General features: G+C 67.6%; 54 protein-coding genes and 1 tRNA gene (2 of these 55 running past the window's edge). 29 read left to right on the top strand and 26 right to left on the bottom strand.

The genetic code is table 11. The features are described from left to right. The 4 genes in view from DSM104443_RS16515 to queG are tightly spaced (at most 13 nt apart) and all read right to left on the bottom strand, a layout consistent with a single transcriptional unit that may run on beyond the window. Positions 1–406 carry the 5' portion of a hypothetical protein gene (locus DSM104443_RS16515; RefSeq protein ID WP_171094171.1) on the bottom strand. It extends 1,043 nt beyond the left edge of the window, so 406 of the gene's 1,449 nt are visible here — the first part of the coding sequence; the start codon lies at positions 404–406; the stop codon falls past the left edge of the window. Between the two features lie 2 nt (positions 407–408). Beyond that, a complete protein-coding gene (locus tag DSM104443_RS16510) occupies positions 409–1,791 on the bottom strand; it encodes a hypothetical protein (protein WP_171094168.1) in 1,383 nt (460 codons plus the stop codon). Positions 1,792–1,800: 9 nt separating this feature from the next. Further along, entirely contained in the window at positions 1,801–3,252 is a 1,452-nt protein-coding gene (locus DSM104443_RS16505) for a hypothetical protein (RefSeq protein ID WP_171094166.1), read from the bottom strand. A gap of 13 nt (positions 3,253–3,265) precedes the next feature. Next, a complete protein-coding gene (queG, locus tag DSM104443_RS16500) occupies positions 3,266–4,339 on the bottom strand; it encodes a tRNA epoxyqueuosine(34) reductase QueG (protein WP_171094165.1) in 1,074 nt (357 codons plus the stop codon). A gap of 17 nt (positions 4,340–4,356) precedes the next feature. Here queG and tsaE point away from each other — a divergent pair, with 17 nt between their 5' ends. After that, the gene (gene tsaE, locus DSM104443_RS16495; protein WP_171094163.1) at positions 4,357–4,827 is read left to right on the top strand and encodes a tRNA (adenosine(37)-N6)-threonylcarbamoyltransferase complex ATPase subunit type 1 TsaE; all 471 of its coding nucleotides are present in this window, start codon (positions 4,357–4,359) and stop codon (positions 4,825–4,827) included. Between the two features lie 86 nt (positions 4,828–4,913). Beyond that, entirely contained in the window at positions 4,914–6,158 is a 1,245-nt protein-coding gene (locus DSM104443_RS16490) for an N-acetylmuramoyl-L-alanine amidase (RefSeq protein WP_343034615.1), read from the top strand. Between the two features lie 48 nt (positions 6,159–6,206). Here the strand turns inward: DSM104443_RS16490 and DSM104443_RS16485 are convergent, their stop codons facing one another. Beyond that, a complete protein-coding gene (locus tag DSM104443_RS16485) occupies positions 6,207–8,651 on the bottom strand; it encodes a putative bifunctional diguanylate cyclase/phosphodiesterase (protein ID WP_171094156.1) in 2,445 nt (814 codons plus the stop codon). A gap of 76 nt (positions 8,652–8,727) precedes the next feature. On the opposite strand from DSM104443_RS16485, the gene mutL reads away from it, so the two are divergent. Continuing rightward, positions 8,728–10,488: a DNA mismatch repair endonuclease MutL gene (gene mutL, locus DSM104443_RS16480; protein WP_171094155.1), complete on the top strand. Its 1,761-nt coding sequence runs from the start codon at positions 8,728–8,730 to the stop codon at positions 10,486–10,488. A gap of 51 nt (positions 10,489–10,539) precedes the next feature. Then, the gene (gene miaA / locus DSM104443_RS16475) at positions 10,540–11,499 is read left to right on the top strand and encodes a tRNA (adenosine(37)-N6)-dimethylallyltransferase MiaA (RefSeq protein ID WP_171094152.1); all 960 of its coding nucleotides are present in this window, start codon (positions 10,540–10,542) and stop codon (positions 11,497–11,499) included. Here the strand turns inward: miaA and DSM104443_RS16470 are convergent. Beyond that, on the bottom strand, positions 11,477–11,704 hold the full coding sequence (locus DSM104443_RS16470; RefSeq protein WP_171094150.1) for a dodecin family protein: 228 nt from the start codon (positions 11,702–11,704) through the stop codon (positions 11,477–11,479). The genes miaA and DSM104443_RS16470 overlap by 23 nt on opposite strands. 34 nt (positions 11,705–11,738) lie before the next feature. Beyond that, a complete protein-coding gene (gene xseA / locus DSM104443_RS16465) occupies positions 11,739–12,953 on the bottom strand; it encodes an exodeoxyribonuclease VII large subunit (protein ID WP_171094148.1) in 1,215 nt (404 codons plus the stop codon). A 544-nt stretch (positions 12,954–13,497) separates the two neighbouring features. Between xseA and DSM104443_RS16460 the strand changes: the two genes are divergently transcribed. The 5 genes from DSM104443_RS16460 to kdsB are packed head-to-tail and all read left to right on the top strand — an operon-like array spanning position 13,498 to position 16,494. Next, positions 13,498–14,109: a MotA/TolQ/ExbB proton channel family protein gene (locus DSM104443_RS16460; protein ID WP_171094146.1), complete on the top strand. Its 612-nt coding sequence runs from the start codon at positions 13,498–13,500 to the stop codon at positions 14,107–14,109. Then, on the top strand, positions 14,106–14,522 hold the full coding sequence (locus tag DSM104443_RS16455; RefSeq protein ID WP_171094142.1) for an ExbD/TolR family protein: 417 nt from the start codon (positions 14,106–14,108) through the stop codon (positions 14,520–14,522). The genes DSM104443_RS16460 and DSM104443_RS16455 overlap by 4 nt, the downstream gene beginning before the upstream one ends. Position 14,523: 1 nt before the next feature. Continuing rightward, positions 14,524–15,555 (top strand): tetraacyldisaccharide 4'-kinase, encoded by a 1,032-nt coding sequence (gene lpxK / locus DSM104443_RS16450; protein ID WP_171094140.1) that lies wholly within the window; start codon positions 14,524–14,526, stop codon positions 15,553–15,555. Then, positions 15,536–15,715: a Trm112 family protein gene (locus DSM104443_RS16445; protein WP_171094138.1), complete on the top strand. Its 180-nt coding sequence runs from the start codon at positions 15,536–15,538 to the stop codon at positions 15,713–15,715. Before lpxK ends, DSM104443_RS16445 begins: the two co-directional genes overlap by 20 nt. A gap of 5 nt (positions 15,716–15,720) precedes the next feature. Beyond that, a complete protein-coding gene (gene kdsB, locus DSM104443_RS16440; RefSeq protein ID WP_171094136.1) occupies positions 15,721–16,494 on the top strand; it encodes a 3-deoxy-manno-octulosonate cytidylyltransferase in 774 nt (257 codons plus the stop codon). A 1-nt stretch (position 16,495) separates the two neighbouring features. On the opposite strand, the gene DSM104443_RS16435 is transcribed toward kdsB, so the two are convergent. Continuing rightward, positions 16,496–18,310, bottom strand: coding sequence for a DUF2264 domain-containing protein (locus DSM104443_RS16435; protein ID WP_171094134.1), 1,815 nt, complete (start codon positions 18,308–18,310; stop codon positions 16,496–16,498). A 53-nt stretch (positions 18,311–18,363) separates the two neighbouring features. On the opposite strand from DSM104443_RS16435, the gene adk reads away from it, so the two are divergent. The 10 genes from adk to DSM104443_RS16385 all read left to right on the top strand — a co-directional run bounded on the left by adk (position 18,364) and on the right by DSM104443_RS16385 (position 28,848). Further along, positions 18,364–19,017, top strand: a complete 654-nt coding sequence (adk, locus tag DSM104443_RS16430; protein ID WP_171094132.1) for an adenylate kinase — start codon at positions 18,364–18,366, stop codon at positions 19,015–19,017. 2 nt (positions 19,018–19,019) lie between these two features. Next, the gene (locus tag DSM104443_RS16425) at positions 19,020–20,279 is read left to right on the top strand and encodes a 6-phosphofructokinase (protein ID WP_171094130.1); all 1,260 of its coding nucleotides are present in this window, start codon (positions 19,020–19,022) and stop codon (positions 20,277–20,279) included. Positions 20,280–20,309: 30 nt separating this feature from the next. Next, on the top strand, positions 20,310–22,388 hold the full coding sequence (locus tag DSM104443_RS16420; RefSeq protein WP_171094127.1) for a sodium-translocating pyrophosphatase: 2,079 nt from the start codon (positions 20,310–20,312) through the stop codon (positions 22,386–22,388). A gap of 265 nt (positions 22,389–22,653) precedes the next feature. Then, a complete protein-coding gene (locus DSM104443_RS16415; protein WP_171094126.1) occupies positions 22,654–23,310 on the top strand; it encodes a glutathione S-transferase family protein in 657 nt (218 codons plus the stop codon). Then, positions 23,307–24,413, top strand: a complete 1,107-nt coding sequence (tgt, locus tag DSM104443_RS16410; protein WP_171094124.1) for a tRNA guanosine(34) transglycosylase Tgt — start codon at positions 23,307–23,309, stop codon at positions 24,411–24,413. The genes DSM104443_RS16415 and tgt overlap by 4 nt, the downstream gene beginning before the upstream one ends. Positions 24,414–24,465: 52 nt before the next feature. Further along, positions 24,466–24,789, top strand: a complete 324-nt coding sequence (gene yajC, locus DSM104443_RS16405; RefSeq protein ID WP_171094122.1) for a preprotein translocase subunit YajC — start codon at positions 24,466–24,468, stop codon at positions 24,787–24,789. Then, complete coding sequence (gene secD, locus DSM104443_RS16400) at positions 24,786–26,687, top strand: protein translocase subunit SecD (protein ID WP_171094119.1); 1,902 nt, start codon at positions 24,786–24,788, stop codon at positions 26,685–26,687. Before yajC ends, secD begins: the two co-directional genes overlap by 4 nt. A 30-nt stretch (positions 26,688–26,717) precedes the next feature. Beyond that, positions 26,718–27,671, top strand: coding sequence for a protein translocase subunit SecF (secF, locus tag DSM104443_RS16395; RefSeq protein ID WP_171094117.1), 954 nt, complete (start codon positions 26,718–26,720; stop codon positions 27,669–27,671). A 60-nt stretch (positions 27,672–27,731) separates the two neighbouring features. After that, positions 27,732–28,370 (top strand): DedA family protein, encoded by a 639-nt coding sequence (locus DSM104443_RS16390; protein ID WP_171094115.1) that lies wholly within the window; start codon positions 27,732–27,734, stop codon positions 28,368–28,370. A 13-nt stretch (positions 28,371–28,383) separates the two neighbouring features. Further along, a complete protein-coding gene (locus DSM104443_RS16385) occupies positions 28,384–28,848 on the top strand; it encodes a DUF2721 domain-containing protein (RefSeq protein WP_171094113.1) in 465 nt (154 codons plus the stop codon). On the opposite strand, the gene DSM104443_RS16380 is transcribed toward DSM104443_RS16385, so the two are convergent. Then, positions 28,821–29,165, bottom strand: coding sequence for a DUF2069 domain-containing protein (locus tag DSM104443_RS16380; protein WP_171094111.1), 345 nt, complete (start codon positions 29,163–29,165; stop codon positions 28,821–28,823). The genes DSM104443_RS16385 and DSM104443_RS16380 overlap by 28 nt on opposite strands. Beyond that, complete coding sequence (gene wrbA, locus DSM104443_RS16375) at positions 29,162–29,755, bottom strand: NAD(P)H:quinone oxidoreductase (RefSeq protein ID WP_171094109.1); 594 nt, start codon at positions 29,753–29,755, stop codon at positions 29,162–29,164. Before wrbA ends, DSM104443_RS16380 begins: the two co-directional genes overlap by 4 nt. Positions 29,756–29,790: 35 nt before the next feature. Between wrbA and DSM104443_RS16370 the strand changes: the two genes are divergently transcribed. After that, a complete protein-coding gene (locus DSM104443_RS16370; RefSeq protein ID WP_171094106.1) occupies positions 29,791–31,017 on the top strand; it encodes a YihY family inner membrane protein in 1,227 nt (408 codons plus the stop codon). Here DSM104443_RS16370 and DSM104443_RS16365 read toward each other — a convergent pair. Then, positions 31,006–32,577 carry a hypothetical protein gene (locus DSM104443_RS16365; RefSeq protein WP_171094105.1) on the bottom strand — a complete coding sequence of 524 codons (1,572 nt, stop codon included), beginning with the start codon at positions 32,575–32,577 and terminating at the stop codon, positions 31,006–31,008. The genes DSM104443_RS16370 and DSM104443_RS16365 overlap by 12 nt on opposite strands. A gap of 150 nt (positions 32,578–32,727) precedes the next feature. Between DSM104443_RS16365 and DSM104443_RS16360 the strand changes: the two genes are divergently transcribed. After that, the gene (locus DSM104443_RS16360) at positions 32,728–33,153 is read left to right on the top strand and encodes a TlpA family protein disulfide reductase (RefSeq protein ID WP_171094103.1); all 426 of its coding nucleotides are present in this window, start codon (positions 32,728–32,730) and stop codon (positions 33,151–33,153) included. Here DSM104443_RS16360 and DSM104443_RS16355 read toward each other — a convergent pair. The 3 genes from DSM104443_RS16355 to DSM104443_RS16345 are packed head-to-tail and all read right to left on the bottom strand — an operon-like array spanning position 33,150 to position 36,002. Then, the gene (locus DSM104443_RS16355) at positions 33,150–33,770 is read right to left on the bottom strand and encodes a transglycosylase SLT domain-containing protein (protein WP_171094102.1); all 621 of its coding nucleotides are present in this window, start codon (positions 33,768–33,770) and stop codon (positions 33,150–33,152) included. The genes DSM104443_RS16360 and DSM104443_RS16355 overlap by 4 nt on opposite strands. Continuing rightward, positions 33,748–34,287: a GNAT family N-acetyltransferase gene (locus DSM104443_RS16350; RefSeq protein WP_212756744.1), complete on the bottom strand. Its 540-nt coding sequence runs from the start codon at positions 34,285–34,287 to the stop codon at positions 33,748–33,750. The genes DSM104443_RS16355 and DSM104443_RS16350 overlap by 23 nt, the downstream gene beginning before the upstream one ends. Then, entirely contained in the window at positions 34,284–36,002 is a 1,719-nt protein-coding gene (locus tag DSM104443_RS16345; RefSeq protein WP_171094099.1) for a proline--tRNA ligase, read from the bottom strand. Before DSM104443_RS16345 ends, DSM104443_RS16350 begins: the two co-directional genes overlap by 4 nt. Before the next feature lie 145 nt (positions 36,003–36,147). On the opposite strand from DSM104443_RS16345, the gene DSM104443_RS16340 reads away from it, so the two are divergent. Then, a complete protein-coding gene (locus DSM104443_RS16340) occupies positions 36,148–36,735 on the top strand; it encodes an RNA pyrophosphohydrolase (RefSeq protein WP_171096583.1) in 588 nt (195 codons plus the stop codon). Between the two features lie 5 nt (positions 36,736–36,740). On the opposite strand, the gene DSM104443_RS16335 is transcribed toward DSM104443_RS16340, so the two are convergent. The 9 genes from DSM104443_RS16335 to rplU form a co-directional block, all read right to left on the bottom strand. Continuing rightward, on the bottom strand, positions 36,741–37,313 hold the full coding sequence (locus tag DSM104443_RS16335; RefSeq protein WP_171094097.1) for a Yip1 family protein: 573 nt from the start codon (positions 37,311–37,313) through the stop codon (positions 36,741–36,743). 9 nt (positions 37,314–37,322) lie between these two features. After that, positions 37,323–38,522, bottom strand: coding sequence for a glycosyltransferase (locus tag DSM104443_RS16330; RefSeq protein ID WP_171094095.1), 1,200 nt, complete (start codon positions 38,520–38,522; stop codon positions 37,323–37,325). A 3-nt stretch (positions 38,523–38,525) separates the two neighbouring features. Beyond that, on the bottom strand, positions 38,526–39,722 hold the full coding sequence (locus DSM104443_RS16325; protein ID WP_171094093.1) for a glycosyltransferase: 1,197 nt from the start codon (positions 39,720–39,722) through the stop codon (positions 38,526–38,528). Between the two features lie 22 nt (positions 39,723–39,744). After that, entirely contained in the window at positions 39,745–42,456 is a 2,712-nt protein-coding gene (locus DSM104443_RS16320; RefSeq protein ID WP_171094091.1) for a choice-of-anchor D domain-containing protein, read from the bottom strand. 184 nt (positions 42,457–42,640) lie between these two features. Then, positions 42,641–43,759, bottom strand: coding sequence for a glutamate 5-kinase (proB, locus tag DSM104443_RS16315; RefSeq protein WP_171094089.1), 1,119 nt, complete (start codon positions 43,757–43,759; stop codon positions 42,641–42,643). Then, positions 43,756–44,808 (bottom strand): Obg family GTPase CgtA, encoded by a 1,053-nt coding sequence (gene cgtA / locus DSM104443_RS16310; RefSeq protein ID WP_171094087.1) that lies wholly within the window; start codon positions 44,806–44,808, stop codon positions 43,756–43,758. Before cgtA ends, proB begins: the two co-directional genes overlap by 4 nt. Positions 44,809–44,887: 79 nt before the next feature. After that, positions 44,888–45,508: a LysE family translocator gene (locus DSM104443_RS16305; protein ID WP_171094085.1), complete on the bottom strand. Its 621-nt coding sequence runs from the start codon at positions 45,506–45,508 to the stop codon at positions 44,888–44,890. A gap of 82 nt (positions 45,509–45,590) precedes the next feature. Next, a complete protein-coding gene (gene rpmA, locus DSM104443_RS16300; RefSeq protein WP_171094083.1) occupies positions 45,591–45,854 on the bottom strand; it encodes a 50S ribosomal protein L27 in 264 nt (87 codons plus the stop codon). 11 nt (positions 45,855–45,865) lie between these two features. Further along, entirely contained in the window at positions 45,866–46,174 is a 309-nt protein-coding gene (gene rplU, locus DSM104443_RS16295) for a 50S ribosomal protein L21 (protein ID WP_171094081.1), read from the bottom strand. Positions 46,175–46,321: 147 nt separating this feature from the next. Between rplU and DSM104443_RS16290 the strand changes: the two genes are divergently transcribed. After that, positions 46,322–47,251 carry a polyprenyl synthetase family protein gene (locus DSM104443_RS16290; RefSeq protein WP_212757206.1) on the top strand — a complete coding sequence of 310 codons (930 nt, stop codon included), beginning with the start codon at positions 46,322–46,324 and terminating at the stop codon, positions 47,249–47,251. A 36-nt stretch (positions 47,252–47,287) separates the two neighbouring features. Further along, positions 47,288–47,364: transfer RNA gene (locus tag DSM104443_RS16285), tRNA-Pro, on the top strand. Between the two features lie 17 nt (positions 47,365–47,381). On the opposite strand, the gene DSM104443_RS16280 is transcribed toward DSM104443_RS16285, so the two are convergent. The 3 genes from DSM104443_RS16280 to DSM104443_RS16270 form a co-directional block, all read right to left on the bottom strand. Continuing rightward, positions 47,382–48,053, bottom strand: a complete 672-nt coding sequence (locus DSM104443_RS16280; RefSeq protein ID WP_171094077.1) for an MEDS domain-containing protein — start codon at positions 48,051–48,053, stop codon at positions 47,382–47,384. 87 nt (positions 48,054–48,140) lie between these two features. After that, positions 48,141–48,800, bottom strand: coding sequence for a class GN sortase (locus tag DSM104443_RS16275; RefSeq protein ID WP_171094074.1), 660 nt, complete (start codon positions 48,798–48,800; stop codon positions 48,141–48,143). Continuing rightward, positions 48,797–50,920 (bottom strand): marine proteobacterial sortase target protein, encoded by a 2,124-nt coding sequence (locus DSM104443_RS16270; RefSeq protein WP_171094072.1) that lies wholly within the window; start codon positions 50,918–50,920, stop codon positions 48,797–48,799. The genes DSM104443_RS16275 and DSM104443_RS16270 overlap by 4 nt, the downstream gene beginning before the upstream one ends. A gap of 193 nt (positions 50,921–51,113) precedes the next feature. Here DSM104443_RS16270 and pdsR point away from each other — a divergent pair, with 193 nt between their 5' ends. The 5 genes in view from pdsR to DSM104443_RS16245 are tightly spaced (at most 34 nt apart) and all read left to right on the top strand, a layout consistent with a single transcriptional unit that may run on beyond the window. Further along, on the top strand, positions 51,114–51,806 hold the full coding sequence (gene pdsR / locus DSM104443_RS16265; protein WP_171094070.1) for a proteobacterial dedicated sortase system response regulator: 693 nt from the start codon (positions 51,114–51,116) through the stop codon (positions 51,804–51,806). Continuing rightward, the gene (locus tag DSM104443_RS16260; protein ID WP_171094068.1) at positions 51,803–53,386 is read left to right on the top strand and encodes an ATP-binding protein; all 1,584 of its coding nucleotides are present in this window, start codon (positions 51,803–51,805) and stop codon (positions 53,384–53,386) included. The genes pdsR and DSM104443_RS16260 overlap by 4 nt, the downstream gene beginning before the upstream one ends. A gap of 34 nt (positions 53,387–53,420) precedes the next feature. Beyond that, positions 53,421–53,654 carry a PP0621 family protein gene (locus tag DSM104443_RS16255; protein ID WP_171088674.1) on the top strand — a complete coding sequence of 78 codons (234 nt, stop codon included), beginning with the start codon at positions 53,421–53,423 and terminating at the stop codon, positions 53,652–53,654. Beyond that, a complete protein-coding gene (locus DSM104443_RS16250; RefSeq protein ID WP_171094066.1) occupies positions 53,633–55,288 on the top strand; it encodes a sensor histidine kinase in 1,656 nt (551 codons plus the stop codon). The genes DSM104443_RS16255 and DSM104443_RS16250 overlap by 22 nt, the downstream gene beginning before the upstream one ends. Beyond that, positions 55,288–55,587: the beginning of a sigma-54-dependent transcriptional regulator gene (locus tag DSM104443_RS16245; protein WP_171094064.1), read on the top strand. It continues 1,077 nt past the right edge of the window; 300 of the gene's 1,377 nt are visible here — the first part of the coding sequence; it begins with the start codon at positions 55,288–55,290; its stop codon lies off the right edge, out of view. The genes DSM104443_RS16250 and DSM104443_RS16245 overlap by 1 nt, the downstream gene beginning before the upstream one ends.

Below are 55,587 nucleotides of genomic sequence, written 5' to 3'. Positions count from 1 at the left end.
TATAGGCCGCATTCGAGAACAACACCGAAGGGGTAAACGGAAGCGGCGGGTCGGTGCAGGACTCATCCGCAGTGAGCAACCGCGTAGCGGCACCGGCCTGCTCGTCGTTGGGGACAAGGGCGACCGTCCACACGTCATAGGGGGCCAGGAATGCATTGACGGCGAGCATCACGCGGCCGTTGCGGGCCTCGCGGAAGTTCACGCGCAGGGCCTTCACCGTGTCCGTGTGGTTCACGACCGACAGGTAGGTGTTGAACTGGGCGCCCTGCACGATGCGCGTCGTGTAGTACGGATGGATCAGTGCCTGGCCGAGCCCGTCGTCGTCGAGGCGCACCGCGAGGGCGGGCGAGGCGAGCGACGAGGCGACCGCCGCGGCGAGGAGGCAACGCCTGGAAAGGGGATTCATCGTCAGGGCCCGGTGATGTCCCGGAGGAAGCGGAAGGGGAACACGCCACCGTAGTTGCCCTGGCACGTGCCCGAGGTGCAAGAGAGCGAGCCGTTCCGGAACGTGCGCGCGCTGAAGCCCACTTGGGGCATTCCGCGCATCGTGTGCGCGCCGGTCACGACCTCCCCGGTCGCCAGGTCGAGGCGGGTCGATCCCGGAAGGCTGGTCACGGTGTCGACGGACAGGCGAATGAGAGTGGCCCAGCCCGAGGGCGCCACTTCGGGAATGCTCGCGGCGGGCGTGGCGGAGAGGAACACACCGGGCGTTCCGGAGAGCGCGTGGGGATTCAGGGTGGTGCCGGTCAGCACGGTCGTCGCGCGTGCCCAGAACACGGGCGCGCAGTGAGTCCCGCCGATGAAATCGTCGCGAAAGCACCCCAGCCCCGTTTGCGTGGAGACGCCGTTACGTCTCCGGGTTCCGGCCCCGACGTAGTTGCCAAAGGGAGGGGAGCTGGTGATCCAGAAGGGAGGCGTGCCCGCCGAAGTGGCCGGGTAGTACGGACGCGTCGGGAAGGTCACGACGAAATCCGAGCGCGACTGCGTGGCGGGATCCACCGTGTACTCGGCCACGGCGGTGCTGCGGATCAACACGGCGCTGACGGCTTCGCGGCCGTTCGGCCACAGCGAGCGGTACAGGTAGCCGTTCGTCGCCACCACGCTCACCGGCGTGATCTCGGCGGCGCTGAAGCCGGGATAGGGATCGTTGGGCAAGCGGTGGAAGGGCTGCGTCGACAGCGCGGCCAGCGCTTCGGCGTTCAGCGTGAAGTCGTAACCGTTGGCCACGTGGAGGAGCGTGAGCGTTCCCGAAAGGCCCCCCGACGGAGCCGCGACCGTGGGCACGAGCGGCGCGGAGACGAGCGCGCAGTTGGGCGGCACGCCTTGCGTGCCCGCCGGCGTCACGGCGGCCACCGCGGCGCCGGTGAGCGTGGCCATCTCGATCACCTCGATGGAGCCCTCGAGCGAGCCGGCCGCGAACGTGAGGCCCGCGACCGGAATGGGGGGATCGACGCAGGAGGTGTCGCGGGTCAGCAACTGCGCCGTATCGCTCGTGCCGGCCGGGATCACGGCGGCGGTCCACATGTCGCGAGGGCCAAGGTAGAGGTTGAACTCGGCAACCGACGCGCCGTTCGCGCCTTCCCGGAAGCGGACCCGCACGCTCTTCGCGTCGGCCGTGTGATTCACGACCGTCACCAGCGTCTGGAACGACTCGCCCGGCGCCGACGAGCGAGCGGTGTAGTACGGATAGATCAGCGCCTGGCCGAGCCCGTCGGGGTTGAGCTGCACGGCAGCGACCGGGGCCGCTGCCAGCAGCGCGGCGCAGGCCGCGGCAGTCGAATGCAAACGCATGCCGGGATTCTACGGCACGAGCACCGAGCGCTTTGCCTCGTGCGTGTACATCCCTCCGTAATTTCCCTGGCAGGTGGCGGCGCCGGTGCACGTGAGGCTGCCGTTCCTGAAGGTGCGCACCGCGAATCCCACGGCGGGCAAGCCTTCGACGCGCGCGTTCTCGGTCACGAAGTCTCCGGTGCCGATGTTGAATGTGCGCGATGCGGCAGGCCCCATGCGCGATGGCAGGGAGAGGATCGCCGTGCCGTTCTGCACGCCCTGCGGCAGTGAGACGATCCACGCGCTCGTCGAACCCAGCGCGCCCGAGGTGCCCGCGGCGCCGCTCGCGTTGGCGCTGGTCGAGTTGCGGAACCCGACGACGGTGGCCGCCCCGTCGAGCCGCAACGGGATCTCCGTCATGGCCGGATCGCAAGTGAAGCCGCACTCGTTCTGGTAGTTCCGCGTCACGCCGTCGCGCGGCTGGACACTGAGCGCGAACTGGACGAAAGGCTGGCTCAATTCGTTCGCGAAGGGTCCGGGCGCTCCCCTGGTGGTTTCGTAGAAGCGCTTGGTGGGGAAGGTCACGACCCAGTCCGTCGAGGACTGGGTTGCGCTGTCCAGGATGATCTCGTTGTCGAGCGTCTTGCGCATGAGCGCGGCGCTGACCGCGTCCACGCCACCCGTCCACTGCATCCGGTAACCGCGATCGGCCGCGATCAGGAAGCTGCTCGTGAGGATCTCTCCCGAATTGAAGTCGGGGTAGGGATCGTTCGCGGCGCGGTAGAAGGGCAGCACGGAGAGTTGGGCCAGCGCATCGGCATTCGCCGTGAAGTCGAGCCCGCTCTGCACGTTGAGCAAGGTGAGCGTGCCCGAGAGACCGCCCGTGGGAGCCACCGTGTTGATGATTCCGTCGAGCGCGGCGCAGTTGGCCGGACGTCCGTTGGCGCCGATGGTGACCCCGGCCGCGGCGCCGCCCGTGATGGCCGCCATCTCGATCACCTCGACGTAGCCCTCGCGCGTGCGGTCGTTGCCGGTGCCCAGGCCGTCGGCGAACGCGCCCGAATAGGCCGCGCTGGAGAAGTCGAGGAACGGGGTCACACCCGTCAACACGGAGAACGCCGGCAACACGCACGAGTTGTCGGGGTTGAAGAGGCGTGCCGGCAGCGACGCATCCGGGGGCGCGGCGATCGCGCCGACCCAGGTATCGCGCGGGCCGAGGAAGAGGTTGAAGTTGCCGACTTCGCGGCCATTCTTGCTCTCGCGGAAGCGCACGCGGAGCACCTTCGCGTCGGCCGTGTGGTTCACGATCGAGATGAAGGTGTTGTACGTGTTGCCGCCGTCGACCGAGCGAACCGTGTAGTACGGGAAGATCAGCGCCTGGCCGAGCCCGTCGGGGCTGAGGTAGACGGCGTGCGATGCGGCGGGGACGAGCGCCGCGCACGCGGCGAGCGCGGCGAGGACGATGCGGATCACGTGGGACAAGGGGGCCTCCGGTTCAATGCGCGCCATTCGATGGTTGTTCGTGACGCGCCAGGGCCCAGGCCACGTGCTCCCGGACGAGCGCGGAAGGATCGTCCCGGCGTGACCGGAGAGCCGCGAGGATACCCCGGGAAGGTGACGCATTGCCCAGCGCGACGGCGATGTTGCGGAGCCATCGCTCGTGGCCGATGCGGCGAATCGCCGAGCCCTCGAAGCGCGTGTCGAATTGGTCCTGTGTCCACGCGAAAAGGTTCACCAATCTTTCGTCGTCGAGTCCGTGGCGCACGGCGAAGTCGGGGCTCGCGGCGAGCTCGGCGTACTTGTTCCAAGGGCAAGCGAGCTGGCAGTCGTCGCAGCCGTAGATGCGGTTGCCCATCGCGGGGCGGAATTCCTCGGGGATCGCGCCCGCGTGCTCGATCGTGAGGTAAGAGATGCAACGGCGCGCGTCGAGCTGGTAGGGCGCGACGATGGCGTTCGTGGGGCACGCTTCGATGCAGCGCGTGCAGGTGCCGCAGTGGTCGCCCACCGGGGCGTCGCGCTCGAGGTCGAGGCTCACGAAGAGCTCGCCCAGGAAATAGAGCGAGCCGGCCTCGCGCGAGAGCAGCAGCGTGTGCTTGCCGCGCCAGCCGAGGCCGGCCCGGGCGGCGAGGGCGACTTCCATCACGGGCGCGGAGTCGGTGAACACCCGGTAGTGGAACGAACCCAGCTCGTGGACCAGGCGATCGGCGAACGCCTGCAGCTTGTTTCGGATCACCTTGTGATAGTCGCGGCCGAGTGCGTAGCGGGATATGAACGCGCTTTCCGGATCGTCGAGGACGTCCGCGGAATCGCGCGCGGCGGGTGGCGTGTAGTTGAGCCGGACGCTGATCACGCTCAGCGTCCCGGGGACGAGCTCCGCGGGCCGGGCGCGGCGCGCACCATGCCGCGCCATATAATCCATGCCGCCATGCCAGCCGCGCCCGAGCCAGTCGAGCAGCCGTGCTTCTTCCGCCTCGAGGTTCGTGCCGGCGATCGCCACCGCATCGAAGCCGAGCTCCCGGCCCCACTGCTTGATGCGGTCCTCGATGCGAGTGGCCACTTGCGTTTCCATTCCCGCGATTCTAATTCGTGCTGAAGACCATCCTCCCCGACGAGAACGCGACCCTGGCCCTGGGAGGCGCGATCGCGCGCGGGATCGAGCCCGGGCTGGTCGTTTTCCTCCACGGTGACCTGGGGGCCGGGAAGACGACGCTCGTCCGCGGGGTGCTGCGAGGGCTAGGATTCGAGGGCCGGGTCAAAAGTCCGACCTATGCGTTAGTTGAACTTTATGAGGTTTCGAGGTTAGACTTCCATCACTTTGATTTTTATAGGTTCCAGGACCCTCGGGAATGGAACGAAGCCGGGTTTCGGGATACCTTCGACGGCCGCCGCGTGAGCTTCGTGGAATGGCCGGAGAAAGCGCATGGCCTGCTGCCGACGGCCGACGTGGAGATCACGCTCGCGATCCAGGACGTTGGGAGGGTGGCGACGCTGAAGGCGAACACGCCGATGGGAATCCGCTGCCTCGAAGCTGCGATGCGTCCGGCCCCGGTGCGCTAGCGCACCTGGCACTCGTCGCCGCGCTGGCCATCAGCGCACTCCTCATTTCCTCGCATGCTTTCGGGCAAACCGTCACCGCCTCGCGCGTGTGGCCCGCCGACGAGTACACCCGCGTCACGCTCGAGGGCGCGAAGCCCTTCAAGTTCCAGTCGTTCTTCGTGAAGGATCCCGAGCGCCTCGTGATCGACCTCGAGGGCCTCGAGGTGAACGACGAGCTGCGCTCGCTCGCCGCGAAGGTGCGCGACGACGATCCCTACATCAAGACGATGCGCGTCGCCGTGAACCGCCCCGGAGTGTCGCGCCTCGTGTTCGACCTGAAGACCGAAGTGAAGCCGCAGGTGTTCCCGCTCGCTCCCGTGGGCGAGTACAAGCATCGCCTCGTGATCGACATCTATCCCGCGAAGCCCAGGGACCCGCTGCTGGCGCTGCTGAAGCCGCCCGATCCGATCGGCGAGATGTCGCAGGCCCCGGTGACGGGCGCCCCGGCTCCCGCCACGCAAACGCCCCTGCCGCCGACGATCGCCGCGCCGCCCATCGAGGTCGCCCGGGTCGAGGTGCCCGACCTGCCGGTGCTGAAGCTCGATCCCCGCAAGCCCGCCAAGGTGCCGAAGATGGAGCGCCTGGTGATCGTGGCGATCGACGCGGGCCACGGTGGCGAGGATCCCGGAGCGCGCGGACGCGGAGGCACGCACGAGAAGGACGTGACGCTCGCGATCGCCAAGCGCCTCAAGGCCCAGATCGACAAGGAGCCGGGCATGCGCGGCGTGCTGGTGCGCGACGGCGACTACTTCATCCCGCTCGCGCAGCGCGTGACGAAATCGCGGCGCGTGCAGGCCGATCTCTTCGTCTCGATCCACGCCGACGCCTGGGTGAAGCCCGATGCGCGCGGCTCGTCGGTGTTCGCCCTGTCCGAGCGCGGCGCGACGTCCGCCGCGGCACGGATGCTCGCGCAGAGGGAGAACCAGTCGGACATGATCGGCGGCGTGAACCTCGGCGTGAAGGATCCGGTCCTTGCGCGCACGCTGCTCGACCTCTCGCTTACCGCGACGATCAACGACTCGCTCAAGCTCGGCAAGGCGGTGCTGGGGGAGATCGGGGACATCAACTCGCTCCACAAGCAGTCGGTGGAGCAGGCGGGCTTCGCGGTCCTCAAGGCGCCGGATATTCCTTCGATTCTGGTCGAGACCGCGTTCATCTCGAATCCCGAGGAGGAGCGTCGCCTCAAGGACGCCGGGTACCAGGACAAGCTCGCCGCCGCCATTCTCGGCGGCATCAAGCGGTACCTCTCGAACAATCCTCCCCTCGCCCGCAACAAGGTCGCCAGTAACTAATTGGGGTCAGACCCCAATTGGAATTAATTAGGGTCTGACCCTAATTAATTAGTGGTTCACGGCCCGGATGGGGGGTGGGACGTCGGCGGCGACCTGGGCCTTGAGCATGGCGGTCGCTTCGAGGGAAGTGACCGGCTTCGAGAAGAGGAAGCCCTGGAACGCATCGCAGTGGTTGGCGCGCAGGAACTCGAGCTGCGCTCGCGTTTCCACGCCCTCGGCGATCACGCGCAGCTTCAGTCGCTTGGCCATCGCGATGATCGCCTCGGTGATCGAGCCGGAGGAGGCGTCGTCGGGCACGTTGGCGATGAAGGAGCGGTCGATCTTCATGCTCGTGGCCGGTAGCCGCTTCAGCTGCCCCAGCGACGAGTAGCCGACGCCGAAGTCGTCGACCGCCACGCGCATGCCCACCGAGCGGAGCTGTGTCAGCGTCTCCACCGACTGCTCGAGGTTGCGCATGATCATCGTCTCGGTGATCTCGAGCTCGACCAGCTTCGGATTGGCGCCCGTCTCGCGCACGATCGTGAGCAGCGTGGAGACGAGGCGGCGCGACATGAACTGGCGCGGCGAGATGTTGATGGAGATCGCCACCGGTGGCAGCCCGTCGTCCGCCCAGGCCTTGAGCTGGCGGCAGGCGGTGCGGAAGACCCACTCGCCGAGCTGCACGATGAGCCCCAGCTCCTCGGCGACGAAGATGAAGTCCTTCGGGTACACCTCGCCCTTTTGCGGGTCGTTCCAGCGCACCAGCGCTTCCATGCCGGAGATCTCGCCGGTGGCGATGTCGACCTGAGGCTGGTAGCGCAGGAAGAACTCCTCGTTCTCCAGCGCGCGGCGGAGCTTTCCTTCGATCTCCAGGCGCTTGGAGAGCAGGAAGTTGAGATCGCCGGTGAAGAAGCGGATGGTGTTCCGGCCCGCGTCCTTCGCCTGGTACATGGCGTTGTCGGCGTGCTTCAGCAAATGGCTCACGTCGGTGGCGTCGTTCGGGTAGTGGCTGATGCCGATCGAGGTCGTGATGTGGATCTCGTGGCCACTCACCTCCACCGGGCGCATCAGCTCCTTCAGGATCTTGTCGGCCACCACGCGCGCGTTCTCGGGGCGCTCGAGGTCCGGCAGGATCACCACGAACTCGTCGCCGCCCTCGCGGGAGACGGTATCCACCTCGCGCACGCAGGTCTGCAGGCGCTGCGCCACGTCGCGCAGGATGAAGTCGCCGCTCTCGTGGCCGAGCGTGTCGTTCACGATCTTGAAGCGGTCCAGGTCGAGGAAGAGCACGGCCACGTGGCGCTGCTTCCGCCGGGCGCTGATGATCGCCTGGTTCAGGCGGTCCTGCATGAGGCGGCGGTTGGGCAGGCCCGTGAGCGCATCGTGGTGCGCCATGTAGTGGATCGTGCGCTCGGTGTTGAGGCGCTCGGTCACGTCCTGGACCAGCGAGGCGTAGCCGATGATCTTCCCGCCCGGGTCCACGAGCGGCGTGTTGTACCACTCGCAATGGATCGTCCGCCCGCCGCGCGTCACGTTCACGAGCGTGGTCTTGCTGCCGTCCTTGGTCTCGGCCACCTCGCGCCACATCGCCTCGACGCTTTCGCGCTCGGCCTGCGCGACCACGAAGCCCTCGGCGCTGCGATGCAGGGCATCGGCCGCGGAGTACCCGAAGATCGCTTCCGCGGCAGGGTTCCAGGCGATCACCCGGAACTGCCTGTCCCACTCGATCACCCCGAGCGGCGTGCGCTCGAAGTGCATGCGCACTTTCTGCGCGGTGAGCAGCTCCTGCTGCTGCGCCTTCAGGCGCTCGACCATCTCGCCGGCAAGCGCGTCCATGGCCTGCTGCAGCTTGTTGCGCTCGCTCTCCAGCTCGCTGTCGCGGTTCACGAGCACGCGCGCGGTGGTGAGCGACTCGACCAGCGCGCCGTGCACCTTGGTGTGGATGTAGGGGAGCACGAGGGCGAGCAGGAGCACGAGGCCGGAGAGCGCCATCTGCGCCCGGTCACCGGAGAAGCCCAGCGCGATGGCGAGCGGCACCAGGCCCACGAAGGCAGTGACCTTGTACGCGTAGCGATGCGGTGCGTGATAAGCGACCGCGCCCGTGAGCAGCAGCGTGACCACCATCACCACCGAGAGGCGGCTCGCCATGCGCGTGGTCTCGGGCAGCAGCACGGTGCCGATCAGCGCCCACAGCGCCGCGGTGAGGAAGGTGCCGATGAGGAACGCGCGTTCCCACTGCCGGAGCTCGCGCGCCTGCGGGTTCACGTTGAGGAAGACCTTGTAGAGCGCGTAGCGCCCGACGGTGAGCAGCGAGATGCCGACGAACCAGGCGAAGAGCGTCGGGCGCGCGAGGTCGTCCCACAGGATCACGCCGAGGATGAACGTCACCAGGAGCGTGGCGAGGTATTCGACCAGCGAGAACCGATAGAGGAGCCGAACTTCCTCGTTGAAGATGGTGGCTTCGTCCTCGAGTCCGGCGTCGCGAATCGGCGCGGGGGGCAGGTGCGTCGTCATGCCTCTTCTCGGGTCGCCCAATGCGCGGGGCGGAACGCGAAAGCGCTGCGGGGCAGTGTAACATTGCGTTGATTTCATGGGCAAAATCGCCGCACTCCCCGAGCTCCTCGTCAACCAGATCGCCGCCGGCGAGGTGGTCGAACGCCCGAGCTCCGTCCTGAAGGAGCTGCTGGAGAACAGCCTCGACGCGGGCGCCCGCAGCATCTCGGTCGATCTCGCGGAAGGCGGCGTGCGCCGGCTGCGCGTCGCCGACGACGGCGGCGGCATCTCGCCGGAGGATCTCCCGCTCGCCGTCGCGCGCTTCGCCACCTCCAAGATCGCGACGCTCGCCGACCTCGAGCGCGCGGTGTCGCTGGGCTTCCGCGGTGAGGCCCTCGCTTCGATCGGCTCCGTGTCGCGCCTGGCCATCGTGAGCCGCGAGGCCGCGCAGAAGAACGCGTGGAAGATCGCCGTGGACGGCGGGACGATGACGCCGGTGGAACCCGCGGCGCTCGCGGCCGGGACGACGGTGGACGTGGAGGAGCTCTTCTACAACACGCCCGCGCGCCGCAAGTTCCTGAAGAGCGAGGCCACCGAGTACGGCCGGAGCGAGGAGGCGTTCTCGCGCATCGCGCTTTCGCGCCCCGACGTCGCCTTCGCGCTCACGCACAACGGCCGGCGCTCGGCTCACCTGCCGCCCGAGGATCCCCGAGCACGGGCCGCGCGCATCATCGGCGACGATTTCGCCGCCGGTGCCGTGGAAGTCTCCGCCGAGGGCGCGAAGCTGCGGTTGAGCGGCCTCGTCGCCGCGCCCGGCTTCACGCGCGCCAGCCGAGACGCCCAATACCTCTACGTGAACGGCCGCTTCGTGCGCGACAAGGTCGTGGCGCACGCGATTCGCGAGGCGTATGCGGACGTCCTCCACCACGACCGGCATCCGGCCTACGTGCTCTTCCTCGAGATCGATCCCGCGCTCGTCGATGTGAACGTGCATCCCGCGAAGAGCGAAGTCCGCTTCCGCGACTCCGGCTCGATGCACGGCTTCGTGTTCCATGCGCTCACGCGCGCGCTGTCGCGGCCGCTCGCGGGCGAGACGGCACCGCCTCCGGCCGGCGCCTTGCCGGCGTGGGCTTCGGTGCAGCGCCCCGCGATGCAGGGCTCGTTCTCGGTATCGCAGCCGGCGTCGGCGTACGAATCGCTCTTCGCGGGTGCCGTCACGGCCGAGCGCGACGCACGGCCGTCGCTCACCTCGGCCATCGCCCCGGCGGGCGAGGGCGCGCGCCTGGGATTCGCGCTCGCGCAGGTGCACGGCGTGTTCGTGCTCGCGCAGAACGCCGAAGGCCTCGTGATCGTCGACATGCATGCCGCGCACGAGCGCATCGTCTACGAGAAGCTGAAGGGCGCGCTCGACGCGTCCGTGCTCGCCTCGCAGCCGCTGCTCGTGCCGATCCCCCTGCCGGCCACCGCCGAGGAAGTGGAGCAGGCGCAGTCGTCGCGCGAAGCGCTTTCCAGCCTCGGCTTCGACGTGGCCGCGGCCGGCCCTCGGGAGCTGGTGGTGCGCGCCGTGCCCGCGCTGCTCTCCGACCTCGACACGGCCGCGCTGCTGCGCTCGGTGCTCGCCGACATGCGGGAGTACGGAGCGAGCCGCGCGCTGGTGGAGCAGAGGAACGAGCTGCTCTCCACGATGGCGTGCCACGCTGCCGTGCGCGCCAACCGCATGCTCACGATTCCGGAGATGAACGCGCTGCTGCGCGAGATGGAGGAGACCGAGCGCGCGGGAAGCTGCAACCACGGGCGGCCGACGTGGGTGCAGTTCTCGATGGCGGATCTCGATCGCCTGTTCATGCGGGGGCGCTGACGCGCGCTACGGCGAAAGGCTTCCTCCGCAGATGAACGCAGATCAACGCAGATGAACGCCGAGGCAAGACGGCTCAAGGCAGTGTTCGTGCTTGGGCCGACCGCCAGTGGCAAGACGCACGTTGCGTTGGATCTGGCGAGGCGGTTTCCGGTCGAGATCGTGAGTGTCGATTCGGCGCAGGTTTATCGCGGCATGGATGTAGGCACCGCGAAGCCGACCGCTGAAGAGCGAGCCTCCGTACCGCATCACCTCCTCGATATCCTCGATCCGACCGACGCTTATTCGGCAGGGCGCTTTCGCGAGGATGCGCTGCGATTGATCGGCGAGATCCATGCTCGGGGAAAGGTGCCGGTGCTCGCGGGCGGCACGATGCTCTACTTCCGCACGCTGACGCAGGGGCTGGCCGAGTTGCCGCCGGCGCAACCCGCACTACGTACCGCGCTCGATCGCCGCGCGGCCGCCGAAGGCTGGCCCGCCCTGCATGCGGAGCTGGCGAAGGTCGATCCGGTCACGGCGGCGCGCTTCGAGCCCACGGATGCGCAGCGTATCCAGCGTGCACTCGAGGTGTACCGGGTGACCGGCCGCACGCTGGCGAGCCTGCTGCGCGACACGGCGATCCCGGCGCTCGCCTTCGACTCCGTGCGCATCGTGCTCGAGCCTTCCGACCGCGCGGTGCTGCACGAGCGCATCGCCAGGCGCTTCCACGCGATGCTCGCCGCCGGCCTCGTCGAGGAGCTCGCCGCGCTACGCGAGCGCTACGTGCTGCACGCGGACCTTCCCTCGATGCGCTCGGTGGGCTATCGCCAGGCGTGGCAAGTGCTCGACGGACTCGGCGATCGCGAGGGCCTGGCGGACAAGGGAATCGCAGCCACGAGGCAACTGGCGAAGCGCCAGCTCACGTGGCTGCGGTCGATGGAAGGGGTGGAACGCTACGACTGCCTGCGGCCGGACCTCGCGGAGAGCGTCGCGGCGCGGGTGGAGGGTTTCCTCAGTCGTCCCCGTGGTACTTGAACGAGAGCTTCATCTTCGCGCGGTAGATCAGCTTGCCGCCGTCGATCTTCACGTCGAGGGTCTCCACCTCGGCCACGCGCAGGTCGCGCAGGCTCTTCGACGCGGTCTTGATTCCGTTCTTCGCGGCTTCCGCCCAGGAGTTCGGGCTCGTGCCCACGATCTCGATCAGCTTGTAGACGGCATTCGTCGATTTCTTGCTGGCCATTGCGTCCTCCGGAATTTGGGATTCGGGAGGACGACTATACCGATTTTTCGACTTTCACCACCCGCACGCCCGCGCCGCCTTTCGAGAACGTGATGTCGAGCGCGGCATCGGGGGCGAGGCCTTCGCTGGTGTGGCGGATGTGGCCGTCGGCATCGCGCACGATCGAGTAGCCGCGCCCGAGCACCTGCGTCGGATCGAGATGGCCGAGGGCGGTGCGCTGCGCCTTCAGACGCGCGGCGTGGAGCTCCATGCGGCCGGCCACCGCGTTGCGCAGGCGCCTTGCATGGAGGGTCAATGTCTCGCGCTGCCGCGCGATGCGCTCGGCCGGCGTGAGGAGCCGCCGCGCGAGGGCATCGAGGCGTTGCGATTGCGTCTCGAGGATGCGCTGCAGGTCGCGCGAGAGGCGGCGGCGCAACGCGGCGACGTCGGCGGCGAGCGCTTCGCGGTCCGGGCTCGCGGCGGCCGCGGCCGCGGTCGGCGTCGGCGCACGCAGGTCGGCCGCGAAATCCGCGATGGTGAAGTCGGTCTCGTGACCCACGCCGCTCACGACCGGGATCGCCGAGCCGGCGATGGCGCGGGCGACGATCTCTTCGTTGAAGGCCCACAGGTCCTCGAGGCTTCCGCCGCCGCGCGCGACGACGAGCACGTCGACTTCTCCGCGGGCATTCGCGATCTCGATCGCCGCGGCGATGCGCGGCGCGGCGCTCCCGCCCTGCACGGGCGCGGGATAGAGGATCACGGGAATCATCGGCGCGCGTTGTCGTAGCGTGCTGAGCATGTCGCGCAGCGCGGCCGCCGCGGGCGAGGTCACCAGGCCGATGGCGCGCGGGAAGAGCGGCAGCTCCCGCTTGCGGTCCGGATCGAACAGGCCTTCCGCTCCGAGCCTCGTCTTCAACTTCTCGAAGGCTTCGTGCAATGCGCCGAGGCCCGACTTGCGCAGCTCCTCGACCACGAGTTGGTACTTACCCCGCGGCTCGTAGAGCGTCACGCGGGCGCGGGCCTCGACCTTCATGCCGTCGACGGGCTTGAAGTCGAGGAAGCGCGCGCGGCCCTGGAACATCGCCGCATCGACCGCGGCTTCGGCGTCCTTCAGGCAGAAGTACCAGTGGCCCGACGAGGCGAGCTTCACGTTCGAGAGCTCGCCCGCGACCCAGATCATGTCGAGCTCGGATTCGATCAGCTCGCGCACCTGGCGGTTGAGCTGCGAGACGGTCAACGGCGGGGCCAGGCCGGGAAGAAAGGCGCTCATGGGAGCGCCATCGTAGAGGGGTTTCGAGAGGGAAGCGAGGCCCTTTTCAGAGGGAAAACCGGCTTCGCTATCCACCGCTCGGCGCGTTGGCCGTCGCCAACGCCCGACAAGGTGCGGCACGTGCCGCTTGACACCCGAAAAAATTTGTAAGTGGTTGAAGATGCTGGGTAATCACGATTCGTTCAAAAATTGAGCGGAAAAGAAAAAACCCTTGTGGGAGGGTCACTTGGACACGCACTCCGGAACTCGCCCACAGGCTTATCCACAGGCTCTGTGGGTAAAGTCCTACGCGCCGCGCGAGCCCGCCCCGCTGTCACTCTGAGAATCGCAAACGAATCGCAACGAATCGAGAGCGGATGCGGCTTCGACGACCAAACTCCGCGCGAAACCGCGCCAGTGCTCGATCCGCAAGCGGGAACCGCGCGCGTCTTCAAGTGATTTCTCAAAACGGGTTGTGCCGGCGGACACCGTCACGCACAAACTATTGTGGAAAGATGGCCCGCAAGCTAAAGTTCGATCGGTTTTTTAGCGGGAGCAGCAACGCGTGTTGTCCATCCTCGAAGCGGCCGGCTGGCCGATCTGGTTCATCCTCCTGGCATCCATCATTGCGCTCGCGATCATCGGCGAGCGCTTCTGGTCGCTGCGCACGTCGGTCGTGGCGCCTCGCGACCTGCTGCCCAAGGTCATCGCCGAATACCAGGCCAAGGGCGTCTCGCAGGACCTCATCAACCGGTTGCACGCCGGTCCGATGATCGGACGCGTGTTCGCCGCGGCGCTGCTGAACGACCGCATGTCGCGTGAGGTGCTCAAGGATTCGGTGGAAGACGCAGGGCGCGCGGTCGGCCTCGAGCTCGAGCGCTTCCTCAACACGCTGGGCACCATCGCCACCATCTCCACGCTGCTGGGCCTCTTCGGCACCATCGTGGGCATGATCGAGATCTTCGGCTCGCAGAACCCGGTGTCGGGCGGCAACCCCGCCGCGCTCGCGCACGGCATCTCGGTCGCGCTCTACAACACGCTCTTCGGCATCGGCATCGCCATCCCCGCGGTGATCTTCTACCGCCACTTCCGCCACCGGGTCGATACGCTGATCATCGACATGGAAAGCCAGGCGATCAAGCTGATCGAGCTGGTGCACGGCGAACGCCGCGCATGAACTTCCGGAAGGGCCGCGCTCGCGAGGAGCCGGAGATCAACCTCATCCCGCTGATCGACATCCTGATCGTGGTGTTGATCTTCCTGTTCCTCACCACGACCTACAGCCGCTTCTCCGAGCTGCAGATCAACCTGCCCGAAGCCTCCGCGGGCAAGGCGGCCGAGGGCCCCGAGATCCTCAACATCGCCGTGGACGCGCAGGGCCGCTACGCCATCAACGGCACCGCGACCGTGTTCGGCAACCCCGCCGCCTTCTCGCAGCGCCTGAAGGAAGCCGCGAAGGGCCGCAAGGACCCGGTGATCGCCATCAGTGCCGACGCCGCCGCCACGCACCAGGCGGTGGTGAACGTGATGGAGAGCGCCCGCCTCGCGGGCTTCAACCACATCTCGTTCACGACGCAATCGCGCCCTTAGCGTGACCGCGTGGTTCGAACGGGAATGGCAGCGCCTCGGCGGCGGCGCGCTCGTCTTCCTGCCCCTGTCGGTCCTCTTCCGCTTCGCGGTCTTCCTGCGCCGGTTCGCGTATCGCTCGGGCCTGGTCAAGCCTTGGCGCGCGAAGGTGCCGGTGATCGTCGTGGGCAACATCTCCGTGGGCGGCACCGGCAAGACGCCGGTCACCATCGCGATCGTCGAGATGCTGAAGGCCAACGGGTTCACGCCCGGCGTGGTCTCGCGCGGCTACGGGAGCGTTCCCTCGACGGAGCAGGATCCCTCGGGTGTCGTGCGCGTCTTTCCCGAGCGCGCGACGCCGGAGCTCTTCGGCGACGAGCCGGTGGTGATCGCCCGGCGCTGCCGCGTCCCGGTGTTCATCTCGCCCAACCGGCCCGCGGCCGTGCAGGCGTTGCTGCGCACCAGCCCCGAGATCGACGTGGTCGTGAGCGACGACGGCCTGCAGCACTACGCCCTGGGGCGCGACATCGAGATCGCGGTGGTCGACGGCGAGCGTCGCTTCGGCAACGGCTTGCTGCTGCCCTCCGGACCCTTACGCGAGCCCGTGTCGCGGCTGAAGGAAGTCGATGCGGCGATCGTGACGGGGGGACACTCGGACCAGGTGCCGGCCCCGCGCCAGTTCGCGATGCGCCTGGGCGGCGACACGTTCGTCCATCTTCCCGACAACGAGGCGCGCACGCCGGAGGAGTTCGCGATGATGGTGCGCGGGCTCCCGGTCGCGGCGATCGCGGGCATCGCGCATCCGGAGCGGTTCTTCACGCACCTCGAGTCGCTCGGCGTGCGCACGAAGAACCTGTCCTTTCCCGATCACTATTTCTATCGCGCGGCAGACCTGAAGCTCCCGGGGGCCGAGGCGATCGTCATGACGGAGAAGGATGCCGTAAAATGCGCGGCATTCGCCGACGGCCGCATGTGGTTCCTTCGCGTCACGGCCGTCCTCCCGCCCGAGTTCGAAGCCTTTCTCCTGGAACGCCTGCATGGACTCCAAGCTGCTTGAGATCCTCGTCTGCCCGCTCTGCAAGGGTCCGCTCGTGTGGAGGAAGGACGCCTCCGAGCTCGTCTGCAAGGGCGACCGCCTCGCCTTCCCGGTGCGCGACGGCATCCCCGTGATGCTCGAGGAAGAAGCCCGCACGCTCGGCCCCGACGAGGACGCTTAAGGCCCATGGCCGCGCTGCCCGCGTTCCGCGTCATCGTGCCGGCGCGCATGCATTCGACGCGCCTGCCGCGGAAGATGCTGGCGGATATCGGCGGGAAGCCGCTCGTCGCGTGGGTCGCGGAACGCGCGGCGCAGAGCGGGGCGCAGGAAGTCGTCGTCGCCACCGACCACGAGGACATCCGCTCCGCGGTCGCCGCGCGCGGCGTGAAGGTGATCCTCACCTCGCCGGACCATCCCACCGGCACAGATCGCCTCGCCGAGGCCGTGGCCCAGCTCGCGCTCGGCGACGACGAGATCGTGGTCAACGTCCAGGGCGACGAGCCGCTGCTCGATCCGGAGCTGGTGCGGCAGGTCGCGCGGTCGCTCGCGGACCATCCCGGCGCCTCCATCTCGACCGCCGCGCATCCGCTGCACGATGCGGCGACGTTCTTCTCGCCCAACGTGGTGAAGGTGGTCATCGACGACGCGGGCTATGCGCAGTACTTCTCGCGCGCGCCCATCCCGTATGCACGCGATGCCTTCGCGAAGTCGCGCGAGGCGTTGCCGGCGGATTTCCCCGCGTACCGCCACATCGGCATCTACGCCTATCGCGTGCGCTTCCTGCGCGAGTACGTGTCGCTCGCGCAAACCGCGGCGGAACGCTTCGAGGCGCTGGAGCAGCTGCGCGCGCTGGGCCACGGCTACCGCATCGCGGTAGCACTGTGGAACGGCAACCTCGAAGCGGGCGTGGATACGCAGGAAGACCTGGAGCGCGTGCGCTCCGTGCTCGCGTCCCGCTAGCTCAGCCGCCGAAGTCCAGCACGAACCCCGGTCCTTCGAGCTGCCGTCCCGCGGGCGTGCGCGTCCATCGGAAGGGCATCGCGATCGACGTGTGATCGGTGACGCCGAGCACGGCGCACGCGATCCACGAGTCGCCCGTGCGGCCGTTCTCCACCAACGCCGGGATCGCCGTGCGCGGCCAGAGGACGTTCGTCCCCGGCTCGGCCATCAGCACCAGTCCATGCCGCTCGCCCTCGAGGTCCACGATCTCGCAGCGGCCGTTCGCGCCCTGCGCGGCGGCCTTGCGGGCGCCGTGCTTCCAACCCTGCGTATCGAGGCGGTCGATGCCGGCGTGCGCGATGGCGAAGCCGCCCTCGAATGTCGAGAGCCTGCGCCCCGCCGTCCGGATGCGATGCACGCGAACGTGCCACGGCGGCGCGGCGATGAGCCACGTGCGGATCGCGACGTCGGGCCACGGCCGCCACGTCGAAGCGGCGTGGCGCTCGCCGATCTCGATGTCCGCGGTCTCGCGACGCGACCGGAACTCCACGCCGTCTTCGCTCAGCGCGAGCATGCTGTCGTAGCCGCCGTGCGTGAGGCCGGACGTGCCGGTGCCCACGCTGAAGCCGAAGCGCGTGGAGTAGCAGAACTTCGCGTAGCGGGCCGCGTCGTGGCGCAGCCCCCAGGGTGCAGGCTGCCCTGCGCACAAGGCGAACACATGGCGACCTTCCTCGCTGCGGCACACGACGAGGCGCGGCGCAGGCTGCGCGACGATGGCACCCGGATCGGTCGCCGCAGTCTCGGTCGCGCGCCAGAAGGGATGGCCTTCGGGAAGCGCCAGGGGCAGGAACGTCTTGAAAGCCCAGTACGGCGATGCGGGACCGATGTAGTCCTCGCCGATCGCGGCGTTGGGATACGCGTATCCGGGTACGAGCCGGTCCTGCGCATCGACGATGGGCCGTGCAAGCCACCAACGGAGGTTGCGCAGCCACAGGCCCTTGATCTCACCCCAGGGCAGCGCTTCCACGCCTGCCCACGCGAGAGCACCCCAGAACGCGCCCTGTGCGAAACGGTACGAGAGGCTGCGGCCGAACGGCAGCGCGGCGCCCTCGGCGTCGAACCATGCGGCGTAGTCGCGCGCGAAGCGCGAGGCGCGATCGCGCAGGCGAGCGCAGCGCTCCGGATCGCGCCCGGCTTCGAGCCGCGCATAGAGCAGGCCGTAGAAGTGGAACGCGAAGGCGACGTAGTGATCGCTGGAGCCCCCCTGGCCATCGGAGTACCAGCCGTCGCCCAGGTCGAAGGACTCGATGCGGTCCATGTCGGCCGCGATCCGTGCTGCGTCGTGCCGCGCTCCGAGCCGCTCCGCCGCGAGGTTCGCGAGGACGCGGAAGAAAAGCCAGTTGGTCTCGGGCACGCGCACATCGCCGAGACGAGCGATCCAGCGCACGAGGTTTTCACGCGCGGCGGTGGGCAGGGGATCCAGCAACGCGGCGGGCGCCACGAGAAGGGCCGAGGCGACGGCGGCGCATTCCACGAGGCGCTGGTCGTGGTCCCGCGGATCGCCCCAGTAGAGAGGGTCCGCCGGATCGAAGCCGCGCGCGATGCCTTCCACGAGGGCGGCAGCCTGCTTGTAGGACCCTCCGCCCGCGAGCCAGGGCGCGATGCCCCACAGGGGACGGGCGAACGCCTCGATCGCCGCGCAGGCGTCGCTATGCCGCCCCGCGTTGAAACCGGGTATCGCGCCGTCCGTGGAATCGAGGGGCGCGCAGAGCGCCGCCAGGGCCCGCGCAACCTCGGCCCGGGTGGCGAGGGGATTCGTGACGAGGGGCAGGCTCATGCCATAATCTCGCGGTTTGCAAAACAAGATTGTTATTGGGGGAGTCGAGCACGATGCGGCTGATATTGCTAGGGGGGCCGGGTGCCGGCAAGGGGACGCAGGCCGCGTTCATCTGCCAGCGCTATTCCATTCCGCAGATTTCCACCGGCGACATGCTGCGCGCCGCCGTGAAGGCCGGCACGCCGCTGGGCGTTGCCGCCAAGGCCGTGATGGACCGCGGCGACCTCGTCTCCGACGACATCATCATCGGCCTCGTGAAGGAGCGCATCCAGCAGCCCGACTGCTCGCGCGGCTTCCTCTTCGACGGCTTTCCGCGAACCATCCCGCAGGCCGAGGCGATGAAGACCTCGGGCGTGGACCTCGACCATGTCGTCGAGGTGTACGTGCCGGATGCCACGATCATCGAGCGCATGTCCGGCCGCCGCGTGCACGTGGCCTCCGGACGGACCTACCACGTGAAGTTCAACCCGCCCAAGGTCGCGGGCAAGGACGACGCGACGGGCGAGGACCTCGTGCAGCGCAAGGACGACGAGGAAGCCACGGTGCGTAACCGCCTCGGCGTCTATCACCAGCAGACCGAGCCGCTGGTGGAGTACTACAAGACGTGGGGCGGCACCGGCGACAAGCGCGCCCCGAAATACCATCGCATCGACGGCATCGGTTCGGTCGACGAGGTGAAGGATCGCGTCTTCAAGGCGTTGGGTTGAGCATGCCGAAGAACGCTTTCTACGCGCAGTCGGGCGGCGTCACCGCCGTCATCAATGCCAGCGCCGCCGGCGTGATCGAGGCCGCGCGCAAGCACCGGAAGCACATCGGCAAGGTCTATGCGGGCCGCAACGGCATCATCGGCGCCCTCACCGAGGACCTCATCGACACCAGCAAGGAATCGCCCGCGGCCATCAAGGGGCTGCGCAACACGCCGGGCGGCGCCTTCGGCTCGGCGCGCTACAAGCTGAAGTCGATCGAGAAGAACCGCCGCGAGTACGAGCGCCTGGTCGAGGTGTTCAAGGCGCACGACATCGGCTACTTCTTCCTGAACGGTGGCAACGACTCCGCCGACACCTGCCTCAAGGTCTCGCAGATCTCGCAGGCGATGGGCTATCCGCTCACCGCCGTGCACGTGCCGAAGACCGTCGACAACGACCTGCCGATCACCGACTGCTGCCCGGGCTTCGGCTCGGTCGCGAAGTACGTGGCCACCTCGATGATGGAAGCGGGCCTCGACGTCGAGTCGATGGCCAAGACGTCGACCAAGGTCTTCATCATGGAAGTCATGGGCCGCCATGCGGGGTGGATCACCGCCGCGCTGGGCCTCGCGCAGACGCAGCCCGGCACCGCGCCGCACATCCTGCTCTTCCCCGAGATTCCGTTCGACGAGGAGAAATTCCTCGCCGCCGTGAAGATGAACGTCGAGAAGCACGGCTACTGTGCCGTCGGCGTCTCGGAAGGCCTGCACGATGCCGACGGCAAGTTCCTCGCGGAATCCGGCATCAAGGACGCGTTCGGGCATGCGCAGCTGGGCGGCGTCGCCCCGCGCATCGCGGAGCTCGTGCGCGGCAAGCTGGGCTTGAAGCACCACTGGGCCGTCGCGGACTACCTCCAGCGCGCCGCGCGCCACATCGCCTCGAAGACGGACCTCGAGCAGGCCTACGCCGTCGGCAAGGCCGCGGTGGAGCTCGCCGTGGCCGGCCAGTCGGGCGTCATGCCGACGATCGTGCGCACCTCGAGCAAGCCGTACCGCTGGAAGATCGGCGTGGCGCCGCTGACGGCGATCGCCAACGTCGAGAAGAAGATGCCGCGCGACTTCATCACGCCGGACGGCTTCCACATCACGCAGAAGTGCCGCAACTATTTGTCGCCGCTCATCGCCGGAGAGGCCTTCCCGCCCTTCGAGAACGGACTCCCGAAATACGCGCGGCTGAAGAACGCAGCCGTGAAGAAGAAGACGAAGACCGACTTCGCACTCTAGGCCACTTCCAAAAAAGCAAGGAGAAGCAGAATGTTGCAGAACGCATTGCTCTTGGCGCTCGCCTGTGGCGCCCTCGCGCTGGTGTATGGGGCGATCACCGCGAAATGGATCCTCTCGCAACCGGACGGCAACGACCGCATGCGCGAGATCGCCGCGGCCATCCAGACGGGCGCGAAGGCGTACCTCAATCGCCAGTACACGACGATCGGCATCGTGGGCCTGGTCCTGCTGGTGGTCATCGCCTTCGTGCCGGGCCTCGGGATGATGACGGCCCTGGGCTTCGCCATCGGCGCCATCGCCTCCGGCGCCGCGGGCTACATCGGCATGAACGTGTCGGTGCGATCCAACGTGCGCACGGCGGAAGCCGCGCGCCGCGGCATCGGTCCCGCGCTCGACATCGCCTTCAAGGGCGGCGCCGTGACGGGCCTGCTGGTCGTGGGCCTCGGCCTGCTCGCCGTGACGGGCTTCTACATGCTGCTGCAAAGCGGCGCCCCGGCCGGTGCCAAGCTGAACGACATCGTGAAGCCGCTCATCGGCCTCGCGTTCGGCTCCTCGCTGATCTCGATCTTCGCGCGTCTCGGTGGCGGCATCTTCACCAAGGGCGCGGACGTCGGTGCGGATCTCGTGGGCAAGGTGGAAGCCGGCATCCCCGAGGATGACCCGCGCAACCCCGCCGTGATCGCTGACAACGTGGGCGACAACGTGGGCGACTGCGCCGGCATGGCCGCGGACCTCTTCGAGACCTACGCCGTGACGATCATCGCCACGATGGTGCTGGGCGCGCTGCTGCTCGGCAACTCCGCCGTCGCCGGCAACGCGGTCGTGTATCCGCTCGCGCTCGGCGCCGTCTCGATCATCGCCTCGATCATCGGCTGCTACTTCGTGAAGACGAGCGAGGGCGGCAAGATCATGAACGCCCTCTACCGCGGCCTCGCCGTGGCGGCCATCCTCTCGCTGATCGCGTTCTACTTCATCACCGGCTGGCTGATGGGCGACGTGGCGAAGGTGAACCCGCTGCTCACCGTGAACGCGCTCTTCGGCGCTTGCGTCGTGGGCATCGTGCTGACGGCGCTGATGGTGATCATCACCGAGTACTACACGGGCACGGACTACGCGCCGGTGAAGCACGTGGCGGAAGCCTCGACCAAGGGCCATGCGACCAACATCATCGCGGGCATCGGTGTCTCGATGCGCTCGACGGCGTGGCCGGTGCTCTCGGTCTGCGCGGCGATCTGGGCGGCGTACTCGCTCGCGGGCCTGTACGGCATCGCGATCGCGGCCACCTCGATGCTCTCGATGGCCGGCATCATCGTGGCCCTCGACGCGTACGGCCCGATCACGGACAACGCCGGCGGCATCGCCGAGATGGCCGAGCTGCCGAAGGAAGTGCGCGCCGTGACCGATCCCCTGGATGCGGTGGGCAACACGACCAAGGCCGTGACCAAGGGCTACGCGATCGGCTCCGCCGGTCTCGCGGCCCTGGTGCTCTTCGCCGACTACACGCACAAGCTGGAAGAAGCCGGGCGCCACATCTCGTTCGACCTCTCCAACCCGGCGGTGATCATCGGCCTCTTCGCCGGCGGCCTGATCCCGTACCTGTTCGGCGCCATGGCGATGGAAGCCGTCGGCCGCTGCGCGGGCTCGGTGGTGGAGGAAGTGCGCCGCCAGTTCAAGGAGATCCCCGGGATCATGGACGGCACGGGCAAGCCGGACTACTCGCGCGCCGTCGACATGCTCACCAAGGGCGCCATCAAGGAAATGATGATCCCGTCGCTGCTGCCGGTGCTCTCGCCGATCGCGGTGGCCCTCATCGTCGGTTTCCTGATGGGCCGTGACGCGGGCGTGCAGGCGCTGGGCGGCATGCTGATGGGCACCATCGTCACGGGCCTCTTCGTCGCGATCTCCATGTGCACCGGCGGCGGAGCCTGGGACAACGCCAAGAAGTACATCGAGGACGGCCACCACGGCGGCAAGGGTTCGGACGCGCACAAGGCGGCCGTGACCGGCGACACCGTGGGCGATCCGTACAAGGACACGGCGGGCCCGGCGGTGAATCCGCTGATCAAGATCATCAATATCGTGGCGCTGTTGATCGTGCCGTTGCTCTGATCTTTTTTGCTTCGACAAAACGCCGGCTCACGCCGGCGTTTTTGTTTCTAGAGCGTTTGAAACACAGAGGACACAGAGGGGGCACAGAGGACACAGAGGAAAGAGATGTCTTGGAATCGAATCGGTGATCGTGGTGGCCGTCTCGCTCCCTGAATAGATTGCTCTTCCTCTGTGTCCTCTGTGCCCCCTCTGTGTCCTCTGTGTTCGATAGCTGTAGCCAAGCATCGCCGTAGGCGATAATCGCGCTTCACCGAGGAGGCATCGCATGGCACTCACGTTCTATCACGGTCAAGGCTCCCCCTATTCCTGGCGCGTGTGGCTCGCGCTCGAGCACCTGAAGGTCCCGTACGAGCTGAAGGTCCTGTCCTTCCAGGCGAAGGACCAAATGAAGCCCGAGTTCGTCGCGCTGAACCCGCGCCACCAGGTGCCGACGATCAGCGACGACGGGTTCAACCTCTGGGAGTCGATCCCCATCCTCGAGTACCTGGACGAGCGCTACGGCGTCGAAGGCCCGGCGCGCCTGTATCCGGGAACCGAGGTGGAACGCGCGCGCACGCGCCGGATCGTGAAGGAGATCGAGGGCTACCTGCGCGGCGAAGGCGTCGGCGTGATGGCCGAGCAGCTCTTCTTCAGTGGCGAAGGCGTGCAGCCCGACATGGCGGTCGTCTCGAAAGCGCGCGATACGATCGCCGCGGAGCTGCGCGGCCTCGAGCGGGAGCTGAAGGGTCCCTTTTTCGGCGGCGAAACGCCGTGCGCGGTCGATTTTGTGCTCGCCCCGGAGCTGGGCTACGTGAACCGCATCCAGTTCCGCAAACCCGAATCGAACGTGGGCACGGCAGTTCCGGAGTCGATCCTGGCCTGGCACAAGCGCATCCAGGCGCTGCCGTTCTACGACAAGACCTACCCGCCGCACTGGAAATGAAGTTCGCGGTCCACGCCACCGACGGCGCTTCGCGGCGCGGCACGCTCACGCTCGCGCACGGCGAGGTGCGCACGCCCGCCTTCATGCCCGTCGGCACCTACGGCACCGTGAAGGCGATGAGTCCCGCGGAGCTCGTGGAGCTCGGTGCGGACATCGTGCTGGGCAACACCTTCCACCTGTGGCTGCGGCCGGGCATCGAGGTGATTCGCGCGCACGGCGGCCTGCACCGCTTCATGGGGTGGACGAAACCGATCCTCACCGACTCGGGCGGTTTCCAGGTGTTCAGCCTCGGAGCGCTGCGCAAGATCAGCGAGGAGGGGGTGGCCTTCCAGTCGCCGGTGAACGGCGACAAGCTCTTCCTCACGCCCGAGACGTCGATGGAGATCCAGCGCGCGTTGAACTCCGACATCGTGATGGTGTTCGACGAGTGCACGCCCTATCCCGCCACGCGCGACGAGGCGGCGATCTCGATGAACCTGTCGCTGCGCTGGGCGCAGCGCTCGAAGCGGGCGCACGAGGGCAGCACGAATGCGCTCTTCGGCATCGTGCAGGGCGGCATGCACGAGGACCTGCGTGACGAATCGCTGGGCGCGATCTCGACGCTCGGCTTCGACGGCTACGCCATCGGAGGCGTCTCCGTGGGCGAGCCCAAGGAGGACATGGAGCGCATCGTCGCGCACACGGCTCCGCGCCTGCCCGCCGATCGTCCGCGCTACCTGATGGGCGTTGGGACGCCCGAAGACCTCGTCGGCGCCGTAAGCGCGGGCGTGGACATGTTCGATTGCGTGATGCCCACCCGCAACGCGCGCAACGGCTGGCTCTTCACCCGCCATGGCGACGTGAAGATCAAGAACGCCCGCTACAAGGACGACACCGGCCCGCTCGACCCGACCTGTGCCTGCTACACCTGCCGCAACTTCTCGCGCTCGTACCTGCATCACCTCCATCGCACGAACGAGATTCTCGGTGCCCGGCTGAACACCCTGCACAACCTCTTCTACTACCAGGTGCTCATGGACGAGATGCGGGGGGCCATAGAGAAACGGGAACTGGGGGCTTGGAAAGCCGAATTCCGGCTCCAACGTGCTAAAATATTGGGCTAAGCAGGAAGCCAAAAAGTCCTGTCGATTCAACAATTTCCGCACGGAGTCCGCAATGATCGGTACCGCTTACGCCCAGGCCGCGGGTGCACCCGGAGGGAGTGACACGCTGATGGGGATGCTCCCCATCATCCTGATGTTCGTGATCCTCTACTTCCTCATGATCCGCCCGCAGATGAAGAAGGCGAAGGAGCACAAGACGATGATCGACGCCCTGCAGAAGGGTGACGAAGTCGTCGCGGTGGGCTTCCTCGGCAAGATCAGCAAGGTCGGCACCAACTACGTGTCGGTGGAGATCGCCCCGAACGTCGAAGTCCAGGTGGAGCGCGGCGGCATCAGCCGCCTGCTGCCGAAGGGCACCATCAAGGACGCGCAGTGAACCGTTATCCCGCCTGGAAATACGTCCTCATCGGGATCGCGCTGCTGGTCGGCATCATCTACACGGCGCCCAACTTCTACGGGGTCGTGCCCGCGGTCGCCGTCTCGGGCGTGCGCGCCGCGAACAAGGTCGACGAGCCGATGAAGGCCACGCTCGACGCGGCCCTCAAGGCGGCCAACGTCCCGGTGCTGAGCTCCGAGCTCGACGCCAACGGCTCCGCCCACTATCGCTTCGCCGACACCGACCGCCAGATCCAGGGCCGCGACGCGATCGTCGCCAAGCTGGGCCAGGGCTTCGTGGCCGCGCTGAACCTCGAATCCAATTCCCCGCCGTGGCTGCACGCGCTGGGCGCCAAGCCGATGTACCTCGGCCTCGACCTTCGGGGGGGCGTGCACTTCCTCCTCCAGGTGGACATGAAGAAAGCCGCCGACAAGTCCATCGAGCGCTACATGGGCGACATCCGCACGACGCTGCGGGACAAGAAGATCTACTACTCGGGCCTCACGCGCGAGAGCGACCGCATCACCGTGCGCTTCCGCGAGCGCGAGCAGAAAGCGGCAGCCCTCAAGCTCGTCACCGATACGCTGGTCGAGCTGAACGTGCGCGAGACCGAATCGGCCGACGAGTCGCAGCTGATCCTCACGATCAAGCCGGAGATCGTGAAGCGCGACCAGGAGCTGGCGCTGCAGCAGAACATCCAGACGCTCCGCAACCGCGTGAACGAGCTCGGCGTGGCCGAACCGATCGTGCAGCAGCAGGGTCCCGACCGCATCCTGGTGCAGCTGGCCGGCGTGCAGGACCCGGCTCGCGCCGAGGAGATCCTCGGCCGCACGGCGACCCTCGAAGTCCGCATGGTCTCGGAAGAGAACGCCGCCGGCCCCGGCCAGGACGCGTTCTACGCCTACAAGGATCAACCCGCGCCCTTCGCGACCGACAAGTTCTTCGACCAGGACGGCCAACCCGTGCTGGTGCGCAAGATCGTGGTGATGACGGGCGACCGCATCAAGGACGCGCAGCCCGGCTTCGACGAGCACGGCCGCTCCGCGGTCAACATCAAGACCGACGAAACGGGCGGGCGCATCCTGCGCCAGACCACGCGCGAGAACGTGAAGAAGCGCATGGCCATGCTCCTGGTCGAGAAGAACAAGACCGTGGTGCTCACGTGGCCCGTGATCCAGGAGGAATTCGGCTCGAGCTTCCGCGTGACCGGCATGCCGGACACCACGGAGGCGAAGAACCTCGCGCTGCTGCTGCGCGCGGGTGCGCTTGCGGCGCCGATGGAGATCATCGAGAAGAGCACGGTCGGCCCGAGCCTGGGCGCCGACAACATCGAGAAGGGTTATCACGCCGTGCTGTACGGCTTCATCGCCATCGGCGTGTTCATGATCCTCTACTACGCGCTCTTCGGCGTCGTGTCCGTGGCGGCCCTCGCGGCCAACCTGTTGTTCCTGGTCGGCCTGCTGTCGATGCTCCAGTTCACGCTCACGCTGCCCGGCATCGCCGCCATCGCGTTGACGCTCGGCATGGCGATCGACGCCAACGTGCTGATCAACGAACGCGTGCGCGAGGAAGTGCGTTCCGGCATGACGCCGCAGATGGCGATCCAGGCCGGCTACGAACGCGCGTTCGACACCATCCTGGACTCGAACATCACGACGCTCATCGCGGGCCTGGCACTGCTCGCCTTCGGTTCCGGCCCGGTACGCGGTTTCGCGGTCGTGCACTGCCTGGGCATCCTGACCTCGATCTTCAGCGCGGTGATGGTCTCGCGCGGGCTGGTCAACATCATCTACGGCGGGCGCAAGAAGGTGACCCGGCTGTCGATCGGCAACACGACCTGGGACAAGGAAGAAGACAAGAAGAACGACGAAGACCGGAAGAAGAAGGTCGCGGTCTAGTCCGGGCGTCCCAACCGATAGGAAAGCACCATGGAATTCTTCAGGATTCGCCGCACCATCCCCTTCATGCGCCATGCGAAGGTGTTCAACATCATCTCGTTGATCACCTTCCTGCTCGCGGTCTTCTTCCTCGCCACGCGCGGGCTGCACTTCTCGATCGAGTTCCTGGGCGGAACGGTGATGGAGGTGCAGTACAAGCAGGACGCGGAGCCGGAGAAGATCCGCAACTCGCTCGCGAAGCAGGGCCTCACCGACGTCTCGGTGCAGACCTTCGGGACCTCGCGCGACGTGCTGATCCGCCTGCCGCTCAAGGCCCCGACCGACGGGACCACCCAGAACGACGCGATGAAGGCCCTCTCCGAGAAGGTGATGACCGGCCTGCACGGCGACGACGCATCCGCGCAGCTGAAGCGCGTGGAGTTCGTCGGCGGCCAGGTGGGCAAGGAGCTCGCCACGGACGGGGGCCTGGCGCTGCTCTTCGTTTGTATCGGGATCATGGTCTACCTCGCCTTCCGCTTCGAGTGGCGCTTCGCGGTGGCGACGATCATCGCGAACCTGCACGACGTCGTGATCATCCTGGGCTTCTTCTCGTTCTTCCAGTGGGAGTTCTCGCTGCCCGTGCTGGCGGCGATCCTCGCCATCCTCGGTTACTCGGTGAACGAGTCGGTCGTGGTGTTCGACCGGGTTCGCGAGAACTTCAAGAAGCTGCGCAAGGCGAGCGTGGACGAGGTGATGGACGCCTCGATCACGGGGACCATCTCGCGCACGATCATCACCCACGGGTGCACGCAGATGATGGTGCTGTCGATCTTCTTCTTCGGCGGTGCGAGCCTGCACAACTTCGCGCTCGCGCTCACGATCGGCATCTGCTTCGGTATCTATTCCTCGGTGCTGGTCGCCGCGCCGCTCGCGAAGTACCTCGGCGCCTCGCGCGAGGATTTCGTGAAGCCGGAGAAGAAGGCCCAGCTCGCCGACATGCCCTGATGGTCGCCCCCGCGAAGGCGGGGGCCCAGCCTGGATTCCCGCCTTCGCGGGAATGACGACATGGAACTGATCGCCTCCTTCATCGACCTCGTGCTGCACCTCGAGGTCCACCTGGCGGAGCTCGTCCGCCAGCACGGCCCCTGGATCTACGCGATCCTCTTCGCCATCATCTTCGCGGAGACGGGCCTGGTGGTGACCCCCATCCTCCCCGGCGACTCGCTGCTCTTCGTGGCGGGCACGCTCGCCGCCACCGGCGCCATGGACGTCCACCTGCTGGTGGTGCTGCTCATCGTGGCGGCGATCCTCGGCAACTCCACCAACTACGCGGTCGGCCGCTGGCTCGGGAAGACCTTCTTCCGCGACCGCGGCTCGCGCTGGCTCAATCCCGAGTATCTCGAGCGCACCCACGCCTTCTACGAGAAGCACGGCGGCATGGCGGTCGTGATCTCGCGCTTCGTCCCGATCATCCGCACCTACGTGCCGTTCGTGGCGGGCCTGGGCGCGATGACGCCCGGGCGCTTCACCCTGTACAACATCGGCGGGGCCGTCGCGTGGATCGCCTCGCTCACCTACGCGGGCTACTTCTTCGGCAACATCCCGTGGGTGAAGAAGAACCTCTCGTTCATCATCATCGGGATCGTCCTCGTGAGCGTCGTCCCGGTCGTCGTCGCGGCGATCCGCGCACGGCGCGAGCGCTAGCGGAGGGCGGACCATGCTCGATTCGCACGTCTTCGACATCACCCGCCTGATCCAGCTCGCGGTGGCGCCCGTGTTCCTGCTCACTGCCGTGGGCACGATCATCAACGCCGTCATCAACCGCCTGGGGCGCGCGGTGGACCGCCGCCGCCAGCTCGAGGACCTGGTGATGGCCTACGAGGGCGACGAGCGCGACAAGATCCTCGCCGAGCTGGAGATCATCGCGCTGCGCATCCGCCTTTCGCTGGGATCGATCGCTTCGGCCGTGTTCTCGGCGCTGCTCGTGTGCCTGCTGATCGCCTTCACGTTCATCGGCGCGTTCATCACCTTCGACCTCTCGAAGGTCGTGGCCGGGCTCTTCATCCTCGCGATGGTGAGCCTCACGATGTGCCTGCTGATGTTCCTGCGCGAAGTGACCGTCGCCGCGAAGAGCGGCCGCCACGTGGTGACGCTTCAGGACGTCCTGGACGCCCGCAAGTAGGCGACGATCGCCGCGAAGAAGGCGAGCGAGAGCGCGATCTCGATCGCGGCCAGCGTCCTCATGGCCGGCACGGGATCGCTCCACGCGCGCACCACGCCCTCGGCGACATAGAGCCACACCAGCAGCGAGCTCCACTGGTAGGTGTAGCGCTTGCCGTTCAGGATGCCGAAGAGCGGGAAGAGCAGCGGCAGCACCTTCAGCACGAGCCACGATCCGCCGGGACGAAGAGGCGCCAGCCACAGCTCCCAGGCGACGCACAGGAAGATCAGCGAGACCAGCGTGAAGCAGGCGGCGAGGTACGCCGTGCGCGCCTTCACGCCGAGAGCTTCTTCGCCACCGTCGCGAGCCGGCGTCCCAGGGCGAAGGCGAGCTTCGATTCCTCGTCGGTGACGGGCCGGTCGTTGGCGCTGCCCGACACGTGCGTCGCTCCGTACGGCGTGCCGCCCGAGCGCGTGCTGTTCAGCTCGCCCTCCGTGTACGGAATGCCGACGATGAGCATCCCGTGGTGCAGCAGCGGGACCATCATCGTGACCAGCGTCGTTTCCTGCCCGCCGTGCATCGTCGCCGTGGAGGAAAAGACCGCGGCGGGCTTCCCCACCAGCGTGCCGGCGGCCCACTCGGCGCCGAGGCCGTCGATGAAGTGCTTCATCGGCGCGGCCATGTTGCCGAAGCGTGTCGGCGAGCCAAGAGCGATGCCCGCGCATTCGACGAGATCGCGGCGCTCGACGTAGGGCGCGCCTTCCGGCGGAACGGCAGGAGCAGCGACTTCCGTCACCGGCGCCACCTTCGGCACCGTGCGGACGCGCGCGTGCATGCTTTCCACGCTGTCGATGCCGCGCGCGACGGATTGGGCGAGCGCCTTCACGGAGCCCGATGCGCTGTAGTAGAGGACGAGGATGTCTGCCATGGCGCTGCTATGATACCGCCGCGGTCTCCCATCCCATGCTGCGAAAACTCCTCGACGTCTTCGGCTTCCTGCGTTTCGTGCTGCGGCGCTGGACCGAGGACCGCTGCCCGCAGATCGCCGCGAGCCTCACCTATACCACGCTGCTGGCGCTGGTACCCGTCTTCGCCATCGGCGTCGCGATGCTCTCCTCGTTGCCGTTCTTCGAGCAGATCATGGTGCGGCTGAAGGTCTTCCTGCTGCTGAACCTGGTGCCGGAGCTGGCCGGGAAGATCATCGTCGAATACATGGAGCCATTCGCGCGCAACGCCGCCCGGGTGACGGGCATCAGCTTCGGCGCGCTCTTCGTGATGGGCGTCGGGATGATGTGGGCCGTGGACCGCTCGCTGAACACGATCTGGCGCGTGCGCCGCAACCGCCCCTGGCCGATCTCGATCCTCGCGTACGTGGCGCTGCTCGCGATCGGGCCCATCCTCGTGGGCATCAGCGTCACGGTGACCACGTACCTGCTCACGCTCTCCGCCGGCGTCACGGACGTGCCCAAGGATTTCCGCCCCTATCTCCTCAAGGTGGCGCCCATCGCGGTGAGCTCGTTCGCGTTCTTCCTCGCCTACCAGATCGTGCCGCACCGGCGAGTGCCGTGGACGCATGCGCTCGCCGGCGGCTTCGTCGCGGCGCTGCTCTTCGAGGCGATGAAGGAGATCTTCGCGTACTACGTCGCGAAGGTGCCGACGTACAGCCTGGTCTACGGCACGTTCGCCACGATTCCGCTGTTCCTGATCTGGGTGTACTTCTCGTGGCTCGTGATCCTCTTCGGCGCCGAGATCACGGTGTCGATCGGCTACCTGCACGGGGCGCTGTGGAAACGCGTGTCCTCGCCGGGCGCGCGCTTTCGCGACGTGGTGGAGCTGGGCCGCCTGCTGGTGCACGCCAAGGGCCAGGCCGTCGAGTTCCAGGACCTGCAGAAGGCCGCCGCGATCCCGTCGGACCAGCTGGAGGACGCGCTTCACCACCTCGTCGACGCGGGCGTCGTGAAGCAGGAAGGCAAGCACGGGTTCCTGCTGGCGCGCCGGCCCGAGGAGATCTCGCTGGGTGACCTGTATCGCGCCGTCATCGCGCCCGGCGCGCGCCTGGAGCCCGAGGAATGGGTGGGCTACGAGGGCGAGATCGGCGACGTCATCGACCAGTTCCAGGCGCTGCTGAACCGCCCGCTCGCGGCGCTGCGCGACAGCATGCCCCCGGAGGACGCCGCCTCAGGACGGTGAGATGTGGAAGAGCTCGAAGCGCCCGGTCTTCTCGATGAGGCTGGTCGCGCGCACCACCACCACGGTGCCGTCTTCCTCGACCTCGTATTCGCGAAGATCCGCGTAGGTGGCGGGGGGCGTGAGGAGCGAATCCGCTTCCGTGGACTGCTCCGACTCGTGCAGCAGCAAACCGATCTTCACCGTGCTGGTCGAGTTGATGGTCGGCGTCACCGCGACGGCGCGTGCCGCGGGGGCCAGGAACTGGATGCCGAACTCCAGGCCGCCGTCCTCGAGGCTCGTGACCCAGCGCACGACGCCGATGGTCCACCGCGCCTTGCCGAGGAACTTGATGCCGACCGCCTCGCCGACGCTGATGCCCTGGCTGGTGGAGCCGTCGCGATGGACCTTGAGGCCGCCCGCGCTCGAATTCACCACGTCCCACTCGGAGAGCATGCCCCTGGAGGCCTCGTCCTGCGGCACGTTGATGAGCGGGACCGTGGCGCCGCTGTCGATCGCCTCGGCCTCGGCCGCGATGTCCACGCGCTGCTGCTCCGCGACGAAGTGGCTCACCGCGCGCAGGCCCGCGCAGATCGCCACGCGCGTATCCATCGCATCGCGGCGGAAGGCTCGCTTCGGCGGATCGCCCCACAGCACGATCAGCTTCAGCATGAGCTGCATCGTGTCGAAGCTCACCATCTTGCTCATGGTCGACGAGACGTTGCCCGAATCGATGGCGGACTTGCGCTGGCGCAGGCGATCGACGAGCGGGTTGGCGTCGAGCAGGCGCGCGTTCGGCCCGCCGGGATCATCCGCGCCCGTGAGCGGCTTGGGGGCCTTGTCGGTGTCGCACGGCACGAGGAAGTGCGCGGCGGCGCTGGTCGCGGGGCGGGACGTGCCGAGCGTGGCGAGGCCGCGGTTGGCGCGCAGCAGCTCGACGGCCTTGTCCACCTCGCCCTGGATCAGGCGGTAGGGATCGGTGAGCGAGAGCAGCAGCGACTCGGCGTAGAGGTCGTTGATCGTGAGCTTGGTCTCCGCGTCGCCCACTTCTCCGGCGATGCCTTCCTGCGCGGCGAAGAGATAGAGCGCGTGCATCTCCTTCCACGCGCCGGCGCTCAATGCGGTGTACGACTTGTACGCGGCGCGCAGGCCTTCGGAGCTGTACTCCATCGCGCGGAAGACGAGCAGCGGGAGTTGCTTCTTCGCACCGAACGCGATCAGCTTGCCGGTCTTCTCGACGATCGCGATCTTGTAGCCGTTGGCCATCTCGGCGGCGATCTCGCGCGCGAGGCCTAGGCATTCGCGTGCCTTCGCGGAGAGTGGCAGCGGCGATTTCGAGTACACCGCATCGAGCTCGTCGAGGACGACGGCGGCAATCGGTCGATAGGCTTCGAGGAGGGCCAGGCGATCGTCGACATCGACCTTCGCGCGGCTCAACGCCACGAGGTTGACGCTGATCATCTTCGCCGCCTCGATGCTTTGGGCGAGCGGAAGCGCCTCCAGCCAGGCCTTGGCCTGCTTGGGACGGATTTCGAGGTCTTTCGGAGGGGCAGTACGGACGGGGACCGACAGGTCGAGCGGCATGGGGGCGCGAGTCTCTGCTAAGCTCTTGTTGAGCTTTGATTTGTATGGACTTTTTATTCTTCCCGGTCTGCCAGCCGGTGAAGCCCAAGGATAGAGGAAAAGCTTTTGAAAACCAAACGTTTAGCGGGCTTTTTCGGCGTTTTTGCCGCCGTGCTCGCCCTGGCGTGCTTCGACGCCCGTGCGTGGACGGTGACGGACACTGCCGGCGCCAAGCACGACCTCGCGAGCTACAAGGGCCGCTGGGTCGTCGTGAACTTCTGGGCAACGTGGTGCGCGCCTTGCGTGAAGGAGATCCCCGACATCGCGGAGTTCCGCCGCGCGCATCCGGAGGTCGTCGTGCTCGGCATCGCGATGGACGTGGAAGACGGCGTCGAAAAGACCAAGCAGTTCGCGAAGAAGGTCGGGCACGAATATCCGCTGGTGCTCGAGGACGAGACCATCGAGAAGCAATTCGGGAAAGTGAAGGGGCTGCCGGTGACGATGGTGTTCGACCCCACCGGCAAGAAGATCTACGACCGCCTGGGCACGGTCTCGAAGCGCTTCCTCGAAGACACCACGAAGCGGCCGAAGGCCTAGCCCAGCGCCCAGCGCGACCGGAAGGCGGCGAACACCTTCCCGGGATACTCGTCGCGGCCGAGCGAACCGTTGTAGCGCGCGAGCGCGTTGCCCATGTTGCCCTTCTCGCGATCCAGGTAGTGCCGCAGGATCACGCAGCCGTAGCGCAGGTTCACGCGCTCGGGGAACAGGCTCTGGCTGCCTTCGCCCAGCTCCTTCACCCAGAACGGCATCACCTGCATGTAGCCGCGGGCCCCGGCCTTCGACACGGCGTACTTGCGGAACCGGCTCTCGACTTCGATCACCGCGAGCACCATGTGCGGATCGAGGCCCGAGCGCTTCGCCTCGTAGCTCACCAGCGCGAGGAAGTTGCGCGCGTTCTCCTCGTCCTTGAAGTAGGGACGTACGCGCGGGGTCATCACGCGCACCCACGCGCGCAAATCGAGGTCGTTCCAGTCGAAGGTGCTGCGGTCGCGCACGGCGCCGGCAAGTGTCGCGCGCACCGAGGCCGAGAGCACTTCGTATTTCTGGTCGCCGGCGGAGGCGCCGTACGGAAGGAGGAGCGACGCGGGCAGCGCGGCGAGGGCCGCGAGCGCCGAGCGCCGCGCGGCAAGGCTAGGAGGTTGTCTTGTTGGCATAGACCATCGCGGGCTGGCCGAGGAGCTCGACCATGCCGTCGCGGACGAAGCCCAGCTTCTCCGCGACGCGCACCGAGGGCGCATTGCCCGGGCGGATGAGGCTGATCACGCGGTCGCGATGGAGCACGTCCTTCGCATAGGCGTACGCCGCGCGCGCGGACTCGATCGCGTAGCCCCGGCCCCAGTACGGGCGTCCGATCATGTAGCCCAGCTCGAATCCCGGCCAGCCTTCGGGGTCGATGAAGCCCACGCGCCCGACGAACTCGCCGGCCTCGCGCGTCTCCACCGCCCACATGCCATAGCCGCGGAGCAGCCAGTGGCCGAGCCCGCCCGAGATGGCCCGCCATGTGTCGGCGCGGCTCACGACCTTGCCTTCGCCGAGGTAACGCATCGTCTCGGGGTCGGCGTACATCGTCGCGAGCGGATCGAGATCGCGCTCCTCGAGGATGCGCAGGCGCAGGCGTTCCGTCTCGAGCGTGACCCCGATCGGAAACAGGCGGGCGCCCGGCCAGCTCACGCGGCGAGCTTCGAGCGCAGGTGCGCGAGGGCGTCGGCGAGCGGCACCTTCGTCGCTTCGCTGTCGCGGCGATGCTGGTACTCCGCGATGCCTTCCTTCAAGCCGCGATCGCCGATCACGAAGCGGTGCGGGATGCCGATCAGCTCCTGGTCGGCGAGCAGCACGCCGGGACGCTCGTCACGGTCGTCGAGGAACGCGTCGACGCCGGCCGCGCTGAGGTCCGCATAGAGCTTGTCCGCGGCGGCACGAACGGCCTCGCTCTTCTTGTAGCCGAGCGCGATCACCGACACCACGAAGGGCGCCATCGACTCGGGCCAGATGATGCCGCGGTCGTCGTAGTTCTGCTCGATGGCGGCGGCGACCACGCGCGTGATGCCGATGCCGTAGCAGCCCATCTCGACCGGGACGTTCTTGCCCTCGGCGTTGACGATGTTGGCGCCCATCTTCGCGGAGTACACCGTCCCCAGCTGGAAGACCTGGCCCACCTCGATGCCGCGTGCGATGGCGAGCGCGCCCTTGCCGTCGGGCGAGGGGTCGCCCGCGACCACGTTGCGGATGTCGGCCACGGTCGGTTCGGGCAGGTCGCGGCCCCAGTGCACGCCGGTCGCATGGAAGCCGTCCTCGTTGGCGCCGACGCAGAAGTCGCTCATCGCGGCGACCGTGCGGTCGGCGATGATCTTCACGTCGTGCCCGACCGGGCCGAGCGAGCCCGGCGAGGCCTTCAGCGTCGAGCGGATCTCCGCGTCGGTCGCGAAGCGGAAGGGCCTCATGCCCGGGATCTTCGAGGCCTTCACCTCGTTCAGCATGTGGTCGCCGCGCACGAGCAGCATCACCATCTGCTCGGGCCCGCCTTCGGGCGTGGCGATCACGACGATCGACTTCACCGTCTGCGTGAGCGGGATCTTGAGGAACGCAGCGACTTCCTCGCACGTGTGGATGCCGGGTGTGGCGACTTTGCGCATCGGCTGTACGGGATCGTGGCGCTTCGCCGTCGGAGCGAGCGCCTCGGCCTGCTCGACGTTCGCGGCGTAGTCCGATCCGTCGCTGTACGCGATCGTGTCCTCGCCCGAGGCTGCGAGCACCTGGAACTCATGCGTGGCCGTGCCGCCGATCTCCCCCGAATCCGCGGCCACGGCACGGAACTTCAAGCCCAGGCGCGTGAAGACGCGCGTGTACGCGTCGTACATCAGCTGGTAGCTCTTCTGCAGGCCCGCGAGGTCGGCATCGAACGAATACGCGTCCTTCATGATGAATTCGCGGGCGCGCATCACGCCGAAGCGCGGGCGGATCTCGTCGCGGAATTTCGTCTGGATCTGGTAGAGGTTCACCGGCAGCTGCTTGTAGCTGCGGATCTCGCCGCGTGCGATGTCGACCAGCACTTCCTCGGCCGTGGGCGCGTAGCAGAACTCGCGCTCGGCGCGGTCCTTGATGCGCAGCATCATCGGCCCGTAGAGGTCCCAGCGGCCCGACTCCTGCCACAGGGCGGCCGGCTGGATCGGCGGCGCGAGGATCTCCAGCGCCCCGGCGTTGTTCATTTCCTGGCGCACCACGGCCTCGACCTTCCGCAGCACGCGGATCCCCAGCGGCATCCACGTGTAGAGGCCGCTGCCGAGCCGCCGGATCAGCCCCGCCCGCAACATCAGCTTGTGGCTCGGGAGCTCCGCTTCCTGCGGGGCTTCCTTGAGGGTGGCGAGGTAGAACTGGGTGGCGCGCATGACTTCTCCGGGATGCAGGGGTTATTGAATCAAATCAGCAGGTTGCAGTGCAGCATTCTACAGGATGGCGCGCCGGGGCCCTACGTTGGCGAGTGCTCCCAACTGTGCAAGAATGGGATAACTCTACGAATTAGTGGTGGCCGACATGATCGATCGGGACGGATACCGCCCGAACGTCGCCATCGTGCTCTGCAACACGAAGAACCAGGTGTTTTGGGGTAAGCGCATCAAGGAGCACGCCTGGCAGTTCCCCCAGGGCGGCATCAAGCCGGGGGAAACTCCCGAGCAGGCGATGTACCGGGAGCTGAAGGAAGAGACGGGGCTCGAAGCGCACCACGTCCAGATTCTCGGGCGCACGCGCGACTGGCTGCACTATCACGTGCCCACGCACTGGGTGAAGCGCGAGTGGCGCGGCACCTACAAGGGCCAGAAGCAGATCTGGTTCCTGCTGCGCCTGGTCGGCCGTGATTGCGACGTCTCCCTGCGAGCCTCGGGGCATCCCGAGTTCGACGCCTGGCGTTGGCACGACTACTGGGTGCCGCTCGACACGGTCATCGACTTCAAGCGCGACGTCTATCGCCAGGCCCTGGAGCAGTTGGCCGGCTTCCTCGACGTGCGCCCGAACCTCTCCGGTATCTCGCCCTACGGACGCCGGCGCAAGCAGGGGCAACGCCCGCGCACGCCGCGTCCGCAGATCGTCGTGCCGCCGGGGACCGACCCGCTGCCCAGCTAGAGCCGTCAGAACCCGCGCATCGAAGGCGGGATGGCCAGGTAGGGCAGGGCCGTCGCGGCCACCGTCACCACGAGCGCCACGACCATCAGCACGGTCGTATACCCGATCGCCTGCTGCTCGGGCACCTTCATCAGCCGGGGGAGGGCCAGGTACAGCAGGTAGAGGCTGTACAGGCCGCCGGCGAGGCTCAGGATCGACACCCAGGGCACGAGCGAGAACGCGCCCGCGAGCCACGCCGCGGTGGGCGCGAACGCCGAGACCTTCATCGCCTGCACGAAGTTCTCCCGGCCCCCGAAGGGCTCGGCCAGCGCGTCGATCGCCAGCGCGAGCACGTAGACCGCGAAGAGGGACAGGCCGTACGACAGCACGAAGTGCGTGACGCCATAGGACATCGGCAGCCGCGCGTTCGAGATGCCGATCACCGAGTAGCCGAGGAAGGCGCACACGGGCGGGATCGCCGCGAGCGGCATCACGTAGCGCGTGAAGAGCCCGGGCACCGTGTGCGGCTCGGTGTCGATCACGTCCCACTCGGCGGCGGGACGGCGCAGCAGGCGTTGCACGCGTTCGACGATGTCCATCAGGACATCTTAGCGGACGAGCTCTTCCGTCCTCGCGACCACGCGCCGCAGCTGCTCCTGAGGGGACCACGCCGGGTAGCGGGCGCGGAAGGCGCGCGCCGCGAGCGTGAAGCCCGGCTGCTGGAGCACGCGCTCGAGGGGCTCCGCCACGCTGCCCGCCTGCTGCGCGATCTCGACACCCGGGCCGCGAACCGCGAGGGCGGCGCCGAGGGTCTCCATGCGCAAGGCCGTGATGTGCTGCTCGAACTGCTGCGGAAAGAGGAGCTGCGGGATTCCGAACGCGAGCGTGCCATGGGCGATGTCGCCGCCCAGCGAGACCATGAGGTCGCAACGCGCGAGCAGCCGGTCCAGGCGAACCGGCCCCTCGCTCATGCGGATGTGCGGTGACGCGAAGGCCGCGCGCCGCGCGGCGTCCAGGCGCGGAATGTAGGCGACGACTTCCGCGCCCCGTGCGCGCAGTTGGCGGAACAGGTCGTCGAGCGACGGTTGTGTGGCGGGCAAGTACACCAGTACGCGCTTGCCGCGGCCCTCCGGCCAATCCGTGAGGCGGCCGCGGTCGATCGACATGCGCGGTCCCCAGTAGCCCACGCGCGATCGCGGGAAGTAGTGGTCCAGCTCGGGAAATGTACAGAGGAAATGCTCGTCGACCTCGAACTGCTGCGCGAGATATTCGAGGGGCGCGGCGCCCAGGCGCTCGAGCGCCCCATTCACGATGCCGAGCACGAAGGCCTCCGAGTTCGCGATGTCCTGTTCCTGGGCCGGCAGGTCGGTGCGAAACGGCGGCATCGGCCTTCCAGCCGGAGGCGTGAAGAAGCCGTTGCCGTAGGTGGCGCGGCGGATCCCGAGCGCGCGTGCCGCGATGAGCGCCGTGGGGGCGTAGTCGCCGATCACGAGGTCCGGCTTCCAGCCCGCGAAGAGCACGTGCCACGCCGAGAGGATTCCCGAGAACGTGACCGGATCGCGGTAGCCCGCGCCGACCATCACTTCCGCGAAGCTGCGCGGCGTGAAGTTCGGTGCGTCCGCCGTCCATGCAGGCGCCTGGAAGACCGTGAGCGCGCGGGTCTCGGGCAGCGCCTGCAGCGGGCGCAGCTCGCGCAGCATGAGAGAGACCGTGTGACCGCGCTGTCGCAGCGCGTCGCCGAGGCGGGCGACGGCGGCCGCGTGGCCGAAGGACGCGCCGTACTCCCACGCGAGGGCGATGCGCGCCATGTTCTAGGCCCCGAGGATGGCGCAGACGCGTGCCGCCGCACGCGTCGCGGATGCGCGAGGCGAGTGGCTCGCGAATCGCGCGCTCAGCACCTTCGCTTTCGCCCTGCGCTCCTCGTCGCGCAGCAAGCCCGCGATCCACGGCGTGGGATCGGGGAGCGGACGATCGGGCGGCGTGGGGCGCACGTGCGATGAAACCCCGAGCGCCTCGACGCGGCGCGCGATGAGGAACTGCTCGAGGTGCATCGGGAGCAATGCCATCGGCACGCCCGCCGCGAGCGCCTTCGACGTGAGGCCGAGGCCGGCATGGCCGATGCAGAGGTCGCAATCGGCGAGCACGGGGGCGAGCGAGACGGCGCGCGGGACGACGAGCACGTTCGGCTTCGACAGGGCCTGCGCCTGCGGAGCCATGAGGCCGGGTGCCACGACGATGGCCTCTCCGGCCGTCGCCTCGAGCGCGGCGAGCAGCCCCATGAATCCCGGATAGCGCGGCTTCAGGTAGGCGAACACGCGAGGGCGGCGATCGCCGGCCCACGTGACCTCTTCACCGGGCACGGATTCGTCGAGCGGACCCAGGTATTCCGCGTCCTCGCGCGGGCCGAAGGGATCCAGCTCCTCGAACGTGCAGAGGATGTCGTCGCGCGCGGCGAAGATCTCCGAGGCCTGCGCGAGGGGCCGCGCGCCGAGTGCCGTCAGCGCCTTGTTCGCGCTCGCGGTGAGCGCTTCGTCGGCGCCGCGCAGCGTGGCTTCGGTGATCGCCTGCCACGGGCGCAGGCTCGGCAGCGGATGCACGGAGGGCGGCGAGCTGAAGCCGCTGCCGATGGTGACGGCCGGAATGCCCGCGACTCGCGCGGCGAGCAGTGCAACCGGTGCATAGTCCGCGACGATCGCATCGGGCTTCTCGAGCTCGAAGAGGGAGAGCCACGCGCGGACTGGCCCCTCGATGCCGCCGCCGTCGTGGAACCCGAGGTCCAGCAGGATGCTGGCGAGGCTTGCGGGGGAGAGATTGGGGCGTTCGACGCCGGTCGTCAGCGGTGCCGCGTAGCAGCGGAAGCCGCGCGACGTGGCGCCCGCGTGCTGGAGGTTGGAGAAGGCGAGCGCCGGTTCGTGCCCCGCGTCGCGCAACGCGACCGCGAGGGCGGTGAGCCGCTGGATGTGGCCGAGGTCGCCCCCGTACTCCCAGGCGCAGAGGACGCGGGCCACGCTCGGCGCGCCGGGCGCCGCGTTACGGCTGGCAGCCCGTGGTGATGCCCAGTCGCCCGAGGATCAATCCCGAGCCACGGCAGCTCGTGCCGAGCAGGCTGACCGAATGCGGCGACCTTTCGTCGTTCGCGATCACCACCACCGTGCCCCGGCGCTGCCCGTACGAGAGGGCCTGCAGCGAGACGTCCGCGGTGCACGACGTGAGCGGTGCCAGCGTGGTCGTGCAGGTCGTGCTCACGATCACGTAGTCGGGGCTCGGGACGATGCTGTTGATGATCGCGGGCGCGCCGCCGACGTTGCGAATCGTGATCCGCTGCGAGGGGCTCACGGTGCCGAACGCGCGGGCTCCGTAGGACATCTCGCGCGGAGAGACGTCGATCAGCGGGACGGGGCGCGTCTGGCTCAGGCCGAAGAGCCGGACCACGCGCTGGCCGCCGGGGGCGTTGGAGTTGATGGTGAGCGAGCCCTCGACTTGGCCGGTCGTGGCGCTCGTGAAGCCGAGCGTGAGGACGCAGCTTTCGTCCGGTGCGAGCGTCGAGGGGCAGGGATTCTGCAGCGTGAAGCCGGGGCCGGCCACCGTGATGTTGTCGAACGTGAGCGGCGCGGTTCCGGTGTTGGTGAGGCGCAGCTCATGCAGCGTGGGATCGTTGCCCAGCGCGTAGACGAATTCGATGGAGTTGGGGACCGCAAAGTTGGGCCCCACGACGCCGCTGCCCATGAGCTGCGAATACGCCGTGGTTCCGGCGCTGGGCGTGACGGCCAGCGGCTCGCTGAACGATCCCTGGGACGGCGGCGTGAAGGTCGCGCTGATGTTGCACGACGTGCCCGGGTTGATCGGGCTGCGGCAGCTGGTGCCCGCGGCATCGATCGCGAACGGCGGATTGACGCTGGTCGTGAAATCGACGGGCGTCGAGCCGGGGTTGCGAAGGATGAATCGCGCCGGCGGCGACGTCGTGCGCACGCTCACGCCGCCGAAGTCGTAGGCCGACGGAAGCAGGGTGAGCGTCGGGGGAACGACGCTGTTGCCCGCCAGCGAGACGGACGAGAAGCCGTTATCCGAATTGTCGAAGATGCAGAGATAGGCCGAGTACGGGCCGAGGGCGGACGGGGCAAAGGTCGCCGTGACGGAGCAGCCATTCCCAGGCGAGTACCCCATCTCGAAATCGCAATCCGAGGTGAGCATGAACGCCCCGCCATAGGCGATCGTGCCGCCGTAGCAGGTGGGCGAATCATTGAGCTCGGCGTAGTAAGGCTCCCAGTCGCCGGCGCCCGAGCTCGTGTAGGTGATCGTGCGGGGCGCGCTGGAGCTGCCCACGGGCACGTTGCCGAAGTTCACCGCCGTCGGGTTCACGGTGACGGCCGGCACGGGGATGACCGCTTCGCTGAACGAGAACTCGGAGGTGTCGCCCGTCGCGCTGTTGCGCGCGGTGGCGGAGATGTTGTTGAAGATGCCCGGGATGATATGCGTCGCGTTCGAAACACCTGCGGGCACCGTGACGGTCTTGGATCCGACAAAAGTCTTGCCTTCGGAGTTGACCGGGGACGGATTGTCGAAGAACTCGAGAATGAAGGTGCCGGCCGCGCTGGTGAACGAGTAGCTCACTTGCGTGTTGGCGCCATCCGTGGTGACGCCGTTGATCTGGGGCCAGTTCTGAAGCGTGTTGGGGCCGCTATCGACGTCACCCGCGTCGTTGATGGCGCCGCCGTAGCCCAGCATGATCCCGTACGGCTCCGCGTAGATGGAGTTCTGGCTGATCGAAACGCCCGTGCCGGCCGAGATCTCGATGCCCGCGGTGCTGTTGTGCGAGATCACGTTGCCGGTGATGCTGATCGGCGACACGGAGTTGATGCGGATGCCGGACGCGCCGTTCGGCGCGGCGTTGCCGGAGGTGTCGTTGCCGATCTTGTTGCCGGTGATGGTCATGGGCCCGCCCGTGACCTGCATGCCGCCCAGCGAGTTGTTCCCGATGTAGTTGCCGCTGATCGTGAAGGCCCCGGTGCTGCCGACGTTGATGCCCCGGCCGTTGCCGGCCGACGTCACGCCGTCCACGGCGATGCCGATCAGGTTGTTGGTGATCGAGCCGCCCGCGGTGGAGCCGCTGATGCCATAGGTCGAGTTGGCGATGATGACGTTGCGGTCCGCGGTCCCGCCACCGATGGTGTTCGTGAAGCCCGAGGCGAGCGAGATCCCATTTGAATTGCCGCTGATCAGGCTGCCCTTGACGACCAGCGGGCCGAGCGAGGCGCAGATCGCGTTGCCGCCGTAGAGCCAGTTGGTCATGCGCACGCCGGTCACGGTCAGCGTGCCGCCGTACAGGAAGGCACCTATGCCGCAGCCGCCGAACGTGGCGTTGAACCCGTCGATCTGGATCTCGGCGTTGGCGTTCCAGCCGCTGCTGCTGTTGTTGGCGGTCCAGGTCGCGCGGCTGGTGCCGTCAATGGTCATGCTGAGCGGTTGGCCGGTCGCTGCGCACTGGATCGTGGGCAACGGGCTGTTCAGGTTCATGAAGAAAGGCCCGGAGCCCGGAAAGGTGATGACATGGCTCGCACCACCGGTAGAGCAGGCGGCATTCGCGTCCATGATCGCCTGGCGCAGGGTGCCAGCGCCCGAATCAGCGGTCGAGGTGACCGTGAATGTGGCTGCGGCTGCCGGCAACGCGGCGGCCAATGCGACCACCAGCGGTGCAAGGCGAAAGGATTTCGGGGTCGGGCAGGTGGGGGCTGTGCGCAGCATGCGGTGCTCCTGGGCTTTGAGACACGCGTCGTTTGTAGGGTGGGAAGCGACCAACGTGCCACCCGGTACCCTATGTTCGCATGAACCCCGAGGTCTACGGAATATTCCACAGAATCCGGGGCTTCCATGCCTGCCGTGCGTCCGTCCGGGGTCCGTTCCGGGTCAGGCCCAAGGCCGTGTTACGTCACAGTACGACCAAGTTGTCCCGGTGGATGAGCTCGGGCTCGGCCAGGTACCCCAGGACCGCCTCGATCTCGGCGGTGGGCTTGCGCAGGATGCGGGCCGTGTCCGCGGCGCCGTAGTTGACGAGGCCGCGGGCGATTTCCCGGCCGTCGGGCGCGCAGACGCTCACCACCTCGCCGCGGCCGAAGTGCCCGTCCACGGCGGTGGCGCCGATGGACAGCAGGCTCTTGCCGTCGTGAGTGAGCGCTTTCACCGCGCCGGCATCGAGGGTGATGCGGCCGGCCGGCTTCATGTGGTCTGCGAGCCATTGCTTGCGCGCCGCGATGGGCTCGCGCTCGGCCTCGAGCAGGGTGCCGATCGGCTCGCCCGCGAGGACGCGGGAGAGCACGTCGGGTTCGCGGCCCGAAACGATCGCGGTATGTGCTCCGCTGCGGCCCGCGCGCTTGGCCGCGAGCACCTTGGTGATCATGCCGCCGCTGCCGAGGTGCGAGCCCGTCCCGCCGGCGATCGTCTCCAGGTGCGGGTCGCCCGCGCGGGCGCGCGAGACGAGTGTCGCCGCCGGGTCCTTGCGCGGGTCGGCGGAGTAGAGGCCCTGCTGGTCGGTGAGGATCACCAGCGCGTCGGCCTCGAGCAGGTTCGCCACGAGGGCGCCCAGCGTGTCGTTGTCGCCCACGCGGATCTCGTCCACCACCACCGTGTCGTTCTCGTTGATGACCGGCACCACGCCCAGCGAGACGAGGGTGCGCAGCGTCGTGCGCGCGTTGAGATACCGGTTGCGGTCGGCAAGGTCGGAATTGGTGAGCAGCACCTGCGCCGTGCGCAGCCCCCGCTCGGAGAAGCACGACTCCCACACCTGCACGAGGCCCATCTGGCCCACGGCGGCCGCGGCCTGCAGCTCGTTCACTGCGTGCGGGCGCTTGGTCCAGCCGAGGCGCTTCAGGCCCTCGGCGATGGCGCCGGAGGAAACGACCACCACCTCGATGTTGCGGGCGCGAAGCTCCGCGATCTGCCGCACCCAGTCGGCGATGGCCTCGCGGTCCAGCCCCGCCCCGGTGTTGGTGAGCAGGGTCGAGCCGATCTTCACCACCACGCGCCTCGCCTGGGCGAGCGGCGTGGTCATTCGGCTTCCTTCCGCACTTTCGTGTTCGCCGCCGAGTGCTTGGCGCCCTCGAGGAAATCCATCACGGCGAACGTGAGGTCGCTCGTGCCTTCGGCTTTCATCGCCGAGATGAGGAACCAGGGGCCCTTCCACGCGAATTTCTTCACGAAGGCCTTGGCGCGCTTCTCGGCCTCCTTGGGATCGAGCAGGTCGGCCTTGTTCAGCACCAGGAAGCGCGGCTTCTTCACGAGCGCGGCGTCGTATTTCTTCAGCTCCGCCACGATCGCCTTGGCGTCGTGCACGGGATCGGCGTTCTCGTCGAAGGGCGCCAGGTCGACCATGTGCAGCAGCAGGTGAGTACGTTGCAGGTGGCGCAGGAACTGGTGGCCGAGGCCCGCGCCTTCGGCGGCACCTTCGATCAGGCCCGGGATGTCGGCCACGACGAAGGAGCGGTTCTCGCCCACGCGCACGACGCCCAGGTTGGGATGCATCGTGGTGAACGGATAGTCGGCGACCTTCGGGCGCGCGGCGGAGATGGCGCGGATCAGCGTCGACTTGCCGGCGTTGGGCATGCCGAGCAGGCCCACGTCGGCGATCACGCGCAGCTCCAGCTCGAGCTTGCGCTCCTCGCCCGCGCCGCCCGGCGTGAACTGGCGCGGCGCCCGGTTGGTGCTCGACTTGAAATTGAGGTTGCCCAGGCCGCCCTTGCCGCCGGCGACGAGCAGCGCGCGCTGGCCATCTTTGGCGAGGTCGGCAATGACTTCGCCGGTATCCATGTCCTTGATCACGGTGCCGACCGGGAAGCGAAGGATGATGTCCTCGGCGCCGTGGCCGAACTGGTCGCGGCCGCGGCCGTTCTCGCCCGGCTTCGCGCGGAAGATGCGCGTGTAGCGATAGTCGACGAGCGTGTTGATGTTGAGGTCCGCGACACCCCAGATGCTGCCGCCGCGGCCGCCGTCGCCGCCGTCGGGCCCGCCGCGCGGGACGTACTTCTCGCGGCGGAACGAGGCCGAGCCGTCGCCGCCTTTGCCGGCGAGGACTTCGATGCGGGCTTCGTCAAAGAATTTCATGGCGTCGTTTCAACAGGGTCGTTTTAACAGGCTTGTTTCAGCACAGAGGACACAGAGGTTACACAGAGGACACAGGAAACTACTTCATGTCCGGCAGCGCGACACGGATACCCAGGCCGATGAAGGTCACACCGGCAAACACGTTCAGGCGATTGGCGATCGCGGGCTTGCGTCGCAGCCACTCGCCGATCCAGCCCGAGAAGAACGCCACGGCACCGAAGACCCCGACGGTCACCGCCATGAAGACCAGGCCCAGCAACAGCATCTGCGCGCCGACGTTGCCGGCTTCGGTGTTCACGAACTGCGGCAGGAACGAGAGGAAGAAGAGCGTCACCTTCGGATTCAACGCGTTGCCGAGCACGCTTTGCTTGAAGATCGTCCGGTACGCCTTCGATTCGCCGCCTTCGGTGAGCGCGAACGACGACGCGTGGCGCAGCGCCTGGATGCCGATCCAGATGAGATACGCCGCGCCCGCGTAGCGCACGAGGTCGAACGCGAGCGGCGACGAGCGGATCAGCGCCGCGACGCCGAGGGCGGCGAGCAGCGTGTGGAAGATGCAGCCCGTGGCGAAGCCCAGTGCCGCGGCGAACCCGGCCTTGCGCCCCTGCACGATGCCGCGCGTGAGCACGTAGACGATGTCCGGGCCGGGCGCCACCGCGAGGAGCGCCGATGCGACGAGGAAGAGGGCGATGTCGGGCACTTGTAGGGTTGCTGGATAAAACCGCTGCCGGAAATGAAAAAGCCCCGTACGGGACGGGGCTCTTTCGCGTGGGCGAGAGCCGTTACTGCTGGACCGGCTCGATGCTCACGATGTTCTTGCCCTTGGGGCCGTGCTTCCCGAACTTCACGAGGCCGAGCATCGTCGCGAAGAGCGTGTGGTCCTTGCCCATGCCGACGTGACGCCCGGCGTGGAACTTGGTGCCGCGCTGGCGGACGATGATGGAGCCGGGGGTGACCAGCTCGCCGCCGAAGGCCTTGAGGCCCAGGCGCTTCGACTCGGAATCGCGGCCGTTACGGGAAGAGCCGCCTGCTTTCTTGTGTGCCATGGTTCAGTCCCTTAAGCGATGGCATCCACACGGATTTCCGTGTAGTTCTGCCGATGGCCCTGCGTGCGCTGGTAATGCTTGCGACGACGCAGCTTGAAGATTTTCACTTTCACGCCGCGGCCGTGCGAAACGACCGTTGCCGTGACCGTGGCACCCGCCACCAGCGGGTTGCCGACCTTCACCGACTCGCCTTCCCCGACCATCAACACTTGATCGAGAGTGATTTGCGAGCCAACGTCTGCCGGTATCTGTTCGATTTTAAGTTTTTCGCCGGTGGTGACTCGGTACTGCTTGCCACCGGTTTTTATGACCGCGTACATGTTGAGCTCCGATGAATTTCTGTAAGGTTTCCGCCCCAATCCCGTGAAGGGCAAGACGAACCCGCTATAATACGCGAAATTCCTCGTATCGTCAAAGACTTGTCACCCCCCAGCCTGGAAGCGATCCGCGCCCCTATCGGCGCCGATCTGACCCGCGTGGACGCCGTCATCCGCGAGCGTCTCGCAAGCGAAGTCGCCCTCATCGGGACCATCGGCGAGTACATCATCGGCAGCGGCGGCAAGCGCCTCCGCCCGGCCCTGGTGCTGCTTTCCGCCAAGGCTCTGGGCGCCGAGGGTCGGGGCATGCACGAGCTGGCCGCCGTCATCGAGTTCATCCATACGGCCACGCTGCTCCATGACGACGTCGTGGACGAATCGAGCCTGCGCCGCGGCCGGCGCACGGCCAACGCCGAATTCGGCAATTCCGCGGCCGTGCTCGTCGGCGATTTCCTCTACTCCCGCGCCTTCCAGATGATGGTGGGCGTGGGCTCGCAGCGCGTGATGGCGGTGATGGCCGATGCCACCAACGTCATCGCCGAGGGCGAGGTGCTGCAGCTCATGAACGTGCGCGACGCCTCCACCGACGAGGACGGGTATCTGCGCGTCATCCGCTACAAGACCGCCAAGCTCTTCCAGGCCGCCACCCAGGTGGGCGCCATCCTCGCGGGCGCCACGAAGGACCGGGAAGAGGCGCTGGCCGCCTACGGCATGCACCTCGGCACGGCGTTCCAGCTCATCGACGACGTGCTCGATTACTCCGGCGCGAGCGAGGAGACGGGCAAGAACCTCGGCGACGATCTCGCCGAAGGCAAGCCCACGCTGCCGCTGATCCATGTGCTGCGCACCGGCACCGAGGCCGAGCGCAAGGTCGTGCGCCAGGCGATCGAGAAGAGCGGCAAGGAGGAGCTGGGGGCGGTGCTGGCGGCGATCCAGCGTACCGGAGCGCTCGACTACGCCCGCGGCAAGGCAACGGCCGAAGCGAAGGCCGCCACGGCCTTCCTGGACGTCATTCCGGGTTCCGAATGCCGCGACGCTCTGCTACAATTAGCGTCCTTTTCGGTCGAGAGAAGCTTCTAAAGCTTCGATTTGCAACGGTTCTCGGCCAGTCCCAGTCGGGGTGTAGCTTAGCCTGGTAGAGCGCTACGTTCGGGACGTAGAGGCCGGAGGTTCGAATCCTCTCACCCCGACCATTTCCCTCCTGCAGTTCCTAGTTTTCCACGGCCTTCGCGAGCGGTGCCGAACCGCGCTTCAGCAGCGTGCGCAGGTATTCGGTGGGCTCGACGTAGTACGGGTTCTCGTAGAGCCGATCGCCCATCACCACCATCGGATGGGTGGCCAGCACGTCCATCACCGCCCTGCCGCTGAACTTGTTCACGTCGTAGACGCACATCAGCGTGCAATCGTGCTCGCGCGTGAACACGTTGACGCGCGACTCGTACTCCATCAGCTCGTCGGTGCCGGGCATTTCGCGCAGCGCCCACGTCATGTCGCCGCACGTGCGCACCCGCTTGTAGGGGCTCGCTTCGGCGGCCTTCAGGACCTCTTCCAGCATGAGGCCCATCCGCTCGTTGCCGAAGAATCCGTCGCGCAGGTAGGTTTCCTCCGAGGCGAGGACGCGCAGCTGCTCGCGCTGGATGCAGTCGTCGAGGGAGATCTGCATGCGGTCCTCGAGGCCGCGCTTGTGCTCGTTCAGGCGGGCGGCATCGCGGATCGTGACCACCTGCTCGTCCTGCTCGAGGCCCTCGGTGAAATACGGCACGAGGCAGTCGTATTCCTGCGCCTCCGACTCGAAGAAGGCGCAGATGTGCGTGGCATACGGAATCCGCTCGCCGCAGACCGACACGGGGCGAAGCGTGGGTTTGTTGAACACCGATGCCATGCGTGCCTCCGTTCACTGGGGTAGGTGTCCAGCCTACCGAAAGTGCGCCTACAGGGCCTGTAAGCCGATGCCTACAGTGTGGTTTGGTCACGCAACACGCTCCGCGATGACCACGTAGCGTTGTGAAGTGCCCGACTGCACGGCATCGAACGGATAGCACGTGATCAACGTGAGCTGCGAGGAATCCGCGGCGTCCAGCACGCGTGTCGCGCCCTTGTCGACGATCGTCACTTCGCGCACGCGGTAGCGCGCGACCTTGCCGCGCGCGGTTTCGATGTCGATCTCGTCGTTGTCGCCCAGGTCCTTCAGGAATGCGAAGTGCGTATCGCGATGCGCGAGGATCACGGTGTTGCCCTCGGCGCCCGGAGCCGCCGTGCCGTTCACGTGGCCCGGCCCGAAGGCGAGCGAGCGGCCGCTGGTGCCGTCGAGCACGTAGAGATCCACGCCCTTCGACGGAACCGTGAGGCGTGCGACGGCACGCGTGTCCGCCCAGGGCCAGGGACGTTCCACGCGGCCCTCGGATTTCGCCTTCTCCCACGATCGCGCAATGAGGTGCTGCGCCACCGTCGCCTTCGCATAGATGTAGCCGGCCGACGAGAGCTGGTAGAGCGCGAAGGTGAGCAGCAGAGCCACGATCCACCACGCCCACTGCAACCGCGGCTTGCGCTGGTGCGCTGCGAGATCGCGCTCGACGTCCTCGTCGTGCGAGTGAGTGCGGCCCACGATGCCGAACGAGGACGTGATCATTCCGGAATCCTCCTTGCCGCCACCGGCACCGTGCGCCCGACGAAGGCGACGATTCCGGCGGCGGTCAGGGCCAGCAAACCCAGGATCAGTTGCAGCGTCATTTCGGTGTCGGTCTGAGGAAGGGCGCCTGCCTGCCCCTGCCAGCCGGCGGGCAGGCTGGTTCTCACGAGCGCGGTCTTCGTCATGTCACCCACGGGCCCCGTCGGCGTGACGTCGACGGCCACGAGGCTCGTATAGGCGGAGACGAGGTGATGCTCGAGCGCCACGGCGACCACCTTCGGCTTGATCTCCTCGACGGTGCCGCCGGTGCGGATGTCGTCCATCAGCGCCGCGATCTTGGCCCTGGCCCAGAGGGCGCCCACGCCGGACGGCTCGCCGTCGCTCGGCGAAGGCGTGAGCGCCACGCTCCAGGGTTGGTTGCCGCGGACGCCGGAGACGACCACGGTCTTCGTGAGGGTCTTCAACGCGGCCGCGACCACGATCGGCTCGCCGAGGTAGAGGTCGGGCACGCGCGCCGGGAAGGTCTCGACGTCGCTGCCGTCAGGCCACTTGATGGAGACGTCCTTCAGCACCGGCGCCTCGATCTTCGCGAAGAGGGCGGCCATCTTGGCCTGCGCTTCGTCGGGGCTGGCGATGTACGTGAACGTGCCGCGGCCGAACTGCGCGGCCTTCGTCATGAAGTGCCCGTTGGGTGCGGAGCCGATGCCGACGGTGAAGAGGCGCGAGCCGCCGAGGCGTTTGTTGATGAACGCGAAGAGCTCTTCCTCGTTGGAGACCCCGCCGTCGGTCGCGAAGATCACCTGGCGGAGATAACCGGGCGTCTCCTTCGGACGGCCCGCCGCGTCGTAGGGCAGGGCGAGGTTCAAGGCCTTGATCATCTCGGTGCCGCCGCCGGCGCGAAGCGCGTTCACCCATTTGCGCGCGCGCTCGAGCGCCGCGGGCGTGGCGGGCAGGGCGTCGGGGAAGAGCACCGAGGCGTTGGAGTTGAACTCGACCAGGTTGAAGCGATCGACGGGGCGCAGCGTATCCAGCGCGATCAGCAGCGATTGCTTCGCCTGCGCCATCGACGCACCTTCCATGGAGCCGGAGGTGTCGATGACGAGGATGGTCTCGCGCGGCATGCGCTGCATCTGCGAACGCTCGAGGGCGTCCGGCGCGGGCGGCACCACCATCAGGAGGGCGTAGTCGGTGCCGTTCTTCGGCTCGACGAACATCGCGGCCGCGGGCTGCGTGCCGGGCGCCACGGACCAGGTGAGCTCGAAGTCGCGGTCGCTCGCTTCCTGCTCCTTGGAGAGGTAGACCACGGCCTTGCTGCCGGAGGACTTCTCCACCGTCGCGTCGTGGTACGAGCTGGTGACTTTCGAGAGCGGCACGCCGGCGTCGATCATCACGACGATGTCGACGGGATTCACCGGGCCGCAGCCGTCCGGGGCGTAGCCGGGGTGCTCGAGCGGGGCGTCGCTCGCGTCGGAGGACTTCGGCGCCTCGGGCATCGCCTCGATCGCGGGGCCGCCGGGCGTGTAGCGCGGTGTCACGGCAAGCGGGAAGCGCAGCTTGTACTCGCCGTTGTCGTAGGTGAGGGTCTGCTGGTACTCGATCGTCACGCGCACCATCTCGTTGGGGCCGATGTGCGCGACGGAGTTGGTGAAGAGGTTCGGGCGTTGCTGCTCCACGAGCGCGGCCTTCTTGCCTTCGCTCTTGGCCTTCTCATAGGTGCGGCGCGCTTCTTCCTTCTCGCGCACCTGGCCCTCGATCGAGCGCTCGCCGATCTTCACCCACAGGTGGTCGACGGCCGCCTTTTCGGGGAGGGGGAAGACGTAGACGCCCTCGACGAACTCGGTGCCGGGGTTGTGGAAGACCTGCGTCACCCGCGTGCGGGCGATGATGCCGGTCACCTGGATCGCGACCTCGGTCTCCACGCGCGGGGCGACGTCGAACTGCCCGTCGGTCCCCGTGCGGTACAGGAGCGAGCCCATCTTGGGATCGTTGAGCGTCGCCGCCTGGGCGTTGGACGCCAGCACTACCGCCACGAACGCGAGCGCGATGCTCGCCCCCACGCCGCCCGCCACCGCCTTGCCCAGCAGGGCCATCCAGTCCGCCGCCTGCCCCAACCTGTTCATCGCCATCCCCTTTGCCTGTGCGTCAGTGCACGGATCCCATTTCGCTCGCGCGCGGGGGCACAACGAAGTCCGGAAAGAGGCGAGTTGGCGCCCAATTCGGGCAACAAAATGACATCCCCAAAACCCGGGTCAGAGTGAACTTTCCGCGTGCGACAATCGCGCCACGAAAAGTCCACTCTGACCCGGGTTTTGAATGACGCGAAGAATTGCACTGGTAGAAGACGACCCCAGCATCCGGCAGAACTACACGGACGCGCTGAAGCGCGCGGGCTATGAGGTGCAGGCGTTCGCGGACCGGCCGACGGCGCAGCGCACGTTCGCGGCGCGGTTGCCGGACTTGGCCATCATCGACATCGGGCTCGGCGACGACATCGACGGCGGCTTCACGCTGTGCCGCGACCTGCGGGCCGCGAGCGGCACGGTCCCGATCGTCTTCCTCTCGGCGCGCGACTCGGACTTCGACGTCGTCTCGGGCCTGCGCCTGGGCGCCGACGACTACCTCACGAAGGATGTGAGCATCCCGCAGCTCCTGGCGCGCATCGCCGCACTCTTCCGCCGTGCCGACGCAGCGACCGTCGCGCCCGCCGCGGAAGACCTTCTCCACCGCGGCCGCCTCGGGCTCGATTCCAAGCGGATGATGGCGACCTGGGGCGACCAGCCCATCGGCCTCACCGTCACCGAGTTCTGGATGGTGCATTCCCTCGCGCGCCACCCCGGCCATGTAAAGGACCGCGACCAGCTCATGCGCGACGCGGAGATGGTCGTCGACGACGGCACCATCACCTCGCACGTGAAGCGCATCCGCAAGAAATTCCTCGCCGTCGACGAGAAGTTCGACGCCATCGAGACGGTCTACGGCATGGGATACCGCTGGATCGAAGGATGAGCATCCGGCTTCGCCTGCTGCTGGTCTCCTCCGTCCTGCTGGTGCTGCCGCTGCTCGCGGCGCAGTTCGTCGGCCGCATGGAGTCGTTCCTGCGCGCCAACCAGGAGCAGTCGATCCGCGCCACGTCGCGCGCCATCGCCTCCGCGCTCTCCGACCGCCAGGCGCTCTTCCCCGCGGCGAAGGAGATCGACGCCGAAGACGAAGAGCGCCGCCGCATCGTGGCGCTCTTCGGTTCCGCCGACCCCGATGCCGTCGCGAGCCTCGGCCCCGCGTACGTGCCCTCGCAGGAGGTCGAGCGCTTCCTCGACATCATGGGCCGCCGCTCCTCACGCGTCTGGGTCGTGGATACGCGCTCACGCGTGCGCGGGCTCTCTGGCAACCTGAAGGAGAGCGCGCAGACCGCCAAGTCGTACGGTTCGCTCGCTTCGAAGCCGTTCTACAGCCTGCTGCGGCCCATCATCTCCGTCGTGGTCTCCACGCCCCAAGTGCCGGCGGGCGACGAAACGACGCCGGTCCGGGCGCAGATCGACCGCGCGCTGATCGGCGTCGTATCCACGTACTGGCGCGGCACGCGCGACAGCAACGTCGCGATCCTCTCCGCGGCGCAGCCCATCTTCATCGGCGACGACATCGTGGGCGCCGTGATCGTGGAGGAGACGACGGGCTCGATCCAGATCCTCAAGGAATCCGCGCTCGAGGACCTCCTCGCCGTCACGCTCGCCGTCGTGGCCGGAGCCCTCGCGATCCTCCTCGTCTTCGCCACGCGCCTCACGCGCCGCATCCACGTCCTGCACCGCGAGGCCGATCACGCCATCGACGAGCAGGGGCGCATCCGCGGCACCATCACGCCGAGCGATGCGCGAGACGAGATCGGGGACCTCTCGCGCTCCATGTCCGCGGTGCTGGGCCGCCTCAAGGACTACAACGCCTATCTCGAAGCGATGGCGGGGCGCCTCTCGCACGAGCTGCGAACACCGGTCGCCGTGGTGCGCTCCTCACTCGACAACCTCAAGGCCGAGCCGCTTCCGGCATCGGCGCGCGTGTATCTCGAGCGCGCGGGCGAGGGCGTCGATCGTCTCTCGCGTCTCATTGCACGACTGTCGGAGGCCACGCGCCTCGAGCGCCTGCTGGAAAGCGCGGAGCGCGAGCGCTTCGATCTCGGCAAGGTGGTCGCGGGCTGCGTCGAGGGCTACCGCGCGACCTATCCCGCGCGCGCCTTCGAAGTCTCCGTGCCCGAGCAGCCCCTGCCGATCGACGGCGTGCCCGACGCCATCGCACAGCTTCTCGACAAGCTGGTGGAGAACGCGCTCGATTTCGCGCCCGAAGGCACCTCCATCCGCGTGGGCCTCGTGAAGCGCGAGCCCTCCGGAGCGCGGCTCTCCGTGGAGAACGACGGTCCTACCATCCCGGACGCGATGCTGGGCCTGCTCTTCGACTCCATGGTGACGCTCCGCGAGGGCGAGCACTTGGGCCTGGGGCTCTACATCGTGCGGCTGGTGGCGGAATTCCACGGCGGACGGGTGCGGGCGATGAACCTCCCGGGGGGCAAGGGCGTACGGTTCGAGGTCGAAGTCCAGTAAACTTCCCGAGTCTTTTCCCTTCGGAAACACGAACTTGGGCCGCATCATCCTGCTGCTGGTCATCGCGTTCCTGGTCTACCTGGTGTTCCGCGGCTTCTTCAAATCCGCGACCAAGCCCCGCGACACTCCGCCCGCCACGACCGAGAAGGGTGAGGACATGGTCACGTGCACGCGCTGCGGCGTGAACCTGCCGCGCAGCTCCGCGACGATGGAAGGCGACAAGCTCGTCTGCGCCGACAATCCGAAATGCCTCGAGGTCCGAAAGTGAACTCGGCCGCGCAGGGACGCCTTCCGATCTCGGAGCGCCTGCGCGCACGCATCCCCCTCATCGAGGCGGCGGACGACACGACGTGGAAGTCGCTCGCGATCTTCTGCTTCTACCGGATCCTGCTGGCGCTGGTCGTCGCGGCGGGCTACTTCTTCTTCAACTCGGTGCTGCAGCTCGGCTCGCAGGCCCCCGACTCGGTCGCGCCCACGCTCTACGGCTACATCATCGTCGCCGTGCTGCTGCTGGCGCCGGCGCGGCTGCGCGAGCCCAGCCTGCCAATCCAGGTCACGGTCGGCGTCGCGGTGGACGTGGCGGCGATCGTGATGATCATGCACGCGAGCGGCGGCGTGCGATCCGGCCTCGGCATCCTGCTGCTGGTGTCGCTCGCTTCCGCGGGCCTCATCACGCGCGGCGGCCTCGCGTTCTTCCACGCCGCCATCGCGTCGCTCGCGGTGCTCCTCGAGCAGGCGTTCCAGGTGTGGCGCCACGACGCGCCCGCCAACGATTTCGTGCAGGCCGCCATGGTGTGCACCGCGTTCTTCGCCACCGCCGGTCTCGGTTACACGCTCGCCCGCTACGCGCGCACCAGCCAGCAGATCGCCGAGGCGCGCACCGTCGACCTCGCCAACCTCTCGCAGATCAACGAGCTCGTGATCCGCGACATGCAGGACGGCATCATCGTGGTCGACAGCGAAGGCGCCATCCGCCAGTTCAACCCGCGCGTGGCGCAGCTCCTCGGCGCGATTCCCACCAGCCGACGTCCGTTGCTCGAGGAGTACGCGCCGGACGTCGCGCGCCTGCTCGAAGGGTGGCGCAAGGGCTCGGATACGACGTTCATGGCGATGCGCGCTCCGCGCAACAACTCCGAGCTGCAGGTGCACTTCGTGCCGATCGGAGGCGGGCAGTCGCCGCCGGTCGTGATCTTCGTGGAAGACGTCGGCCGCATGCGCGCGCAGGCGCAGCAGATGAAGCTGGTGGCGCTGGGCCGGCTCACCGCCTCGATCGCGCACGAGATCCGCAATCCCCTGTCTTCCATCGGCCACGCCGCGGACCTGATCCGCGAGGGCGGCGGCAGCGGGGACCGCGACGGCGACGAGCGCCTGCTCAAGATCATCAGCGACAACGTGCATCGCCTGGACCGCATGGTGCAGGAAGTGCTGTACCTGAACCGCCGCGACCGCGCGCAGCCCGAAGCGATCGATCCCGTGCTCTGGCTCGCCAACTTCGTGCACCAGTTCTGCGACGCGGAGAAGGTCCCCGAGGACGCCGTGGATGTGCAGGTGCGCACCTCGCAGCGCATGCTCTTCGACAAGCAGCACCTGGACCAGGTGCTGTGGAACCTCGTGCGCAACGCCTGGCGCCATGGCCGCAAGCGCGCGGGGTCGGTACGCATCGTCGTGGGGCCGAGCCCGACGCCGGGCCTGCTCATCCTCGACGTGTTCGACGACGGCCCGGGCGTGGCTCCGGAAGCGAAGCCGCACCTCTTCGAGCCGTTCTTCACCACCGACGCACAAGGCACCGGCCTCGGTCTCTACATCGCGCGCGAGCTCTCCGAGGGCAACGGCGCGCGCATCGAATATGTGGAAGGTCCCGAAGCCGAGGGCCACTTCCGCGTCACCCTGAAGGGAACGTGATGAATCGCAAGGCCGTGCTGATCGTCGACGACGAGGCGGATATCCGGGAGCTTCTCGTCCTCACTCTTTCGCGCATGGGCGTGGATGCCGATACGGCGTCCTCCGTCGCGGAGGCGCAGGAGGCGCTGAAGCAACGTGCCTATGACCTCTGCCTCACCGACATGCGCCTGCCCGACGGCGACGGCCTCGCGGTGCTGCGCCACATCGCCGAGAACTACGGCAACACGCCGGTCGCGGTGATCACGGCGTACGGCTCCACGGACAACGCGGTGGCCGCCCTCAAGGCCGGCGCCTTCGAC

The organism is Usitatibacter rugosus (assembly GCF_013003965.1).
GTDB classification, from domain to species: domain Bacteria; phylum Pseudomonadota; class Gammaproteobacteria; order Burkholderiales; family Usitatibacteraceae; genus Usitatibacter; species Usitatibacter rugosus.
Note: the sequence above shows the minus strand (reverse complement) of the source record. Positions and strands in the feature narration are given on the sequence as shown.

Excerpts from the sequence above, each read along its gene's own strand:
- DSM104443_RS16320 (WP_171094091.1), bottom strand. The coding sequence starts at position 42,456 with ATGCTGCGCACAGCCCCCACCTGCCCGACCCCGAAATCCTTTCGCCTT.
- xseA (WP_171094148.1), bottom strand. The coding sequence starts at position 12,953 with ATGAGCGCCTTTCTTCCCGGCCTGGCCCCGCCGTTGACCGTCTCGCAG.
- adk (WP_171094132.1), top strand. The coding sequence starts at position 18,364 with ATGCGGCTGATATTGCTAGGGGGGCCGGGTGCCGGCAAGGGGACGCAG.
- rplU (WP_171094081.1), bottom strand. The coding sequence starts at position 46,174 with ATGTACGCGGTCATAAAAACCGGTGGCAAGCAGTACCGAGTCACCACC.
- secF (WP_171094117.1), top strand. The coding sequence starts at position 26,718 with ATGGAATTCTTCAGGATTCGCCGCACCATCCCCTTCATGCGCCATGCG.
- DSM104443_RS16365 (WP_171094105.1), bottom strand. The coding sequence starts at position 32,577 with ATGCCGCTCGACCTGTCGGTCCCCGTCCGTACTGCCCCTCCGAAAGAC.
- rpmA (WP_171094083.1), bottom strand. The coding sequence starts at position 45,854 with ATGGCACACAAGAAAGCAGGCGGCTCTTCCCGTAACGGCCGCGATTCC.
- DSM104443_RS16280 (WP_171094077.1), bottom strand. The coding sequence starts at position 48,053 with ATGGCATCGGTGTTCAACAAACCCACGCTTCGCCCCGTGTCGGTCTGC.
- yajC (WP_171094122.1), top strand. The coding sequence starts at position 24,466 with ATGATCGGTACCGCTTACGCCCAGGCCGCGGGTGCACCCGGAGGGAGT.
- DSM104443_RS16385 (WP_171094113.1), top strand. The coding sequence starts at position 28,384 with ATGCTCGATTCGCACGTCTTCGACATCACCCGCCTGATCCAGCTCGCG.
- DSM104443_RS16345 (WP_171094099.1), bottom strand. The coding sequence starts at position 36,002 with ATGCGCGCCACCCAGTTCTACCTCGCCACCCTCAAGGAAGCCCCGCAG.
- DSM104443_RS16420 (WP_171094127.1), top strand. The coding sequence starts at position 20,310 with ATGTTGCAGAACGCATTGCTCTTGGCGCTCGCCTGTGGCGCCCTCGCG.
- proB (WP_171094089.1), bottom strand. The coding sequence starts at position 43,759 with ATGACCACGCCGCTCGCCCAGGCGAGGCGCGTGGTGGTGAAGATCGGC.
- mutL (WP_171094155.1), top strand. The coding sequence starts at position 8,728 with ATGGGCAAAATCGCCGCACTCCCCGAGCTCCTCGTCAACCAGATCGCC.
- DSM104443_RS16470 (WP_171094150.1), bottom strand. The coding sequence starts at position 11,704 with ATGGCCAGCAAGAAATCGACGAATGCCGTCTACAAGCTGATCGAGATC.
- wrbA (WP_171094109.1), bottom strand. The coding sequence starts at position 29,755 with ATGGCAGACATCCTCGTCCTCTACTACAGCGCATCGGGCTCCGTGAAG.
- cgtA (WP_171094087.1), bottom strand. The coding sequence starts at position 44,808 with ATGAAATTCTTTGACGAAGCCCGCATCGAAGTCCTCGCCGGCAAAGGC.
- DSM104443_RS16250 (WP_171094066.1), top strand. The coding sequence starts at position 53,633 with ATGCCTCGAGGTCCGAAAGTGAACTCGGCCGCGCAGGGACGCCTTCCG.
- DSM104443_RS16260 (WP_171094068.1), top strand. The coding sequence starts at position 51,803 with ATGAGCATCCGGCTTCGCCTGCTGCTGGTCTCCTCCGTCCTGCTGGTG.
- DSM104443_RS16370 (WP_171094106.1), top strand. The coding sequence starts at position 29,791 with ATGCTGCGAAAACTCCTCGACGTCTTCGGCTTCCTGCGTTTCGTGCTG.
- pdsR (WP_171094070.1), top strand. The coding sequence starts at position 51,114 with ATGACGCGAAGAATTGCACTGGTAGAAGACGACCCCAGCATCCGGCAG.
- DSM104443_RS16355 (WP_171094102.1), bottom strand. The coding sequence starts at position 33,770 with ATGCCAACAAGACAACCTCCTAGCCTTGCCGCGCGGCGCTCGGCGCTC.
- DSM104443_RS16455 (WP_171094142.1), top strand. The coding sequence starts at position 14,106 with ATGAACTTCCGGAAGGGCCGCGCTCGCGAGGAGCCGGAGATCAACCTC.
- DSM104443_RS16445 (WP_171094138.1), top strand. The coding sequence starts at position 15,536 with ATGGACTCCAAGCTGCTTGAGATCCTCGTCTGCCCGCTCTGCAAGGGT.
- DSM104443_RS16335 (WP_171094097.1), bottom strand. The coding sequence starts at position 37,313 with ATGGACATCGTCGAACGCGTGCAACGCCTGCTGCGCCGTCCCGCCGCC.
- DSM104443_RS16340 (WP_171096583.1), top strand. The coding sequence starts at position 36,148 with ATGATCGATCGGGACGGATACCGCCCGAACGTCGCCATCGTGCTCTGC.
- DSM104443_RS16485 (WP_171094156.1), bottom strand. The coding sequence starts at position 8,651 with ATGACGACGCACCTGCCCCCCGCGCCGATTCGCGACGCCGGACTCGAG.
- DSM104443_RS16510 (WP_171094168.1), bottom strand. The coding sequence starts at position 1,791 with ATGCGTTTGCATTCGACTGCCGCGGCCTGCGCCGCGCTGCTGGCAGCG.
- queG (WP_171094165.1), bottom strand. The coding sequence starts at position 4,339 with ATGGAAACGCAAGTGGCCACTCGCATCGAGGACCGCATCAAGCAGTGG.
- tgt (WP_171094124.1), top strand. The coding sequence starts at position 23,307 with ATGAAGTTCGCGGTCCACGCCACCGACGGCGCTTCGCGGCGCGGCACG.
- DSM104443_RS16415 (WP_171094126.1), top strand. The coding sequence starts at position 22,654 with ATGGCACTCACGTTCTATCACGGTCAAGGCTCCCCCTATTCCTGGCGC.
- DSM104443_RS16425 (WP_171094130.1), top strand. The coding sequence starts at position 19,020 with ATGCCGAAGAACGCTTTCTACGCGCAGTCGGGCGGCGTCACCGCCGTC.
- DSM104443_RS16435 (WP_171094134.1), bottom strand. The coding sequence starts at position 18,310 with ATGAGCCTGCCCCTCGTCACGAATCCCCTCGCCACCCGGGCCGAGGTT.
- DSM104443_RS16270 (WP_171094072.1), bottom strand. The coding sequence starts at position 50,920 with ATGAACAGGTTGGGGCAGGCGGCGGACTGGATGGCCCTGCTGGGCAAG.
- DSM104443_RS16330 (WP_171094095.1), bottom strand. The coding sequence starts at position 38,522 with ATGGCGCGCATCGCCCTCGCGTGGGAGTACGGCGCGTCCTTCGGCCAC.
- miaA (WP_171094152.1), top strand. The coding sequence starts at position 10,540 with ATGAACGCCGAGGCAAGACGGCTCAAGGCAGTGTTCGTGCTTGGGCCG.
- DSM104443_RS16275 (WP_171094074.1), bottom strand. The coding sequence starts at position 48,800 with ATGATCACGTCCTCGTTCGGCATCGTGGGCCGCACTCACTCGCACGAC.
- kdsB (WP_171094136.1), top strand. The coding sequence starts at position 15,721 with ATGGCCGCGCTGCCCGCGTTCCGCGTCATCGTGCCGGCGCGCATGCAT.
- DSM104443_RS16390 (WP_171094115.1), top strand. The coding sequence starts at position 27,732 with ATGGAACTGATCGCCTCCTTCATCGACCTCGTGCTGCACCTCGAGGTC.